The organism is Magnetospirillum aberrantis SpK (genome assembly GCF_011022235.1).
GTDB classification, from domain to species: Bacteria; Pseudomonadota; Alphaproteobacteria; order Rhodospirillales; family Magnetospirillaceae; genus Magnetospirillum; species Magnetospirillum aberrantis.
On the sequence record NZ_JAAIYP010000038.1, the window covers coordinates 57,672 to 112,739 of the forward strand.

Sequence of the window (55,068 nt, forward strand, 5' to 3'; positions counted from 1 at the left end):
CGGGCCGGTCGGGCCGGCCGACGCGGCACCGCAGTTGCTACCGTTGTCGCCTTTGGCAGCGCCGACAGCCACGACGATCACTATTTCACGGAGCCGGACGAAATGATCCGGGGGCCGGTCACCGATCCCCGCCTCACGCTCGAAAATGCCGACATCGCCCGCCGACATCTTCGTGCCTATCTGTTGCAGCGGTATCACGAAGCGCGCATCCCAGATATCGACCCGCAGGCCGACCCGAACCTGTTCTCCGTTCTTGGGCGCGTGTGCGATTTCCGTGCGGGAACCGGTGTGCTGAACCGCCAGGACTTCATTGATTGGCTTGCCGCCAGTCGCGATGATCTTAAAAGTGCCGCCGATCGGTGGCTTCCCTCGGAACTATCTCCAGATGATCGCGCGCGACTTATTGCCGAAATGGCCCAGGACGTTGTCAAGGCCGTGGATGATGCCATCGGTTTTGTCGGCGCCGAAGCAGGGCCGGACCAAGGCCCAATCGCCACAGCCAAGCTGACGGAAGGCGGCGATCGGCAAGACGGTGAGGGTGAAAGCGACACCGGGGATGAAGATGTCGATTTCGTCGATCCCGCTGCCGACAAACTACTAGATCGGCTCCTGTATTGGGGCGTTCTCCCTCGGTATGCCTTTCCAACAGACGTAGCGCCCTTTTACGTTTTCAATCGGGCCCTTTCGACGCCCTATCGGCCCAAGATGGAATTCGCGCCCTCGCAGGGGCTCAATGTGGCGCTTTCCCAATACGCCCCGAACAAGCAAATATGGATCAAGGGAAAGCAGTATACGTCAAAAGCCATTTACTCGCCGTACCGTAGCGAGCGGAGAGACGCATGGGGGAAAAGGCGCCTTTACTTTGAATGCAGTCGCTGCGGTCACGCGAAAACAGAAGATTACGCCGAAGGCCGCCGGAATGCCGTCGTCGAATGCGAGGCATGCAAAACACCCAGCAGCTTTGGTCCCGCAAAACCTTGGTTCAGGCCCCCCGGGTTCGCCCATCCCATCGACCGCGATCCCGTCTCGACTCCCGATGCGCCGAATGAGACCGCTTACGCGACACGAGCCAAGTTGGTTATGCCGACGCCTGCCCCCGATAGCGGATGGACGTCTGTCGGGAGTCGCGTGCGCGGCTTTCCAACCCGTAAGCATCTCCTGGTCTCGAACTCGGGACCTGATGGAGAGGGCTACCACTATTGCGTTGCTTGCGGACGGATTGAGTCGGTCATCGACCCGGAAGTCAATTTATATCAACCTCATGCCCGTCCATTTCCGAGCGATGAGCCGGAGCAGTGCCCTGGCCGCACGACAAGAGGTGTTGTGCTGGGCACGGATTTCCTAACGGATATTGCCCTATTTTCCCTTCCTTTTGACGCCCCATTCCGTCTTCGGCCCGGTAATGACGAAACGACGGCGGCCCTTCGCACCGTGTGCGAAGCGGTCGCTGCGGCAGCCTGTCGACTTCTCGAAATCGAACCAGGTGAAATCCTCGCCGAGTACCGGCCAGCTCTCACCGAAGCGGGCGCTACCGGTCTCGAAGCTGAAATCTTCATCTATGACACGCTGGCAGGCGGTGCCGGCTTTGCGCCCCAACTTGTCGGACGTGGGGAGGCATTATTCGAGGAGGCCCTTCGCATTCTGACCGATTGCCCCGCCTCTTGCGACGCATCCTGCTATCGCTGCTTGAGAAGCTTCCGGAACAAGCTTGAACATCGCTTGCTTGACCGCCACCTCGGGGAGCAATTGCTCCGGCACACCCTGTACGGTGGCTATCCTGCCTATCCGGCTGATCGCGTCGTGGCCTCGCTCGACATCCTGTTCGATGACCTTAACCGTCAGTTCTCGGCGACCTTTGAGTTTAGCCGGAATGTAGTGCGGCCCGTTGAAGGGCGTTCGGTCACAATCCCGATCCTGGCCACGCGGAAATTATCTGGACAAGAAACCTGGGTTACCTTGAGTTCGCCAATAGCACCTGCTGTCCCAGTGCAGGACGATTTGCGTCTTATGGGCAACGCACTGTCCATCATTCCCATTGATGACCTTCTCATTCGTCGTCACCTGCCGGAGGCCATACAGATGGTTATGCGGAATGTACAATAACTAAATGGAGCCCCTCTGTCGCAGCTACATAAAGTTTCTAAAATCGTAGATCGAGTCCACAATGTTCGGGTTCTGCTTGATGATCGCCGCAAAGCACGAGGAGTACACAAGCGTCACCGGCAGCTTCTTGTAGAGTGTGTTGTTGTTCCAATCCATTTTCGTCAGACCAAGAATTCCGGCGCAGGTTTCATGCCAGCCGCCCTGGCCAGAAAAGCGACGAACAAGAATAGGGGACGGTGTCGGCTTAAGGATGCCCTCCTTATAGACATCCTGATTGGGGCGCTGGACATTGACGCCGCTGACACTCCCCTGGGTCCACAACAGTGCCTCATCCTTCGCAATAGGCAGGTAGCTTCCTCGCCTGATCGGATAGCCGGCAGCCTTGGGTGGCTTGACGCTGTCGTAGCGCACCCCCATCCATTCAACGTCCTTGACGATCTGGACGAGTTCCACCTCCGTCCCGTCCTTGAAGCTGTCGAGAGCGCCGAGAATTTCCTCTTCCTTGAAAGGAGTGTTCTTGTGGATGGTTATCTTGTTTGGGACACGCCCGAAATGCCCACCCTGATAAATATTGAGACTGCGGGACAGGACTGATTGCATTTCGTAGTAGGAGAGGTAAGGGTTTCGCCCCTCTTCCTGAAACTCGCGCGCATCGTAGGCCACGAACCGAAAGCCGGTTCCGTCTGGATCGAAGACCTGGCTACAGCAGGTCGTGTACGAGATGCCGTTCGGCCCCGACTTCATCGCGTAGCTGAGGCCGATGAAGGCTTCATCGTTTCTCAGTCCTGTGAGCTTCCATGGAACACCACCGGCCTTGGCGTATAGTGCGACGCTCAGCCCCCACAGAACATTGGCGCGGCATCGCCGTTCGAAACTGGATCGGCGGACGATCTGAATGGGGATATCCAGCGGGGCGCAAAAAGCCTTGAGGTAATCGTGAAAATCGAAATCCTCTCCTTCGAAGCAGTTCGCCCAATCCGCCGGAAGATAGACCAGAGCAACATCGAACTCGGAGCGCACAGTTCTCAGCCGCGCCAAAGACTGAAACAGCTCTTCCGCGAGCTTATGTCGCGCCCCTGCTGACGCATGGCTATCAAGCGCCGAAGGAAGGGCTATCGTGGTGCGGTCTGTGGGAGAAGCCACAGGGATTCGAAACAGGCCCGAGAATCCGGGGTAGTCGGGGTAATAGTTGGTTGCTTCCACCGGTCTGGCGTTTCGGTCCAATTCTGTAATCAACTTCCGTAGGGGGGCGAAGTCATTATTTCGAGCCACCAATGCCAGCCGAAGGCTGTTCGGCATCCCGAAGCGCAGCCCGTAAGGGCCATGCTTGATCAGGCCGAGCAACGGGTGCTTTTCGCGTTGATTGCCGTGAAACAATAATTCTGGTTCGGGAAGCGTCGAGTGCCCGGCCAATTCGGGATTGGGGGCTGTCATGTACTCAGCCTCTTGGTGTAGGCCGTGCGGCTGCCGAGCGTGAACAGGGGATTGTTCGGACCGGTTGGACCGGGGAATGCTTGCAACGCGCATGCGATCCCACGTTGATCCGAGCCGATCACGACGCGCACCCACGCGTCCATCAGTGCATCGAACTTGTTGTTGAACCGCCCCTGGCGCCGACCATCCATGAAATCTGCCGCGAGCTTTCTCGCGCCCCGTGGCCATATCCAAATATCCGGCTCGATTACGGCCCATGTCTGCCCGGACTTCTGGGCAATCGATACCCGTAGCGCCTCGGCCCATGAAATTTTGCGGGGTGCTGGAAATTCCTCGGAAACGGGAGCGAAGAGACCAGGGATGTCACCGGAGAGCTTGCTGACTTGTTGGAAAACCGGGTTCAAAGCGGTCTTGTCCTCTGCGTGGGGATCGACGATCAAGATGCTTCCAAACCGTTCGCTCCGGGAGAGAAGCGGTCGATCACGCGCGATGGCCGTCACCAAACCCTCTTCCATGAAGCGTTTGAAATGAAGGTGTTCTGGGTCATTCAGGTCCGACGGAATGTTGCTTTCGACCAATTCCACGAGGTTTCCGGCAAAGGCGGCTTTCAATTCTGTCTGGGCTCCCCAACACCAGATTTCCTTGCCTTTGGTAAATATCAAACTGCTCCCCGCAGCACGCTGCAACTCTCTCAGGTCACTCCAGGTGAGGGGTTGCTTCACCCGCGCCACAAGAGCCTTGTTGGGCAATCCGGTGATCGGCAGGGCGTTCAGCCGAATGAGGGGGAGGTCATTTCCGGTGTGCGGTATCGGTATGCTGACCGTCGCGGGAATCGTTCGTCGGACTTTGATGTCCAGGTCGCGCGGCTTGTCGGGAATGTTGCGCCACAGACTGATCATCAGGGAATCATAGGTGTCGATTTCCACCAGTTCCGCTCTGACTCCAACTGCGCGGGCCTCGGTGATCAGATTCTGCACCACCGGAAGAGCGGGCGCGCCCTTCATCGTCATCCAGAACAGCCCGTTTGGAAATGGTGTGGGCTGTTGAAGTGCGTCGCGAAACAGGCGCATTACGCTTTCGTCGCGGCCGCTATAGCCGGCAATAATGAAGCCAAACCGCCCGGCGGCACTTTGCATGGCGAGGGCAAGTTGCTGGTCCTGCTGCGAGAGGTCGCGGGACAGGTTCTTGACGCTGTCGTATCGAAAATCCCCATGCAGTTTGCAATAGAGGGGAAATTCTTCATTGCTCAACGCCTGAAGGGCCGCAGTCGATCCATCCAGATGGTAGGCCATCAATGTGCGCCCGCTAACCTCGGCGAACGCCCTTTCAACGACGCTGTCGAAATTCGTCGTGAAGATCGCACGGGTCATGCCGCTTGCCATCAGTGCGCCGAGAATTCGGTTGCCAACAGTCAGGGTGACACGATCTTCTGACAGCTTCTTACGCAAGTAATTCCGCTGGCGCTCTTTGTCCGCGCCGAAAATCTTCTCGAAATACAAACTGTACTCACTGTCGTCCCAGAGGGCCGGAAATCCGCGTGAGTCCATGAAAGCCTGTATGCGTGATCGCACGGCTTCATTCTGCATGTCCTGGCGGGACACATCCTGATTCTCCGCCTTACAATAATATTGGCTTTTCAAATCCCAGATGATGTCGGTGGCCGTAGGAAGGCCCGACATACGCGATGCCCCAGCACCGAGAAACCAAGCGAAAGCTGGTGGACGAGAGGCAAATTGAAGGGCGAAGTCTGCGGCATCCATGGGAACATATGATTGCCTCCAGACGTAGAAAAGCCAACACAAAATATACCCAACAGAAGTGCCCGCCAGAAGGCTTCCCCCTGCGTAACCCTACTGTTTTGTCCTCCTAAAATTGTCCAGCCACAAACCCCGCGATCCCCCCCACCGCCTCATCCTCTTGACCGATGAAGCCATGATGCGACCGCCCCTCGCAGGGCGGGGACTGGGGTTCGGCACCACCGGTCAGTTCCACGTATGCCTTGCGGGTGGCGCCGATCTTGTCGGTCAGGCGCGGGCCGTCCAGGGCGGGGGAGCGGCTGCATCCGTCGGCGGTGTGGCTGAGGACCAGGGTGGGGACGGTGATGCGGTCCAGGTCCATGTTCAACAGCGAATGCGGTCCCTGTTTGCTGGTGCGCGTGACCGAGGCGGTCAGCACCAGGCCATCGATCCCGGCACCCTGGCGGAGGGCGGCATTGGCGGCGGACAAGGTGCCCCGGCTGGTGCCGACCAGCCAGACCGGCAGGGGATGGCGCTCGCGCAGCCAGGCCGCCACCTTGGCGACGTCCTCGGCATGGGTGGCGGAGACGCGGAAGTGTTCGGGCATGCCGTCCGCCGAATCCGAGGGTGCGTCCAGGGTGGCGACGACGAAGCCGCGTTCGGCCAGCAGGGCGCGCGAGCGGGCCAGGAAGTTGCCGGCCTTCTCGGGCGCCGGTACCGGCTCACGCACCTCGATAGCGCCACCGCCGCCGGGGAACAGGATCAGGATGGCCTTGGGCGGGGTGGCAGGCAGGGTCAGATAGAAGCTTTCCGTCACCTCGCCCCGTACCGGGATGGTGATGGCCTGTTCCGGCGGCAGGGCGGACGCGCGCGGCGGCGCGGCGGTGGTCGGGACGGCCTGCGCCAATCCTTCCCGCGCCAGGAAGGCATCTACCTGGGCCGTCCACAATGGTGCGCCCTTGGTCGAGAACAGCTTGTGGCCGTCTTCGCCGAAGGGCGGCAGCATGATCAATTCGGCCCGGCCGCCGGCCCCGATGAAGGCCGCGTGCAGCCGGCGGGCCAGGGCGGGGCCGATGTAATGGTCGTTCTCGGCATAGACCCACAGCATGGGCACCCGGGCGGTCTGGCCGAAGCGGGCATAGGTGTCGGCCAGAATTTCGGGGCCGCACACCTCGTCGGGGCGGGGCGAACCGCGCCCGCCGGCGAAGCTGATCACCGCCTTCAGGCCCGGCGGCGGATCGGCGGCCAGCGCCACCGAGGCGAAGCCGCCCGCCGAATGCCCCACCGCGATGACGGTCCCGGCATCCACATAGGGCTTGTCGGCCATCAGGCGGACGGTCTCGCGCAGATCCTCGGCGGCGGCGCGCCCGGCCGGCTCATAGGCGGGGGTGGAACAGCGTCCGTAATCCTCGGCGTATTCGCCCTCGGACTCGCCATAGCCCCGCCGCATCACCGCCACCGTCACCCAGCCCCGGCGGGCCAACTCGCGGGCCTTGTCCAACTGGTCGCGCGGGCTTCGGGCGTGGCGGTCGTATTCGTTGCGCGGTGCCCCGTGGCTGAGGATGGCCAGCGGATGGCGTGCGCCATCGTCGGGCCGCACCACCAGGGCGGACAGCGACAGGGTGCGCGTACCGAACAGGCCGGCGAAGCGGGCGGGAAGGCGGATGTCCTCCTCGATCAGCCCGCCTGCTTCAGCCGGCAGGGAGACCAGCAGCAGGAGGACGGCGAGAATTCCCCTCATCGCAGGGTGACCTCGGCATACCATGTCCCCGCCGCCCTGGACTTCCAGTGCAGGTCATAGGCGGCGTTGAACAGCCCTCGGTCGGTGAGTGCGTTGGCGCGGCAGAAGCGCACCTCGGGATCGACCTCGCGGGCGTCGCTGATGGCCTGCGGGCCGGAGACCCGTTGCGGCTTCAGCCCCATCTGGCGGATGGCGCCCTCGACCGCCTTCAGCGCCTCGGCTGAGTCGCAAGCCGGCAGACCGGGACCGGCGGAGTTGGGCGGCGGCAGGGCCGCTTTCTCGGCGACGATGCAGCGGAGTCCGGCCGACCATGCCTGCACCGGCCCCTTGAGCGTGATCTCGCGCCCCACCGAGGCGCTGAAATAGGATTCCACCATCAAATCGTCATCGACACCCGCGACACAGAAGGTTTCGCGGGCGGCGCGGATGTAATACTGGCCGCGCGCGTATTCCACCGTGCCGGTGACGGTGCCCGGCGTGACGGAGATGATCTTGGGCGCGGTTTGCGCCAGGGCGGGACTGGCGGCGAACAATAGGGCGGCGATCAGGACGGAACGCATGGGGGCACCTCACACTTCTAGGGTGGCGATGACGGGGACGAAGGACTCGTAGGCGGCGGCAGCGGCGGGCTCGGGGCGGATGCGGTCCTCGGCCTCGGTGGCGGCGGGGATGTCGGCCTGCCAGAAGGGCGCGTAGTCCACCTTGTCGTCGTCCACCAGCACCCAGCCCTCGGGGGCGGCGAAGGCCAGCCAGTCGGGATCGGCGCCCGCGCCCTTGGTTTCCACCGCCATGCGCAGTGACAGGAAGCGCCCCGAATGGTCCAGGCACACCGCCGTCCACAGGTGCTTGCGGGCGTTGAGGCGGTGCGAGGCCGACAGCATCGCCTCCATCCACACCGTGTCGATCTCGCCCGCGCCGTCGTCCCACAGATGGCTGCCGTAGGGCAGCGGGTCGAAAGCGGCGACCAACGGCCCCCACACCGCGTTCCAGATGTCGTGCAGCAGGCACCAGTAATCGGTCTTGATCTTCAGCAGGGAAAGCCGGGCCAGGTGGAACTGCCGCACCTCGGGCAAGGCCAGATCGGCGGGAATGTGCTCGGCCCGGCCGATGCGCGACAACGCGGCGGCATGGGCGGGAACGGCGTGGTAGGTCAGGGATTCGGGCAGGATCAGCTCGGTCATGGTCAGTCCTTTTCGGCGGCGTGCTCCCACAGATCGGCGCGGAAGCTGTCGAAATCGCCGTGGCCCCGGTGGATGGGGTCACGGGCCAGCCCGGCTTCCCAGCGGCGCAGCAATCCGGCCCACGAGGCGGCCAGCCACCCGGCCCGCTCCTTGCGCGGCGGGGTGCGGCCCTCGGGGGTTAGATAGACGCACCAGCCCCGCGCGGTGCGGGAACGGGCGACATGGCGACGGAGATGATCGGCATAGGCCCGCAACTGGCCGGGCCAGTCGGGGGCGTCGAGCTTGGCTTCAAGAATTAGGAAACAGGGGCCGCCCTCGGGCGCCCGCCATTCCAGCCACAGATCGGCGCGGCGACTGCCGCCCGCCCGGTCCTTGAGGCCCAGTTCGGTGACCACCACCAGACTGCCGTCGGCGATGCCGGGCGCCTTCCCCTTGCCGCAAGCCCCCAGCAGTGCGGTAACGAAGGCGGCGGCGCGAGCCTCGGCCAGCGGGGCCGGGGTGAAGTGCGGCGACAGGAAGAAGGCGAGGCGGCGGGTCAGCAGCGGCTCGGTCAGGCTCTCGCCCCAGGTCAGGCCGCGCCCTTGAGCCAGCCCGTGGCCGGGCCACAGCGGGCCGAAGACACCGGGATCGCCGTAGCCGGCGGACAGCGCGGGGGAAACCGGAAAGGGCGGCAGCAGAGCGAGGTCGGCCTTCAGCGACGCCGGCGGGGCCAGGGTTGGCGAACGCAGCAGGCTTGCCGCGTCGGCCCCAGGCAGGGGGAAGTCCCAACCGGGCCGCCAGCCGGCGACCAGGGCCAGGTCGCGCGCATTTGCCGCCTGTCCGTCCTCCCCCGCCATGCCCGTTCTCCGACCCTGTTTCGGCTCAAGCGGGCAATCCGGAGTCTCACTGTGAACCCAGTTCAGAAACGAATGCGCGCTGGCCGAGCATTATACGAACCCAGTTCGATGGTCCAGCGCGATTCTCTCAACCACACTCAGAGCATGATCGATCCCGTCATCAGCGCCATCCTCAGCCGCCGCATGAAGCAGTTCCGCAAGCTGCGCAACATGAGCCAGGAAGCCTTGGCCGACGCGGTGGGCCGCAGCGTGGACACCATCTCCAACCTGGAGCGCGGCGCCACGCTGACCCGGCTGGAAACCATCATCGAGATCGCCCGGGCGCTCGCGGTGGAGCCGTTCGAGCTGATCCGCGACGATGCCAAGGGCCTGCTGGTGGAGGAACTGCCCGACGAGTTGCGCGAGGTGGTCCACATCACCCGCGAGCAGCCCAGCCCCGTCCGTCAGGCGGTGCTGGAACACGCCCGCGCGACGGTTGGCATGGCGGCGAAGGTCGGGGTGAGGAAGGGGGAGTGAGGCGGCAGTACAGCGCCAGGTGCTGCACCTTACCGCCTAATGTTCCGCCGAGTTCTCCGGCTCGCCGTCGATTGGCAGGGCCATCACGAACTTTGGGCAACGAATTCCCCACACTGTCCGCAAGTTCGTATCACGGATCAACTCGTCCGAATTGACCTTGAATAGACCGGAAAGATGGTAAATTTCCAGGCATGTGAATCGCGTATTCTCCTGCCGGACGCTGAATTTTTCGTAAGCCTTCTCCAGGCCGCTCCTGAACTTCGGCGTAGACTGCTCCTCAAGCGTGCGCGGTATGTCCCATGCGTCGGCGACAATGCGGGTTGTCATCAGAATGGCGACGCCCAGAAACACCACAGCTACGGCGAACATGCCAATGTAGCCAGGGGTGTAGGGGGTGAAGATTCTGTCGCGGAAGCGCCGTGGCACCTGAAGCTGCCGGAAGTGTTCTTCCCATCTTTCGATGACAGGAATGTGCTTCCTAGGAAAAGCGCGATCATCGGTGCAGTTTTCAAGCTCAGATATCCGGTTCTGCGCCAAGCCGCAGAAGAATTCACCAAATTCTGTCTGGTTCATTCTCAACCGCTCTCGGATGGCACGCAGGCGCTCCGCATAGGTTTGTTCCATGTTGGCCTCGCAAGATCACTCCTCGCCAAGGGTCGTCATTTGCGTCGGGCGTCGTCAAGGCCAGAAAGCGCCCAACCCATTGATATCGGTGGATTATCGGAAAACGATATCCCCCTGGGGAGGCTCTCATGTGAAAATCAGCATTTTGCACTATGTCGGCCAAGTGCCGGGAATGCGGGGTGGAGGCCGGCAATCAATGCCTCGGGGGTCTTGGAGCCAAAACAGTTGGTCCCCTTTTCCCTACAGCGGGTTCCCATCCCTGGCGTGGATGCTCAGGATGTCGGAACAGGCCCCGATGTCGACGTACTGCACGCCGTTGATCGGGCCTGCCTCCAACTGGTCCCAGAAGAAACGGTATTCCCGCTGGTAGGCGAACAGAAAGTCCTTGGAGATCGCGGTCCTGAGCCGGTGACCCGGCGGGCGTTCATAAGGGTCGAAATATTCGACGTTCGTGTCCATCCAATACCAACCAGGAAACACCTTCTTTCCAGCCTCGCCGATGCGCCGGGCGAACTCGTCGATGTCATGCACCATCACGCATGTATCGCCGAAGGCTTGCAGGAACCGGACATCCCATTCACGGGTGAAGCAGGCCATGTGGTAGCCGGGGCCGGCGACCGAAGTCCTCAGGTTCCCGATGATGGGCGTCTCCCGGCCATCCGGGAGGATGACGCGGACATGCTGACCGGCCGAGTAGGCGTGCTTGGCCGTCTCCTCGTCCTGCCGCGCCTCGTCGTTCTCGATGTCCTGATAGGACTTGGCCGGTGTGAATCTCACCCTGCCGCTCGCCAGCTCAAGCATGTGCTCGCGCTGGCCGAAGCGGTAGAGGACGTTCGGGTGCTGAACCTGCGGCGGCGAGCCCGGCGGCAGTTCGACCTCGGGGACGATGGGCGGCTCCAGCCCCCGCATGGCGATTTCCAGCCGGGTGATGTAGTCCCGCCTCAGCCAGTACCACGAGCTTTCGGGCCACCAGATCGGCATGATGTCGCGGCGGGGGCCGACGAACGTCCGCATGTTGCGCACCATGTGGCGATGGCGGGTGACGAGTTCGGCGTCGCTCACCCGTTCAAGCCAGCGTCGAGGTACGTATTCCAAGTTCCAGAAATCAGGGTCGTAGCGGACCTCATTGTGGTTCATGGAGTTAACGACCTCTGCGGGCGGCAGCGGCGGCAGCGGATAGCGCTCGATCTTTGGAGGGGCCGGGTACAACGTCATTTCAGAAAACCCTCCAGGCAATTGTCCAGGGCGCTCGAAAGGGCCTCCGGTCCCTTCTCCGCCGGCAGGCACGAGGATATACTGCCGGTCGCATTTCTTTGGGGGAATTGGGCGTGCTCCGCAAATCCTTGGCTGTTACCGCATTGGCCTACACTCTGGCGCCCGCGGCTGCCTCGGCCGCTCCGGTCTATCTGGAATGCATGATGACGCTCGGTTCGGGCCAAAAGGAGACCCAGTGGAACGTCACCCTGGACGAGGCCGCTGGCTCCGTCGCCTACACCATCCCCGAACTGGGCACTGCCAAGAAGGCCCTGGGCATTTTCACTGCCGACAAGGTGCGGTTCGACACGATGGAAATCAGCCGCATCGACCTGACCTTTACCCGGACGATCAACCTCCTTGGAGAGGTCAAGCGCGACCAGGGCCAATGCAAAATGGCGCCGACGCCGACACGGAAATTCTGACATGGACGGGAAGCAAGCAACCGGAGCCACTACCAAACCGACGCTGCGCCTGCGGGTCACCATGCCGGAGGTGCGCGGTCTGTCCCGCGACATCGAGATGCCGGCCAGCCATTCCCTGGCCGGATTGGCCAAGGCCATCATCGGCTCGGTGGGGTGGTTCTTCGACCATGCCTATGGGTTCTATGATGCGCTGGGCTATCACATTCACGACAGCACCGTGCGTTATGAGTTGTTCGCCGACATGGGTGATAACGGCTTTATGGATGACGGCCCGCCCGCCAAAAGCGTTAAGCGCACCAAGGTCGGGCAGGTATTCACCGCGCCCGGCGACAAGTGGCAGTTTCTGTTCGATTACGGCGACGATCACCGTTTCATCGTCGAGGTGCTGAACTTCGGGGAGGTCGAGACCGGCGCCAAATATCCCCGTGTGATCGCCCGCAAGGGCAAGGCCCCGCCGCAATATCCGCCCGAGGATGACGAGGATTACGACGACGAAGAGGACTGAGCAGCCGGACCACCCTGCTCGACATAGGCACAGAGGCGGGTCAAGGCTGCCGCGATGATCCCTTCCGAAGCCCGCCCGAAGCCCTTGACCACCAAGCTGGCGTTGAGCGTCACCACTCGGTCGGTGCGAATCCAACTGGCGAGGGGCAGGCTCCCCTGAACGAGGTCGGTGGCGGCCAGCGCGATGCCATGGTCGGTTTGCGGGCGGGAGGTCACCGCCAGGGCGATGAAATCGCCATAGGCATCCGGGCGGGTCAGCACCAGCACCGGCCGTTTCTTGGCCGCCGATAGATCGGAGAAGGGAAACGGGATCAGAAGAAGGTCGCCGCGCTCAAACACGATCCCAAGCCTGATCCTCGGGATTATCCCAAACCGCCTTCAGAGCGGATTCTTGGGCGTTGATCAGGTCGCGGCCCTGATCGCGCTCCTGGCGTTCCGCCAGATAGCCGACGAAATCCAGGACTTCTCGCGCCAAATGCTCGGGAAGCTTCTTGCTCTGCTCATAAATAAGGTCGGCGATGGCCATGTGGCCTCCTTCGACAGTCCGGGCCTTGAATCGCACTGTATCACGAGTTGGCGGCATTGCCCGAGTCTCCGTTGGGGTCCGCCACCAGCTTCGCCACCGCCGCCGCTTTGTGCTCGGGCGCCAGGTGGGCGTACCGCAACGTCATCTGATAGTCCGAGTGTCCCAGCAGTTCGCGCACCGTGTTCAGGTCCACGCCTTTCATCACCAGCAGCGAGGCGAAGGTGTGGCGCATGTCGTGCCAGCGGAACTTGGTGATCTTGGCCGCCTTCAGCACCTCCTCCCACGAACTGCGCACGTTATCGAACGGGCCGCCGTCGCGGCTGGGAAACACCAGGAGGCTGTCGCTGGTCCGCTGCTTCTGCCAGTTCTCCAGCAGGGCAAGGGCCGCGCTGTTCAACGGGATGTGCCGGGTCTTCTGGCTCTTGGCCTTGAAGCCGTGCACGGTGAGGATGGCCCGGTCCAAATGCAGGTCATCCCAGGTCAGGTTGGCGAGTTCGCCGTACCGCATACCGGTATGAAGCGACAGCAGCACCATGGGCTTGAGATGGTCGGCATAGGCGACCGTCCGCAGGTCCAGCATCAGCGGGTATTCCCGCTCGGCCCGCCAGGCGTTGGCGCGGTCGCGGGCGGCCCGCACCCGTTCTTCGCGGGCGTCCAGGGCCTCGTAAAGCCGCGTCCGCTCGTCCTCGGTCAGGAAGCGAACGGTGGCACGGTCGTCCACCCGCGTCCGCTTGACCTTCTCGATGGGATGGACTTCGATGAAGCCCCATTGCTGGGCCTTGCCGAGCGAGGATTTCAGGTCGTCGAGGTCGCGATTGACCGTGGAGGGCTTGGTCCCGGCCTTCAACCGGTCGGAGCGCCACCGTTCGACCAGCAGGGGTGTGATCTCGCTCAGCTTCAGCTTGCGGAAATCGGCGAAGCTCTGGTTCAGGCGGCGGAGTGTGCCCTTGTGGGTGCGGACGTTGGCCTTGGCCCAGCCTGAGTATTCCTCGTCGATGAAACTGCCGAAGGAGTGCTCCTTCGCCTGCCTGGCGGCGCCGTTCGGATCCTTGCCCTTGAAGGCATCGCCGAGGATGCCCTTGGCCTGCTCGCGCGCATCCTGGGGGGTGATCACGTCGGCCCGCCCAAGGCTGATGCGTTTGCCGCGCGCGTACTCGACATAATAGGTCATGGCGCCGCTCGGCTGTACCCGCAACAGCAGGCCCTTGAGCCGGGTGTCCCGCACCTCGTAAGGCTTATCGGAGGGTTTCAGGCTCTTGATCAATGGCGCGCCGAGAACACCCTGCATGGCGCTTTACCCCTACGTAAGTGCAACGGCCCAGAGTGTGCCGTAAGTGAGCTGTAAGTGCAACCAGGCCAAATTCAGGCCGAAATGCTGCGGCGCAACACGAACTGGCGCGATCCAATGTCGCACGTTAACATGCTGCAATTTCACGTATTTTCTGGGTCGGGGTGGTTCGCGTCAATTCGCGCCGAGACACCGGAAAATGGCGCTCATAACGGCTTGGTTGGGGGTTCGAGTCCCTCCGGGCCCACCAAATCCTGCAAAATCAATGACATAGCCTTGATGAACCCCTGGTGGGACATCAGGGTGGACCATTGGCTTTGCACGCTCCAGCCTATCTGCACGTCTCGCGGCACCGGACCATGGGTGGGCCGGGCTCTACTTCAAATTTCCCCAAGCCCGATCCAACCGCTCCTACGGCCGCTCGCCAAGTTTCGCGCGGGCGGCGTTCCATTCCTTGAGCATGCTTTTGGCACCGCGGGTGTTGTGGTTGCGCACATGTTCGCGATAGCGTTTGTCGTAATAACCGTTGACTCCGATCATGCGCGCGGCGCGGTCCCAGGCGATGCGCTGGCACTCGAGCTTGACCCGGCACGGTTCGCCACAGTAATCGGCATCCGTCGTGGGAAGACCACAGATCTTGCAATTCATTGCACGTCTCCAAGAGGACGGGCGGCCCAAACGCCTTTGGCGGTCAACTGAGAACACCCTCCCGCCCATATCACCAACGGGTGGGCCGGGTCCAGACGATCAGGGCGACATAGGCCCAAGCCCCATAGACCCCGCCGGCCAAGGGGGCGGTGATCTCGGGATTGGCGGCGATGGTGGCGGCGCGGAACGTCAGGTAGCCAGCGATGAACAGGCTGAGGCCGCCCCCCACCCAACGGTGGAAAGGGCCGATATGGGACCGCAACAATTCCCAGGCCAGACCAAACGCCACCATGGCGATGCTCGCCGTATTGCCGGCGATGCGCAGATGAACCGGGGGCAGGTCGAAGCAGAAGGCGTTGAAGCCCAGGCTGGCAAGCATCAGCGCCCACCAATGGACGCCAAGCCCGTCCTTTTCCTGAAACCGCCGCAATCCCATCCGCACCGCCAGGAAGCCCCCAAGGATGCACGGCGCACCGGCCGCGCCGGTCAGCGGAAACGGCAAATCCTGGCGGAAGCCGATCACAAGTACCCCCACGGCAACCAGCATGTGGCCGGCGATCCAATGACCGACGCCGGTGGCCCGGTGGCCACCGACCCAATGCAGGCCGAGCCCGCCCGACAGCAACAGGACGGACAGCGGCACCATCATGGTGATGATCTGCTGATCGACGGACATGGGACGTTTCGTGCGAAAGGGGCGGGAAGTGGGGCACCATGCCACAGCGCCCTTTCAAAGAAAATCGGGTTATCGGTCCATATGGCTTTGGCCGTTGAAACGAAGACGCCCCCGGCTGCATCGTACGGGGTGTTGCCACGGCCGGGCTCTGCTATGGTGGCGCCCTTCGCCACCCGACACCAAGGACCGTCATGGCCGACAGCCCTTCCCTTTCCTATAGCGACGAATCGTTGCGGCGCATCCTGGCCGAAACCCGCACCATCGCCATGGTTGGCGCCAGCACCAACCCGGACCGTCCCAGCCACACCGTCATGGCATACATGCAAGACAAGGGCTATCGGGTCATTCCGGTCAATCCCGCCGCCGCCGGCCAAACCCTGTTGGGCGAGGTGGTTCGCGCCTCGCTGGCTGAAATCGACGTCGCCGTGGACATGGTAGACATTTTCCGCCGTTCGGATCAGGTGGGACCGGTGGTGGACGAGGCCATCGCCATCGGCGCCAAGGTGGTGTGGATGCAACTGGACGTGCGCGACGACCGGGCGGCGGCGCGGGCCGAGGCCGCCGGCCTTGCCGTGGTCATGGACCGCTGCCCCAAGATCGAATACGCCCGCCTGGGTTGCCACCGTGTTGCACCCTAGGGGGTTGCTGGCGGTGCTGGCGGTGCTGTCCGTCGTGTCCGGGACAGCGTTCGCGGATGGGCCATCGTGCCTTGAGCGGTCATGGGACGAACCGGGCGACGCGCGCGTGCTGGACGAGCCGCTGTCGCTGGGCGACCGCGCGGCGTTGCTGTCGTGGGGAGCCGAAGTCGGCAAGCATTCGTGGAACCATTACCAATGCGCCCGCCTGAGTGAGTTGCCCGGCTCGGCCCTGTGCCTGTTCTCCCATGGCGGCATGATGAACCAAGTGTTCGAACGGATGGTCGGCGACGTCGAGATTCCCCGCTCACGCCACCGCCAGGGCAACCGTCTTCTCGGCGTCGATCTGCGCGTGGAACAGATCGAACAGGTGGCTTACGACGAGTTGCCGCCCTGTCTGGTCGCCGAACGGCATTTCCGGGCAACCCCCCTGGTCGAGCTCAAACAGGCGGGGGTCGACAACGTCGTCGCCTCGGCCTGGGGAAACCTAGCGACGATCGAGCATGAATTGCTGCACGCCCAATATTTCTCGGACCCGCGTTACAAAACGGTGGTCCACAGCTTTTGGCGGGAACGCCTGAGCGAGGAACAGCGCGGGCAGGTGCGCCGGGAACTTGGCGCCCAATACGACCCCGCCAACGAAGACCTCATGGTCAACGAGTTCCAGGCCTATGTGCTGCAATCGACGCCGCGCGGATGGCTTTTGGCCGAGCGCGAACGCTGGCGGGCGCTGCTCCTGTCGGACCTGGAACAGGCCGGAACCGCCCCGCTGGCGCTGTCCAGCCGACTGACTGCGTCAGAACCGCGCTGATACCCTGTGGCGGTCAGTTCCCGCCGCTCTCGCGCGCGATGCGGCTGGGCAACGGCGCCAATTGTTCCTTGTATTTGGAATCGGGCCGCTGGGCATAGGATTTGGAGGTCGGCGTCATCAGCGCCTCGAAGCTGATGGCGCAGATGCGCATGCCGGGCCGCAAAGCCAACGGCAGACGGCCGCAATTGAAGAATTCAAGGGTGATGCGGCCATTCCAGCCGGGATCGATGGTGTGGGCGGTGGCATGCACCATCAAACCCAGCCGCGCCAGACTGGAACGCCCGTCAAGCCGGCCGACGATGTCCGTCGGCAATGTGATCTTCTGAACGGTGATCCCCAGGGCGAAGTCACCGGGATGCAGGTAGAAAGGACTGTCGTCGTCGATTTCGATATGGCTCATCAGCGCTTCAAGATCGGCGCCGCCGCCTTGGGGAGACAAGTCCACGAACGAAGCCTTGCCGGGAGTGAACACCCGGAACTGGCGCCCCAGTTCAAGATCGACGGACATGGCGCCGATGTGGCTCTCGGTGGGGACGGGATCGATGTTGATCTTTCCCTCCGCCATATAGCGGCGGATGTCGACATCAGAGAGCTTCATCGCGTCATTCTCCACGGGCGACACGGAACGCGCGCCCCAGTACCGGATAAACTGCGCAACCTATACTCGGAACCGACTGGACGGACAAGGAAAGCCGTCACGCGGAACTGCGGCGGAGCCGTTCCGCCCCACCCGACCACCTCTCGACTGTTCGCACGCTAAGCAACCAAGCCCTGAAACGGATGCCCAGGAATCGGGCAACCCGTCGCCGGATCAGCCGTGCCATGGACTAGCGCCCCTCTCCCACAGCTTTTCGACAGGCTTTTCCACAGATCTTGGGGATTACCCCGGAACACCACGCTCAGTTCAGAATCTCGACCCTGCGCACATTGCCGTTGCCGGTCAGGACATAACGGGCGGCTTCCGTCCGCGTATGGACGCCCAGCTTGCGGAAAATCGCCTTGACGTGCGACTTCACCGTCACCTCCTCGACCTGCAAGGCGCGGGCGATATGCTTGTTGGACGCGCCCGTGGCGACCAGCCCCAAAATCTCGGTCTGCCGGGGTGACAGCATGGGAACGGAAACGGCAAGTCCCGGCAGCGGTCGGCTGCCGCCGTCGATGGTGATGGACGGCACGAACCGTTCCCCCCGCATCATCAGTTGAATGGCGCAGACGATGGCCGACGCCGACATGGTTCGCGGCATGTAGCCGTCGTAACCGAGGTTGAGGCACCTCATGGCCTCGTCGGCATTGCCGGGTGCCGAATAAAGCGCCACCCGCGGATGGTAGTGCAAGCGTTGACGCAACGCCTGCAAGCCGTGAGCCGCAGCCCCCATCTCGTAGTCAAGCAGCACCAGCGCCTCACCCCCGATGTCGCCGGCGGCTTCCACCACGTCGTCGATCTTGTCCAAGGCCAACGTGTTGACCTTGAAACTGGCTTGGATACTCGAAACGAGATTGTCCTTCGCCAGACGGTTTTCCCCGGCCACCACGATGGTCATAGCGCCCCCTTCTGTCGCATGCCCAAACAGTATGACCGAAGCCTAACATTCGAAGCCCCCCCATCATATTATCCGCATGGACCACATGCTTTGGGCGGAAACTGTCTTGCGCCATGAAATATTGTGTTCCACACCAGACATTCCTACTGCGGGTGGATTTCTGTGCCTTGCCGCGTCTCGAGACCCACCCTCCCCCAAAAGGGGGAGGGTGGGGAAAGAAGCACGTTTTAACGATCTTTTTGGGGGAAGAAGCGTTCGGCCTGACCGGCCTCGACCGCGGGACTGAACAGGAACCCTTGAACTTCGTCACAGCCGAAGGCCTGCAAGGTATCCAGATGCGTCCCGGTCTCGACGCCTTCGGCGATGGCACGCATGCCCATGCGGTTGGCGATGGCGATCACCGCCTGGACGATGGCGGCATCGTCCGAGGAACGTTCCACGTCACGCACGAACGACTGATCGATCTTGATCTTGTCGATGGGGAAACGCTTGAGGTAGTTCAGGCTGGAATAGCCGGTGCCGAAATCGTCGATGGACAATTGCACCCCCAGTTCCTTGAGATCGTGCAAGATGGCGATGACCCGGTCGATGTCGTGCATCAGCACGCTTTCCGTCACTTCCAATTCCAGCCAGCGGGAATCAAGGCCGGTGTCGCGCAAGATCGCGCGCACCATGGACACCAGATCGCTTTGCCGGAACTGAACCGCCGACAGGTTGACCGCCATCACCACCGGCGGCAATCCCTTGTCCTGCCAGACCTTGTTCTGGCGGCACGCCTCGCGCAGGACCCATTCGCCAATGGGGACGATCAGGCCGGTTTCCTCGGCGATGGGAATGAAGCGGCCGGGGGGAATCATCGAGCCGTCCGGCTGGCGCCAACGCAACAGCGCCTCGAACCCGATCAGCCGATGGGTCGCCGTTTCGAATTGCGGCTGATAGTGCAGCGTCAGCTCGTGGCGCGGCAACGCCTTGCGCAGACCGTTCTCGGTTTCCATGCGGTCGGCGACGCGGGCGTTCATCTCGCTGGCGAAGAACTGGAAAGCGTTGCGCCCCCCCGCCTTGGCCTGATGCAGCGCGGTGTCGGCGTTGCGCAGCAAGGTCCCCAGGTCGTCGCCATCCGCCGGATAAAGGGCGATGCCGATAGAGGCCGACGTCACCAATTCGTGACCGTCGATCAGGAACGGCCTCGACACGGTGTCCAACAGATGCCCGGCCCGTTGGGCCACCACCTCGGACCCGTGCACCCCCTTGAGCAACACCAGGAACTCGTCGCCGCCGCGGCGGGTGACGGTGTCGCTGTCGCGCAACGCGGCACGCAGCCGGTCGGCCAGCAAACGCAACAGGCGGTCGCCGACGTCATGCCCCAGCGTGTCGTTGATGTTCTTGAAATGGTCAAGATCGATGGCCAGCAACGCCATGGGATTGTGCCCCTCGGGGCGTTCCGGCACCTGTCGTTCCAGCAATTGCGGATTGGGCAGGTCGGTCAGGCTGTCGTGGGTGACCAGATAGCTGATGCGGTCTTGTGAGAACTTGCGCGCCAGCCAGGCCAGCGCCGCCAGCTCCACCGTCATGGCCAACAGGCTGACCGCGTAGAACACCGCCTTGCGCCACCATGCCGCCAGGAAATCCTCGGGCGCCAGACCGATCAGCACCACGAAAGGCAGATTCTTGAGCTTGCGGTAGGTGTAGTCGCGCTGAACCCCGTCCACCCGCGACACCACGCTGTAGATGCCGGTCTCGTGACCGGCCGCAAGCCCCTCGATGATGTGGCTGAGCGGATAGGTCTTGCCCAATTGTTCGGGCGACACCGGATGACGGGCCACCAGCCGCATCTCGGTGTCGTAAAGCGCCACCGAGGCATGAAGGCCAAGGTTCAGGCTTTCGAACAGCGACTGGATGTGGTCGGCGCGGATCGCCGCCTGGACCACACCGACAAAGCGCCCGTCGGAACTGGGCAGGCGCCGGCTCAGGGTCATCACCCACTTGCCGAGAAACCGCGACAAAAGCGGCTCGGAGATCACCAGCCCGGCACCAGGGTCGTTCTTCTGACGCTGGAAATACGTCCGGTCGCCAACATGCACGTTGGGCAAGGCCGAATTGTCGGCGGCGCTCCAGCGGACCGCGCCTTCCGCGTCGATCACCCTGAGGCTCAGCGCCTGCGCCTCGGGAATGCTTTCCATGCGACGCAGCAGGTCGCGGTTGGCCGCGGCCCGGTCGGGACCGTCGGCCGACACCATGGCCGAGGCATAGTCGGCGGCGGTGTCACGCAACACGACGTCGATCTTTTCCACCGATGCCGACAGATGACGCTCCAGCAGCCGGCTGACGTTGCCGGCGTCGCGATTCATGGCTTCGTATTCGGTGTCGCGCGATACCTTGAGGTCATACCCCAGAAGCAGGGCAAAACCGCCCCACAGGCATGACAGGACAATGGCGACCAACAATCGCTGGGAAAAGGCCGGCGCGGTGGCGGCCGATGTATTTGGGGTGGTGTTGGACGTCACGGCCTACACAAGACATCACTAAAAGTGGGGACAACTTATACCATGGTATGATGCGCACCGATAGCGGAACAGTCATGCCGCCGCCTCGCGGCACCCCCGAGCAAACACCAACCCTGACACTGGTGGCAAGGCTTGAACCCCCTGGGCAACGGGCTACACTTCCAGTGGGAGAGCCGGATGGGGAAGGAGAACCCGCTATGAGGGGAGTTTTGCGTCTGGCCCTGGCGGTTTGCGCGCTGGCAACCTTCATCCATGCCGCCGGCACGGCCTGGGCGCAGGACAAGCCCTTGCGGGTTGCCCTGATGCCGTTCACCAACACCATGCGCCTGATGGAGATGTACCAGCCGCTGCGCGAAAGCCTTCAGGCCACGCTGGGTCGCCCTGTATACCTGCTCACCGCCGCCGACTACGAAAGCTATTTCCGCCTTATGCGCGAACAGGGTTACGACATCGCCGTCACCGGCCCGCATTTCGGCGCCTGGGCTGTTGCCCACGGCGCGCGGCCGTTGCTGCGCTACGGCCCCACCCTCAAGCCGATCCTGGTGGTGCGCGCCGATTCTCCGATCGCGTCCCCCCTTGACCTGCACGGCAAGGTGCTGACGCTGTCCAACCGGCTGTCGGTATCGTCCATCACCGGTCAGGCGTGGCTGGCCGGGCTGGGCCTGACCGAGGGACGCGACTACCGCCTGACCGTCAGCCCCACCCACACCACCGCCATCATGTCCGTGGTGATGGGCGAGGCGGATGCCGCCATCACCACCCATACCCCGGTGCAACAGGCCCCCGAGGACACGCGCAAAGCCATCCGCGTCATCGAGAGCCCCAAGGGCTTCCCCCACCTTTTCACCATCGCCAGCCCCACCATGCCGGCCGAGCAGGCCGAGCGTGTCAAGGCCGCCCTGCTGACCTTCGCCGACACCGCCGCCGGCAAGGACTTCCTGGAAAGCAGCGGCTATCGCAGCTACCGCGACATCTCGGCCGAGGACCTGGAGAGTTTGCGTGGCCCGGTGTCGCTGTTGTCGGCCATCGTCCCCGAGGCGGCACAGTGAAACGTCTTGTCCACCGTTCATTGCGGTTCCGACTGATCGCCGCCTGCGTGCTGATCGAGATGCTGATGCTGTCCCTGATCGTCGGCAACAGCATGCGCCTGGTCCAGCACCACCTGTTGGCCCAGGCGCAGGGACGGGTCGCCAACATGGAGGAAACCTTCTCGGTCGCCCTGGCCGCCCCGCTGGCCGCCCGCGACCACGCCGTGCTGCGCAGCCTGATCCAACGTCTGAGCGGCCTGGACGGCGTGGTCTACCTGACGCTCGAGGACGCCGAGGGCGTGACCGTGGGCCAGGAAGGCACGGTGCCGCCCCGCATCCCGGACCCTGACGCAACATTCAGCGACGCCACCACGGTTCACCACGGCCGCCTGGACATCGACCTGTACGGCCAGCCGCTGGGTCGGTTGCATTATGGGTTGTCCACCGACTTCCTGAGCGCCGCCAAACGCGAGGTCCTGCTCCAGGGCATCGCCATCGCCACGCTCGAGATTTTCTTTTCCACCTTCGCCCTGATCACTGTCGGGCTGTTGCTGACCGCCCGGCTCGAGACGTTGACCGACGCCAGCCTGCGGGTCGCCGCCGGCGATCTGCGAACCTTGGTCGAAGTTCGCGGCAACGACGAGGTCGCCGCCCTGGGCCATGCGTTCAACACCATGGCGGAAGCGATCGGCGACAAGGTGGAGCAGTTGGAAGTGACGGGCGCCACCTTGCGCGCCTCGAACGCCGAGTTGCAGCGGCTGGCTGAAGTCGCCGCCCACCACCTGCAAGAGCCGGTGCGGGGCCTGGTCACCTATGCCCAATTGCTGGAACGCCACGCCGCCGGAACGTTGGATGACGAATCCCGCGACTATCTGGACGTCATCGTCGCCGGCGCCAAGCGCACCCGTGGCCTGTTGCTCGACCTGCAAAGCTATGTGGCCATCGACATGTCGCCGGTGCCGGCCGATTCCGTGGTCGATCTGGGCCATTGCGCCAGAGACGCCTGCGCCGCCCTGGCCGACAAGGTCGAGGCATCGCAGGCGACAGTCACCATCGAGGATCTGCCGCGTGCCCATGGCGACGCGGACCAGATCACCACCGTGTTGCGTCTTTTGCTGGAAAACGCCATGGACCATCGCGGCGATCAGCCGCCGGTCATCCGCGTCCACGCCACCCCGGATTCCGGCCGGGTGGTGGTCGGGGTCAGCGACAACGGCCCCGGCGTGCCGCGCGAATTCCGCGAACGGGTATTCGAGTTGTTCGAAACCTTGGGAACCCGTGGCGAAGGCACCGGTTTCGGTCTGGCGGCGGTCCGCAAGATCGTGCGCCGCCATCACGGCAACGTGTGGATCACCCCTGGCTCGAACAACAGCGGCCTGACCGTGAACTTCACGTTGCCGAAAGCAACTTGAGCGGCCGGCGGACCGTGTTGAACCAATATTCCTCGACTCGACGCACCGCCTGGAAGAATTCGTCCATGTCCATGGGCTTGGTGATGTAGCCCGACGCCCCCAGCGCATAGCTGGCGGTGACGTCGCGATCCACCGCCGAGGTGCTGAGAACCACCACCGGAATGGTCGCCAGATCGGGGTCCGACTTCAGTTCCTTCAGGGTTTCCTTGCCGTTCATCTGCGGCATGTTGAGGTCAAGGAAGATCAGGTCGGGACGGGACGGCGTGTCGTCGCCGCGCAGCTTGTCCAACGCCTCGCGGCCGTTCCCCGCCGTCGTCACAGCGCACGGATACGGCGCCTCGGCCACCGCCAGCTTGACCAGCTGCACGTCACCCACCGCGTCGTCCACCACCATGATGTGATACTGGGGGGTCATCCGCCCTGCCTCCGTCCCCTGAGGGAGTCTGTCACCATAGCACACATGGTAACGCACAAACGTAAACACGCTTCCCTGTCAAAATGAACAGGGAACGAACGTTTCACCGCCTTCAGGCAATCAGCCGATCTGCCCTTCGGCCAGGATGCGCTCCAACTCGGCGACGCCGGAGGGCATGTCGACCGACGCCCCCGCCGCCCGCAGGCTGGAGCCCAGGGCATGCAGGGTGCGGAACACATGGTGTGCCCGGCATTGCTCGCCCATCTGACCGACGCGCAGGATGTCGAGACCAAAGGCCCCCGACACCTCGACCCGATAGACCTGGGACATGTGGTGACGCACGGCGTCGGGCGAAATCCCCTCGGGCAGCTTGATGCCGACCACGGAATTCAGACGCGCCTGTTCGGGCACGAACAGGTCCAGCCCCATGGCGGCGACACCGCCCTGAAGCGCCCGCGAGCTGATTTCATGGCGGTGGAAACGCGCGGGAAGGGTTTCGTTGCAGATCAGCCGCAACGCTTCGTGAATGGCCATGATGCCCGACACCGGGGCGGTGTAATGATAGGATTTCAGGTTCCAGAAACGGTCGGCCAGCCGGGCGTCCAGGCACCAATGGGCCATGGGGGCGTTGCGGCTTTCGATGCGCTTCCAGGCCAGTTCCGAGAACGCCAGCAACGACACGCCGGGAATGGACGACAACCCCTTCTGGCCGCCGGTGATGACCGCGTCCACCCCCCAGGTGTCCATTTCCATGTCCATGGTCGACAAGGTGCAGACCGCATCGACCACCACCAGACAATCGTATTTGCGCGCGATGGCGGCGATTTCCGGCAGTTGGCTGTTCCACACGGTGTTGGAGGTCTCGCCCTGGACCAGGGTCAGCACCTTGGGGCATTCACGGCGAATGGCCTGTTCCACCTGATCCGGGTCGGCGCTTTCGGTGATGCCCAACTCCAGCAACGCCACGTCGGCCCCACAGCGGGTGGCCATTTCCGCCAGCCGCCGGCTGAAATAGCCGTTGCACACCGACAACACCTTGGTGCCCGGCTCGACCAGGTTGCAGACGGCCATCTCCATGGCGGCCGAGGCCGGACCGGCAACGCCGAGGACCCGCGCCGACTGGGTCTGGAAGACATAGCGGGCCATTTCCTTCACCTGTTCGATGACCCTGTTCATGGTCTCGCCCAAGTGATTGATGACGATGGAATTGGCCTCGGCCACGCGGGCCGGGATGGGCACCGGGCCGGCGCCCATCATCAGCAGCGGCTCATCCGGCAGGATTCGGTCCAGCGGCACGACAGCGGGCGGGCGGTAGCGCATATCATCACTTCCTTGATAAGGGGGAAGCGACATTCACAAACCCGCCCCCGCCCTGTCAAGGGGTAGCCGCATCAACCATAAGGTCAGCCGGCCAGGACCTTCTTTCGTTCCTCCACCACTTTCTGGGCGTCGCGGCCAGTCAGTTCCTGAAGATGGTCGAACGCCCACAGGAAAGTGCCGACCCCCATGGTCAGCGACCGCAACTCGACGATCAGGTCGCCCATCTCCGCCTGCGGCAGATAGGCCGACACCGCGTCCCACCCGGTCCAGCCGGGCTTGGCGTCATAGCCGAGAATCTGTCCGCGCCGCCCCGAAATGATGCGCTGGGCCTTCGAGGTGTAATCCGAGGGCACCGACACCTCGACCTTGAGGATCGGTTCCAGCAGGATCGGCTCGCATTGCGGCAAGCCCTCGCTCATGGCGATGCGGGCCGCGGTCTTGAAGGCCATGTCGGAACTGTCGACCGCGTGGAAGCTGCCGTCGGTCAGCGACACCGCCACGTCCACCACCGGAAAGCCCAACGATCCCTGGCGCAGGAATTCCAACACCCCTTCCTCGACGGCGGGGATGTACTGACGGGGGATGGCGCCGCCGACGATCTTGTCCTCGAAGGCGAACCCCGCCCCACGCGGTTGCGGCCGGATGTCGATGTGCACGTCGCCGAACTGGCCGTGACCACCCGATTGCTTCTTGTGGCGACCGTGCACCGAAATCGCCTTGCGGATGGTTTCCTTGTAGGGAACGGTCGGCTTGCCGGTGACGACCCCCAGGTTGAAGCGGCTTTTCAGCCGTTCCAACGCCACCTGGAGATGGATTTCGCCTTGGCCCCACAGCACCAGTTCGCTGAACTCGGCGCTTTGTTCCAGACGGTACGAGCCGTCTTCTTCCACCAGCTTGGTCAACGCGCCGGTCAACTTGACGTCGTCGCCCTTTTTCTCGGCGGACAGGGCCAGACCGAACAAGGGTTCAAGCACCATGACCGGATCGGCGGCCGAGACCGTCGTGCCGATGGTGACGCCGGTGGCCACCGCATCCAGCTTGCCGAACGCCACCACCTCGCCAGCCACCGCCTTGGCGATCTTGGCCGGACCGGTGGGCGCGGGCGCGTAAAGGCCCGAGATGCGCCCCACCTCCAGCGTCTGGTTGTCGGCGAACTCACCGGCGAAGACGCGGGCATAGGACAGCTTGCCGGTGTGGCTGGCGTGCACGGTCTTGAACACCCGCGCCGCCGGAGCGCCCGCGGAATCGATGCCGGCACGCGCCGCCGCCACCTCGGGCGCCGGCACTTCGTGGCGCAACGCCTTCCACAGCCGGGTGATGCCGGCCCCGGTCTCGGCCGAACCGAAGAACACCGGCACGATCAAGTCCTCGGTCAGATCCTTGACCAGATCGCCATACACCTCGTCCTTGGGCGGCTGGACGTCCTCCAGCAGCTCTTCCATCAGGTGGTCGTCGTAATCGGCCAGATGTTCCAGCATTTCCTGGCGGGCCAGGCGTTCCTCGTCGCGCAGTTGCTCGGGAATCTGGATCAGGTCGGACGGCTGGCCGGGGCGGTATTTGTAGGCCCGCTCGCTGACCAGATCGACATAGCCGACCACCTTGTCCTCTTCGCGGATCGGCACCTCGCGCAACACCAAGGGGCGTTCGCTCACCGCCTGAAGCGCCTCCAGCGCCTCTTTCAGGCGGGCGCCGTTGCCGTCCACCTTGTTGATGAACAGCACATGCGGAATCGAACGCTCGTCCAGGAAACGCAGCAGCGGTGCCACCATGACGGCGCGGGCCGGGTCGGGCTCCACCACCACCACCGCGGCGTCGGCCACCGTCAACACATTGAAGGTGTCTTGCAGAAACTCCACCGAGCCGGGACAGTCGATCAGGGTCCAGCGTTCGTCCAGATAGGAGACCGCCGCCATGTTGGGTTCGACGCTCATCTGACGGTTACGCGCCTCGGGGCTGGGATCGCCCACCGTGGAACCGTCCTTGATCCGTCCCTGGCGGGCGATGGCGCCGGCACGGAACAACAGAGCCTCGAGAAGCGAGGTCTTGCCGCCGCCGAACGGTCCCACCAAAGCGGCGGCACGGGCTTGCGAACATCTGCCGGTCATGAATTCCCTCCCTCAAAGCAACCCATTTCCTTGAGAGTCATGCTTTCAGGTGGCGGCGACGCTGGCAAGGGGGAAAGCTTGCGGGGCAGGCCTGACTTTCGGACGATTGTCTAAGCGGAAAGGCGCATTCCCAGGTCCACCACCCAGGCAGCGGCGGCCGGTCCGGCCAGACGGCGCGCATAGACCTGGAAGGTTTCCCGCATGATCTCGCTGACCACGCGCTGAATCCGCCCGTCGCCCATGCCATGCTGGCCGTCCATCATCACCCACACCTCACGCCGTTCGCACGGCACCCGATGGGCGCGGCGGCCCAGTTGGTAAAGCGTCAGGGTTTCCAGCGTCAGCAATACGGCCAAGGCGTCCAGGGCCAAGCCCCGGTCGAAATGCAGGGCCGCCACCACCAGGGCAATTCCCAACAGCCCCAGACCGGCGGCGCGACGCACCGAAACGTCGGCGAAATAACGAATGCGGTCCATGGCGGCACCTCGCATCTGTCGCACGGGCCCGCTATGACCCGCAGGGAAGCCCTTGCAATTCACGGGCCACGCCGCCCGCCCCGCGAAACCGGCCAAAAGCCGTCACGCTTCCTTCACATGGGGAGCAAAGACGACGATTCCATGGGCGATTCGCGACACAAACCGGCCACCGGGTGGGCAATCCTTCCCCGGATTGCTTGACGGATCAGGCGCCCCCCTTTAAACCCGGACGCAATTTCATCGACGAATCTGCCTTTCCAGCGGAGAGCCCAATGGCCGCGTATCAGTACATCTATGTCATGAAGGACCTGAAGAAGGCCTATCCGGGTGGCAAGGAGATCCTCAAGGGCCTCACCCTGTCGTTCCTGCCCGGCGCCAAGATCGGCGTGCTGGGCGTCAACGGCGCCGGCAAGTCGACCCTGTTGAAGATCATGGCGGGCATCGACAAGGAGTTCACCGGCGAAGCCTGGGCGGCCGAGGGCGTCAAGGTCGGCTATCTGGCGCAGGAGCCCCACCTGGACCCGGCCAAGGACGTGGTCGGCAACGTCATGGACGGCGTGGCCGAGACCAAGGCCCTGTTGGACCGCTTCAACGAGGTGTCGGCCAAGTTCGGCGAGGACATGACCGACGACGAGATGAACGACCTGATCGCCGAACAGGCCGAACTTCAGGAAAAGATCGACGCCGCCGACGCCTGGGACCTGGACCGCAAGGTCGAGATCGCCATGGACGCCCTGCGCTGCCCGCCCGCTGATTCCGACGTCACCACCCTGTCGGGCGGCGAACGCCGCCGCATCGCGCTGTGCCGCCTGCTGCTGTCGCACCCCGACATGCTGCTGCTGGACGAACCGACCAACCACCTGGACGCCGAATCGGTGGCGTGGCTGGAACGCTTCCTGGAAAGCTATTCCGGTACCGTGGTGATGATCACCCACGACCGTTACTTCCTGGACAACGTCACCGGCTGGATCTTGGAACTGGAGCGCGGCCACGGCATCCCCTACGAGGGCAACTACACCAGCTGGCTGGAGCAGAAGGGCCAGCGTCTGGCCCAGGAAGAGCGCGAGGAGAGCGCCCGCCAGCGCGCCATCCGCGACGAGTTGGAATGGGTGCGCGCCAGCCCCAAGGCCCGTCAGACCAAGTCCAAGGCCCGTATCAACGCCTTCGAGGATCTGGTCGCCAAGAGCCAGGAAAAGGCCACCGGCCCCGCCGTCATCTCCATTCCGCCAGGCCCGCGCCTGGGCGGCAAGGTGATCGAGGCGGCCAACGTCTCCAAGGCGTTCGGCGACAACCTGCTCTATGAAAACCTGAACTTCATGCTGCCACCGGGCGGCATCGTCGGCATCATCGGCCCCAACGGTGCCGGCAAGACCACGCTGTTCCGCATGATCACCGGCCAGGAACAGCCCAACACCGGCACCTTCACCGTCGGCGAGACCGTGGTGCTGGGCTATGTGGACCAAAGCCGCGATTCGTTGGACCCGGACAAGACCGTGTTCCAGGAAATCAGCGACGGCCAGGAAGAAATCGACCTGGGCAAGCGCAAGATCAACTCGCGCGCCTATGCCGGCCTGTTCAACTTCAAGGGCGCCGACCAGCAAAAGAAGGTGGGCGTGCTGTCGGGCGGTGAACGCAACCGCGTCCATCTGGCCAAGATGCTGAGCCGTCCGGCCAACGTCATCTTGCTGGACGAACCGACCAACGACCTTGACGTCGAAACCCTGTCGGCGCTGGAAGACGCCTTGGCTGAATTCCCCGGCTGCGCCGTGGTCATCAGCCACGACCGCTTCTTCCTGGACCGTATCGCCACCCACATCCTGGCCTTCGAGGGCGACAGCCAGGTGGTGTGGTTCGAGGGCAACTACCAGGATTACGAGGCCGACCGCCATCGCCGCCTGGGCGCCGAGGCCGACCAGCCGCACCGCATCAAGTACAAGCCGCTGGCACGGTAATCCCATGAAACGACGGCGCGCCCCCAAAAGGCGCGCCGTTGAACATTGCGGCCTTATTGAGCATTCCTTAACCGCGTCGGCGGCACACTGCGCGGAAGCGTCGTGCCAAGGAAACGGCCATGTGGAACATCAGCCTGGCGGACTACGTCTGGGGCAGCAAGAAGGACAGCCAAAGCGGCTTTTACGGCGAAGCGACCAACAGCGCCTATTCGCTGCCGACCGATTCCAGCGGCAAGACCCGCCTGCCCACCCAGGCCGACCTCACGGCGGCGACGAAACCCGAGGACAAGCTGACGCTTTTGCGCCAGATGGCCGACGTGGTCAACGTCCAGGCCGACGCGGCGTTGGCCACCGGCCGCGCCGACAGCCTTTCCGGCATGACCCAATCGGCCAAGGACGTGTTGAACCAGCTTTCCGGGGTGGTGGACGGTCTCAGGGACAGCGACGGCAAGGTGGCGGAAAGTTACCAAAGCGGCATCGCCAATGCCTTGGGCTCGTTGCGCCAGGTCATGGACAGCATCGGCACCCTGAGCAGCCGGGCCTCGTCCGACGTCGCCGCCCAGGTCACCTCCGACCTGACCGCCATGGACGACCAGGCCAGCGACCTGGCGAAAAGCGCCGGCGGCACATGGCGCCGCACCGGCAGCACCTTCCGCGCCGACCCCACCAAGCTGGTGGATATCCTGGTCTGAAGCGGCCGATCCGTGCGCTGGAACTATCCGTTCCGCCGCGTCCCGCGCAACGCCGCCGTCACCATCAGGACCAGACCGAGCACGGCGACAAGCAGCCCCGCCCCGGCGGGAACGACCGCCCAGGCCCGAACCGAAGGCTCATCGAGGCTGAGGACGGCGACGGCGGCCCAGCCCAGCCCGCCCAACAGCAACACCAGCCCGATCAGGCCGGCTGGCGTGGTCGGACACAGATCCCGCAACAGGGCACGGGTCGTGGCGGCCTCTTGGATGGCGTGGGTGACCACCAGCACCAACGCCCCGCCCAACAGGCCGGCGACAGCGGGCAGACCGGCCGAAGCGACCCGGTCGAAGGCTTGGGCGTCAAGCGCCATCACCACCCGCACCGCCGACACCGCAATTCCAGCGAAGATGGCGCACCAGGCGGCCAGCCGTATTGCCTTCAGCATCTCCCCCTCCCCGTTTGCGATCAGGACGCCGGACGGATCGCCGTCACGGTGCAGGTGAAGACCAGCGCCAAACCCGCCAGGGGATGGTTGGCGTCAAGGGTGACCCGGTCGCCGTCGATCTCGCGCACCACGAAAACCATCGACTGGCCCTGGTCGTCAGCGCCCTCCAACTGGGTGCCCACCTCGACGTCGAAACCGAAGCGGCCGGCGTGCTCGACCCGTACCAGACTGCGGTCGTAGGGGCCAAAGGCGTCCTCGGCCGAAAGCGTGGCGGTGACCGTTTCGTTCAGCGCCTTGCCGGCCAAGACCGATTGAAGCTTGGGGAACAGCCCTTCCAGGTCACCATGCAGGTAGACCATGGGCTCCTCGCCGGGATCGATCAATTCGCCATCCTCGCTGCTGACACTGTATTTCAGCGTCACCATGCTGCCGTTCTCGATCCGCATCTTCGCCTCGCTGGTTGGCTGTTCCGGTTCCGGCGCAGGCTAGACCGAGCGGCCTTCGGGGGCAAGGCGCATGGCCACGGAAAAAGATCAGACAGCCATCCGCACACAGGCCCGCCGGATCAGACGGGAAACATGACGCAACGCCCTGTCCAGGCGATACAGGTCGGCAAGGGCCTCCAGCATGGCCGGCACGGCCTGCGCCGTATCGTCGGCGGCCAAGGCGTCTTCGGCAAGGGAAAGGCGACCGTTGACGGCTTGCAGACGCCAGGCCAACAGCAACAGGCTGGTCCGCATCCGCCGCACCCCACCCTTTTCCGCCGCGACGACCGGCAAGCTGATCAGGGTGGAACACAAAACCTCACTCATGTCGGCCATCTGCCGCCGCATGTCGGCGGCGGCCACCCCAAGGCGGGCGTTCCGGGACAAATGACGGCGATGGTTGGGAAAGGCGATCACTGCGCCCATGACACGGTCTCCTTGCACATCGGCTCAGGCTCCGCCGCTTCCAGGCGGATGATTTCGGCGCTGTAGGCGTCCACCTCTTGCCGCAACTGGCGTTCAGCTTCGGCGACGCGGCGCCGATATTGTTCCAAGGCCCACATCAGACGGCGGTCGGCGTCACCCTGGGGAATGGATTGCATGGCGGTCATGGCATCCTCCTCTTCCCTCCCATGCCTTTAGTATTAACACCTTGAGCGAGTCCCCATAGCCTCAGATGGGGACCACCTGAAGTCGGAGGAAAGGTGGAGACGATAATCCGAGCGGATCACAGGCCGGGAACGGCGCCCAACAGCATCCTGACCAGTTCGGCCTGGCGGTTGGCGCCGGTCTTCTGGAACAGGCGCTTGAGATAGGTGCGCGCCGTGGACAAGGTAACGCCCTGTGCCTCGGCCGCTTCGCGAATGTCGAAGCCCGAGGCCAAAGCGTGGGCCAGCCGCGCCTCGGACGGATTCAGACCGAAAAGCTTTTCCAACACTGCGGCCGCAGGCACCCGGCACTGGTCCATCTCGCGCAGGAACAACAGGACCGCGGCGCCGTCGCCCACGTCGGCCGCCGCCTCGACCAGCGCCGAATAACGGCAATCGTCGTCGTCGGTCAGGGCGACGACCCGGCTTTCGCCATCCGTGGCGGTGGCGCCGACCGTCTGGTGCAAGATGGCTGTCTCGGCGACGGTGGTGGCCCGAACGGTTCCCCCGCCATCGGTCCGCATCACCGTTCCCGCCTTCAGCAGGTCGCTGCCGGCACGGTTGGTGAAAAGCACCTTGAACCCCCGGTCAAGGGCGAAGGCGGCGAACGGCATGCGATCCAACGCGGCCAGGGCCAGTCCGTGACCGTTGCGGCTGGCGACCACGGCCAGCGCGTCGGCGATTCCCTGACGCACCGTCTCGGCGGAACACGGCTTGGTGAAGAAACGGAAGACACCGCCGCGGTTGATGGCGTCCAAGGCCGCTTCCATGTCCCCGGTGCCGGTCAGCACCAGACAGACCGACGGACATCCCGCTTGTTTGAGTTGGGCGATCAGTTCCAGCCCGCCCAGACCGGGCATGCGCAGATCGCTGACGATGACCTGGAACGTGTTCTCCAGGGCGCGGGCGCGGGCGCGCAGGGGATCGGTCTCGAAGGACATGTCCCAGCTTCGCGCCTGAGCGGCGAGCACGCGACGCAAGCCGTCGAGCACCGCCGGCTCGTCGTCGACGAACAAGATGCGTGGGCGTTGAACATGTTCGGACATGGCCCCCCACTGCGCCGTTTTTCCAGACCTTACTGGCATAACCGAAGAGCGTTCCCCGGCACAAGCCGGTGTACAGTCCTCATTTAGGGATTATCTTCTCTTCGATCGAGAGAGACACTCATCAAAAAGTCAGAGTGCCAGCCATGTCGTCTCCGCGCCCAACCACCTTCGTGCCTGCGGTCCTTGGCTTGGCGCTCGTCTTGTCCGCGGCGTGGGGTGGGCTTTTCGCCTTCGTCCGCCACGACCGGACCCTGGTCGAAGACAACGCCTATCATCAGGCCGAGAATTATTGCATCGCCTTCGAGGAATACGTCCACAACATCGTGCTGACCGTGGACAAGGGCCTGCGCCACATGGAGCAGGTCTACGTCCGCGCCCGTGCCACCGGCACGCCGTTCGAAGACGTGGCCGCCGAAGCCTATGCCCCCATCAAGGTGTTCCAGTTCGCCCTGATCGGCCCCGACGGCATCTTGCTTTACAGCAACCTCAATCCCGCCCGGAACCGGGTGGACCTGAGCGACAGGGAACATTTCCGCGTCCATCTGGACACCTCCGACGACAAATTGTTCATCAGTCGCCCGATTCTGGGACGGGTGTCGGGCAAGTGGTCGATCCAGTTCACCCGCAAGATCACCCTGGCCGACGGTTCCTTCGGCGGGGTGGTGGTGCTGTCGGTGGAACGCAACGAATTCGAAAGTTTCTTTCAGCGCATCGACCTGGGCCGGCGCGGCCTGATCACCTTGTTCGGCCTGGACGGCTGGATGCGCGCCCGTGGTTCCCAGATCCCGGAATCCACGCATGACATCACCCGCGATCCGTTGCCGGCCGACCGCCCCTATTTCGCGAAGGACGGCCCCCATCGCGACCGTATCCGTATTCCCAGCTTCTATGACGGCGTCCAACGCCTGGGGGCTTGGCTCTGGGTGCGCGACGTGCCCTTGGTGGTGTCGGTACAACTGGCCGAGGACGAGGTCTTCGCCGCCCACAGCGAGCGCGCCAACCGCGCCATGGCCGCCGGCCTGATCCTGACCGGCATTTGCGTCCTGGCCCTGGTTGTGTTCGCCGTGCTGCGCCGACAGCGCGACGCCGCGTTGGACGAGGCGGCGGCCAGCGAGGAACGCTGGCGGCTGGCGGTGGACGCCGTCGGCGACGGCGTCTGGGACTGGAACCCGGCCAGCGGCAGCGTGTTCTTTTCCCAACGCATGGGGGACATCGTCGACCGTCCGGTCGCCGACCTGCCCCGCACCGTGCCGCAATGGCTGGAATCCATCCATCCCGACGACCGTGATGCCGTTGCCGCCGATTTCGCCGCCTTTCTGGAAGGCGCCCCGCGTTTCGTTCACGAATACCGGCCGCTGTGCGGCACGCAGGAACAGAAATGGGTTCTCGACCGGGCGGTGGTCATGTCCCGCGACGCCCAGGGTCGGCCGTTGCGGGTCATCGGCCTGCGTAGCGACGTCACCGAACGCCGCCGCCTGCAAGACGAACTGGACCGCCGCAACGCCGAGATGCGGCGCCTTCAGGCGGCGTTGGCGGCACGCGAGATCAGCCTGGCCCGCCACCGCCTGAACGAGGCCCAGCGCGTCGCCCGCCTGGGTATCGTCGAGCGCGACATTGCCGGCGGCCAGTGGCTGGCGTGCGAACACGCCCAGGCGCTGTTGGGGTTGACGCCCAAAACCGCCTACGACACGCAAGCCCTGTTGGAACACGCGCAAGGCGACCTTACAGCCATCACCGCCCTTTTGGACGACAGCGCCCTTGGGGCGATCAACCACGAGCTGGCCATCGAGGATGATGGTGAAGTTCGTTATCTGCGGGTGGTCGGGTGCGTCCCCAGGCAACGCGACGAAAGCGCCTTCATCACCCTTCAGGACATCTCGGCACGGCGGGCCTCGGAACAAGAACAGGCCCGGCTGAAGGAACGCATGGAAGAGGCCAACAGGCTGGAATCCCTTGGCACCCTGGCCGGTGGCATCGCCCACGAGATCAACACGCCAGCCCAATACGTGGGCGACAATTTGGCGTTCCTGGCGAATTGTGCTCCCGACCTGCTGGCGGTGGCCCAGGCTGCGGCCCGTGAATGTTCGCCCCCATCCTGCCCACAAGTGACCCAGGCCCTGGAACGCACCAACCTGGACTTCCTGAACGAAGAGGTTCCCGCCGCCATCGCCCAAGCGCAGGACGGCGTGCGCCGCATCGCCAAGATCGTCCAGGCGGTCAAGGAATTCTGTTATCCAAGCTCGCGCGAGCCGCAGCCCTGCAACCTGAACCACATGATCGAGGCCGCGGCCACCGTCACCCGCACCGCGTGGAAATACTGCGCGGAACTGGAGCTGGATCTGGCGCCCGAATTGCCGCAGCTCGTCGCCATCGAAGGCGAGATCAATCAGGTGCTGGTCAACCTGATCGTCAACGCGGCCCAGGCCATCGGCGAAAAGAACGCAGCGTCTCCTGGCCGCATCGTCGTCGGCACCCGCCACCTGGACCAACGGGTGCAGTTCTTCGTCGCCGACGACGGCGTCGGCATCCCACCGGAACGCCACAAACGCATTTTCGAGCTGTTCTACACCACCAAACCGCCGGGCCAGGGCACCGGCCAGGGGCTGGCCATCACCGCCGCCATCGTCCGCCGACATGGCGGCACCGTGAGCGTGGAATCCGCCCCCGGCCAGGGCGCACGGTTCACCATCACCTTGCCGGTCAACGGTCCACTCGGCAATCCCGACGCCATCCAGGCCGAAGGGCCGGCGTAATCACCCCTCGGGCGTGGCGCCTTCCTTGGGCAGGGACACAAAGAACGTCGCCCCCTCGCCAAGGTGCGATTCCACCCAGATGCGGCCGTGATGGTGGTCCACGATCTTGCGGCACACCGCCAGACCGATGCCGGTCCCCTCGGTATGCTCCGCCGGGTTGAGACGCTGGAACAGGCCGAACACCCGATCCAGGCAGTCCCCGGGAATGCCGACACCGTTGTCACGCACCGACAGCACCCAGTCCGAACCGCCGTCGCGGCATTCCACCACCACCCGCGGCCGTTTGCCGGTTTCCACGTATTTGACGGCGTTGGCCAGCAGGTTCTGGAACAGACGCACCAGTTCGGAACGGCTGCCCATGATCCGTGGCAAATGCTCGGGCACCGCCACCTCGGCATGGCTTTCCGCAACCACCGTACCAAGGTTGGCCATGGCCTCGGCCAGGGACGCGCCCAGGTCAACCTCGTCAAGCGGCGCATCCTGGCGGCCGACGCGGGAATAGTTGAGCAGATCGACAATCAGGCGGTCCATGCGCCGGGCGCCATCCACGGCAAAAGCGATGAACTCCTTGAGATCGTCCTCGATCGCCTCGCCCAGCCGGCGTTCGATCAGGGTCAGGAAACTCGACACCGTGCGCAACGGCTGGCGCAGATCGTGCGACACCACATAGGCGAACTGGGCCAGCTCGGCGTTGGATTGTTCGATGATCCGGGTCTTGCGCGCCAGTTCCCGCTCGGCCTCGATGCGTTCGGTCAGATCGCGCGCCACCAGGAATACCATGGTGGCACCGTCGGCGCGGCCGGGAACCGTCGCGGCGCTCAGCGAGACATGGCGCTGTTGTCCGTCGGCCTGACGCAGGCTGAGCAGCACGTCGTTGGCCCGGCCGTCCGCCAAGGTCCGGGCGATCAGCCGCCCGGCCTCGACCGGTTTGGTGAACCAGGCGTCGAAGCGACTGCCCAGCAACCCGGCCCGCTGCGTGCCGGCCAGACCTTCGAAGGCCGGGTTGACGTCGCGCAGAATGCCGGCACGGTCGACCGTCGCCATGGGATCGACCGCCATCTCGAACAAGGTGCGATTGTAGACCGTGACGTCGCGCAAATGACGGTCACGTTTGACCGCCGCGGTGATGTCGGCGACCTGGATCAGACAACCGGTGCTGTCGCCGTCGGCGACGGGGCGGACCACCACCGATTGTTCGACCGGCTCGACACTGGCGCCATAACGATTGAACAGCGGCAGCACACGGGGATGCAGATTGTGCGACATCACCGTCGGCAAGCGATGGTTCAACGCCCGTTCCACCGCCTGCAACAGGTGGGACCGCCCCAGTTCGGGAAAAATATCGAGCAGATCGCGGCCTCGCGCGGCACTGGCGGCGATGCTGGAATGGACCGCCATCCAGTCGTTCCAGACTTCGACGCGGCGATTGGCGTCCAACACCACGACACCGCTGTCCAGGCCATCGATGATGTTGGCCGGAAGGATCATTCCCCCTGCTCCGACCGCCGGATCAGGCCGCGCACCGCCTCCAGGAAGCGGGCCGAGCCCTCGACCCCCAGGATGAACAGCAGATAGCCGGAGACGTTGAGGCGGCTGACGGAAAAGTCGATATGCAGGAACAGGACGATACGGTCGATGGACGTCCGCGCCGACAAGGTGTCCAACAGGTCGGGCGGCGCGCTTTGCACCAGATGCGGCAGGGACGCCGAGGTCGGCATGCCCAGCATGTCGGAAATGGCCGCCAGACACGAATTGAGGATGATGTTGCCGATCTCGAGCAGGGTTTCGCGCTCAAGCTCGCTGACGTCGTCCAACGGGAAACGGTCGTCGATGGCGGCGCGCACGATTTCCAGACTGCGCCGTTCCGGGAAGATCAAGGCCGCGACCCCGGTCAGCGGCCCTTCGAAATCCTGGCGGATGCCGATCATCGGCTCGCCCGCCACCGTCGCCAGTTGGTTGGCGGCTTCGGTGTAGTTGACGATGTCCACACGCGGCACCGCCAATTGTACCTTTTCACGGGTCAGTTCCCCGAACGCGGCGGCCGCGTGGCCGACACCGATGTTGAACAGCTCGGTGACGACGTCGCGTTCCATCTCGTTCAGGACGATGCTCATGCCTGCTCCCGTCCCAGGAAGTCGGCGATAGCCGCCGCCTTGATCGGTTTTCCGATGAAGTCGATGCCGGCGGCCCGCACTTCCTCGGCCAGGGCGCCCTGGACATTGGCGGTAACCATGGCCAACCGGGCCTCGGGCTGGCGCGCACGGATGGCGCGCCCCACGGTCAAGCCATCGTCGCCCGGCATGTTGTAGTCGAGGAAAACGAAATCCAGCATCATTTCCTCGACGACCGCCATGGCTTCGGCGCCGTTGGCCGCCTCGCACACATAGGCGTCCGGCATTTTCTCGGCAATGATCGCCCGCAAGGAAAGCCGGGAAAACCGGCTGTCGTCCACAATCAGGATATTTCTTGGCATTCGGCCCGCTCTTCGCCCACCGGCGCCCCTGGCGCCGCTTTCCCCATCATAGCCAAAGTCCGGCCGGGCGAGAAGTGGCCGTGCCCTTAATCGCGCGGGCGCTGTCGCAACAGCCTGGCCAACGCCCCAAGGGTCAGTTCCCGACAATCGTCGGCCCGCACGCAACCGCCGCCTTGCGCACAGGACAACGCCTCATGAACCCGTTCGACGGAACGATCATCGACCCGGTCGTCGGCGTCCATCATGATGGAGGCGCAAACCCAGTAATAGCATCGTTGGCCGCCGGCCAGAACGGGGGCGGAAACGGGCGCGAATCGCCGCGGTCGGTTCATGGAAACGATCACTCCTTGATGGGGTCGGTTGCGGTCATTCCTCGATCACCAATTCACTCAGCGTGTCGGTGATGGTCTTGAAAGTGGCTGTCAGGTCGGTCGCCTCGGTGACACGGAAATACTTTTCTTCGTCCGTGGCGCATCCTTTAAGGATTGCTCTAGTTCTTTCGCTGATGTCATCATCAGGGCCAAAAGGTATCGTGTATATCACAATTCCATCTTTTTTTGCCGCATCGCAATAACTCTCAAGATGGTCAACACTTGAGGGATCATTCCAAAGGAGGTTGTCGGCATTTATGTTGTTATCTCCGACCAAGTCGCCCCAAGGGTCAACATTATTTGCCATCCGATACGGATTCCTAAATTCATTCTTAGTGTAATCACAATGATAACTCCAGTCATGGTGAGAGTGATAGCCAGACAGGCAATAATTCTGAACAGCGTTGTCACCATCCGTCAGAAGCACCAACACCTTATTTAAATTACTCGCCTTATCTTTTGGAAGCGCGCCATTTTCCGTCCACTGCCCCCTCCAGGCAGGATCCAGCATGCGCCATCCCCACATCACCCCCGAAGCAACCATAGTGCTTCCCAAGGCAGTCATCTTCTCGATATCAGTATCCAGCGCAGTCTTGTCGCCTGACAGAAAAGTCACCTCCTGCAACGAACAGCCTTGTTGATCAGATGCATCTTGAGGTGACGACTCCCGCGCTTTACAGGTGTCAGCATTTGACTCTGTCGGAACACAATTTCCTTCCTTGGTTCTTGTGAGCGTTGTTTCGATTTTCTTTCTTCCAGAACACGTCCTCTTTCTAGTAGAGCCACATTCATACGTGTAGTCTTCGTAGGTTACCTCTGTATATTCTTCCTCATACTCTTCTACATAAGAAATTCCAACATCATGGTATCGTTCGAATTTTTTTACACTCGGAGGCGTATTCTCTACCTTGTATTCACCATCGGACGAGGTGCGCTCAAACAAACACCCCTTCCATCCAGATGAGTCAACTCCACTGGCCAACCACTTCTTGGTTTCCGTCGTGGAACCGACCCTCACAAGTTCCGTGAAAGGGACCAACCCAACATAGGTGTTGCCGCCGGACGTTCCCGCCCCCAGCATGGTTTCCACCAATTTCTTTGCCGCCGACTTGGCTTCCGTCATCTTGTTCCCGCTGCCCATCGAACCGGTATTGTCCAACGCCAGTACCATCTCGATGTTGGCCCGCGTGCGCTTGCGCGCACTGGTGCTCATGGACATTTCCATGGCCCCCGCTTCGGTGAAGCCCGAAATCATCAAAGGAACGCTCACCTTGGCGGAACCGGTGACGTGGGTGATCCCGTCGCTATCCTTGCTGGAGGTGAACGTCGCCGCCCCCAGTGTCGATCCCATGGAATTCTCGCCCATGTTGGCGGCGAAATAGGATTGTCCCTCGGCCTTCCATTCCTTTTCGTCGGCGGCCAGATTGTACCCCACCGCCAACACCGCATTGTCCAGCGCCGACTGTACCCGCGAGCGCAGGATCGAGACCCGCAGCAGGTCCATCGCGGCCAGCATCATCAGGACCGTCCCCGTCACGGTCAGGGCAAAGGCGATTCCGACCACGCCGCGGCGATCGCGCATCAACGCATTCAGGGTTCGTGTCATCTGTCCCCTCCCGTCGTCACTTGGTCAGTCCCGTGCAATTCTCAATCGAACCCAAGGTCCCGATGTTTCCCCAGCGGGCACGGGAAAAGGCCCGCCGCCGCACCGTTACTTCGCCCAAGGGAAGCTTCAGCAACGCCTGCAATCCCTCGAGCGGCCGAAAGCGATAGGCCACCTCGGCGACAATCAACGTGTCGGTCCCGACCCCCGCCACCGTCTTTACGTCCAGATCCGCCGGCAAAACCGGGAGCTCGTTCTGGACGCCGATGGTCGAAGCGATGTCGTCCAGTTTGTAGGAACTTCTCCGCTGCCACGAGATGACGTCGCCGTCTCCGGGATCGGTGACCGCGCTCAGGATGACCATCCCCCCGGCCTTGAGGTCGAGCGGCTGGGCCATGGTTTCGGCCGCCAGAATGTGAGTGCCGAGATAGCCGGAATCGTTGGTCCAGACACAGTCGTACAAGGTCGCGCGCTTCGCGATCAAACTGGCCGAGGAAAAAGCCACCCTTTCGACGATCGCCACGGCGCGAGCGTAAAAATAGATTTCGGAGAAACCGACCAGAACCAGCACGGCAATGGGAAAAAGCAGCGCAGCCTCGAGCGCGAGCGAACCACGTCGTTTCCGCAAGACCCCAAAAATCCGGCCGGCCGGCCCCATGCCCCTATTCATTTTCCACCACCGTCTGCCGGCGGAAAACCAAGGTGTCGATACCGGCCAGCGCCAGCACCTTGGTGAAGCTAGGCCGGGTCAAGGTCACCGTGTAGATGACGATGTCGCCGGCACCGCCGCCATCGGCGGACGCCATGTCGGAATCCCACTGCTTGTTGCCGTTGATATCCTCGTAACCCTCACCGGCATCGTAGGTGCCGTTGTCGTTCCCGTCCGTGAACGGCTCGGGTTGGCCGATGTTGTCGAAGGACGGATAGGCCTTGAACTCCACCGTCAGGACACCTTCTGGGCCTTTCCAGCGCTCCATGAGGTCGGTGATCTTTTCCTTGATGAGTTTGTCGCGGGTGGCGCCACCGGCACCGGTGATGCCGTAGCGGGTGCCGTTGCGCACCGCCAGTTCCAGATTGGCGTCGGTCAGCAGCATCAGCCCGGCCTCGATGGTGCCGAACAGCAGCAATATGATTACCGGCGCGATCAGGGCGAATTCCAGCGCGACCGACGCCCCCCGGTTCCGCCATATCCAACCGCCGATGCCGCCGCCTCGTCTCATGGCGTCACAGCCTTCGCCGAGGGCGTACGCTCGCGCATGAACCGATAGAAATCGAGGTTGGAACGCACCGCCGTCCGTTCGAGATCGGCGGAAAGCACGCTCTCCGCCGCCTCGTCGTTGCCCAGAAGACCATAGGCCAGCGCCAGGTTCTGCCGCACCTGCGGCGGCGCGCTGGGTTGGGTGGCGACGTCCAGCAACACGTTGACCGCCTGACGCGGCTGCCCCGACAAGGCTAGGGACAGCCCCAGATTGCTGCGGGCGGCGGCATTCTCGGGATGGGCGGCCAGAGCCTGACGATAAAGCGCCTGCGCCTCGTCGTGCCGGCCTTGCAGATCGAACACGGAGCCCAACCCCAACAACGACCGCGCATCCTGGTCCGCCACCGCACGGGCGGCAGTGTAACGTTTCTCCGCCTCCGCGAATTCACGCTTGGCCAAGGCGATGCGTCCCAACCCCAACAGCGGGTCGACCGCCTGGGGATCGATCCGCGCAGCCTCTGCATAGGCAGCGCGGGCCCGTTCGCTTTCCCCGATCATGAAGAAGGCGTCGGCAAGGCCAAGACGCGCTTGATAATCGTTGGGATTGCTCTTCACCATTTGCTGAAACAAATTGATGGCGATCTTCGGATCGCCCCCGTCCAGGGTGGCGCGGGCCAGCCGCAGGTTGCTTTCCGCAGCCGGGGACGACACCGACGTGCCAGGATTAGGTGAAGCGGCACAAGCGCTCAACAGCACGGCACAGGCCACGACCACGATCCGTCGCATCACTTGAACGCCTCCATCATCCTGAGGAAGGCCGGAGCCCCCGAAATCAGCATCACCGCCGGCAGGATCAGCAGCATCATCGGCATGGTCATCTTGGCCGCCAGCTTGGCTCCCTTTTCCTCCAGGCTGAGGACGCGGGTGCTCCGCTCGGTCCGTGCCAGGGTCTTGAGAGATTGGGTGATGGGGGTGCCGTACTGATGCGCCTGCACCAAGGTCGCCACCATGGCCCGCAACGATTCCACTCCCGTCCGTTCGGCCAGACTGCGCAAACCCGCGACCGGGTCACCGTTCATCTGGATTTCGTGGGAGGTGATTTCCAACTCATTGGCCAGTGCCGGACACAAATCCACCAGTTCGACCGACAGCCGTTTGATGGTGGCCCCCAGGCTGTAGCCGGCATTGGTACAAATCACCATCAGGTCGAGGGCGTCCGGCAAGGAACGGTAGATGGCGCGGCGACGCGCCGCGACGACACGCCGCAAGACGATTTCAGGGAGCATCATCCCGACCTGGAAGCCCCCCAGCACCATCGCCAGTTTGATGGCCATGGCCATGTCTTGCACCATCACACGGACAGCCACCACCCCCAGCACAGCCCCCACGGCCCCCAGCAATATCTTGAGGGCAATGAACACCGACAGGGCATGCACCTGACGGAAGCCGGCGGTCTGAAGCTGCCCTTGCAATTGCGTGCGCTGCTTGGCGTTGAACAACGGCAGTTTCTGCCCCAAACGAATCAGCAAGGCACCGACCTGGGAGCGCAGGTCCTCGGCCGGTTGCTCTTCCTCGCCGCCCTTGAGCGCACCGCCGACCGAACGCACCACATCGCGGGCACGGTCCGCGGCACGGGCCTTTGGGCGGTTCAGCCTCAGCGACACCAGCGACACCACCACCAGCATGCCCGCCAGAACCATCGCCAGGATAATCTCGCCGGACATGGCCTAGTCCTCCAACTTCGACATGCGGTTGATGACCAGCAAACCGGTGAACACCAACCCCAAGGCCAGCCACAAGATCCGCTGCCCCCGTTGGGTGTGGAACAGGACCTCCATGTAGTCGCCGCCCAGGAAGTTCAAGGCCCCCATCACCACGAACGGTACCAATGCGATGATCTTGGCCGCCGCACGCCCCTGGGCGGTCAGGGCACGGGTCTTCAGCCGCACCTCGCGGCGCGAGCGGATGATCGCCGACAGGTTCTCCAGCGTGTCGGCCAATGGCCCGCCCGTTTCACGTTGTAGTTGCAGGCAGACCACGAAAAACCGGAAATCGGGGACGCCGATGCGTTTGCTGGCTTGCTCCATCACCTCTTGGGCGTCCATGCCCAGGCGTAGCGAATCACCCATCATGCGGAACTCTCGCCCCACCGGATCGGGCAACTCGCGCCCGGCGGCAATGATCGCCTGGACCACCGGAACGCCGGCACGGACAGCACGGATCATCAAATCCAATGCGTCGGGAAACCCTTGCAGAAACCGGGTGCGATACCGCGTCACCACCACACGGAAGGCGATTCCCGCCCCGATGGCGCCCCCCACCATGCCACCCGCCGCAGCCAGCCACACCGACTGGCCCAACCACAGCAACCCGGCCACCACCAAGGTAGCCACGAGCAACGCCCCCGCCACGATCCAACGCAAGGCGGCAACACCGCCCATGTGTTCGGCCTGCTCCTTGGCCGCGCTCAGGGCGCGTGCGGCCCAGGTATCCTCACCCAACCGTTTCCGGCGTTGCATGACAGCGGCGGCATCCTCGGCCACGCCGGCGGCGATGGCCGGCGCCACCTCGGAAACGCTGTCGAGCAAACGTTGGCGCATGCGGGCGCGCGGGCTGTCGGCCACAGCCGAGCGAATGGCCTGATAGCCCAGCGCCACCACCACCACGCCGACAAAGCCGGCGGCGGCGATGATGTCCTCGGGGGCAAGACCGCCGGCGCTCATCCCTGGATCGCCTCCATCAGCGCCTTTTCCAGGCCGTAATAGGACGCGCGGGTCGAGAACACCGGACGCAGCCCGGTGCTTTCATAGGTTCCCTTGACCTCGTCGCCATAGGTGCTGTCGTCGTAGCGGAAAGTGAAAAGATCCTGGGTGATGATCACGTCCCCTTCCATGCCGGCGATTTCGGTGACATGGGTGATACGGCGGACACCGTCGCGCATGCGCTCAAGCTGCACGATCATCTGGACCGCGCTGGCGATCTGGCGACGGATCGACAACAGCGGCAACGACCCGGCGGCGAGCAGGACCATGCTTTCCAGACGGGTCAGCGCGTCGCGCGGCGTGTTGGCATGCAGGGTGGTCATCGACCCGTCATGACCGGTGTTCATGGCCTGGAGCACGTCGAAGGCCTCGGCGCCGCGGGTCTCGCCCAGGATGATGCGGTCGGGACGCATCCGCAGCGCGTTCTTGACCAACTGACGCTGATCGACCATGCCGCCGCCCTCGATGCCTTCGGGCCGGGTTTCCAGGCTGACCACGTGCGGCTGCTGCAATTGCAGTTCCGCCGCGTCCTCGATGGTGATGATGCGCTCGCGCTCGTCGATCACCCGGCTCATGGCGTTCATCAGCGTGGTCTTGCCCGAGCCGGTGCCGCCGGAAATGATGATGTTGGTACGACACGCACAAGCGACCTCGAGCACACGGGCCATGGCGGTCGACAAGTTGCCCTGCATCACCATGCGGTGCAGGGTGACGTTGCGCTTGGCGAACTTGCGGATGGACAAACAGGTCCCGCGGATGGCCAAAGGCGGCAACACCACGTTGACACGCGACCCATCGGCCAGACGGGCATCGACCATGGGGCTGGATTCATCGACGCGACGGCCGATCGAAGCGGCGATGCGTTGGGCGACGTTGGTGACGTGGGCGTTGTCGCGGAATTTGAGCGGTGTCAGCTCCAGCCGGCCATGCCGCTCCACGAACACCTGGTCCGGGCCGTTCACCAGAATGTCGGTCACGGTGTCGTCGGCCAGAAGCGGCTCGATGGGGCCGATGCCGAACATGTCGTTCAGCAATTCCTCGACCGCCCGCAACTGCTCGGCCATGGTCACCAAAAGCCGGTCGCGGGAAACGATCTCGCCCACCAGCCGGGTCAGGTCGCCCCGCACCTGATCGCGCGAACGGGTCACCGCCGCCGAAACGTTGATGCCGGCGAACACCGCCGCCCGCAACGTGCGGAAGGTGTCGGTCCGCAGGAAATCCTCGGACGCCATTTCCGGCGCGGAAGCCGGCGCACAAACAGGAGCCGGAGCCGGTGTCGGGACCGGTGTCGGGGCCGACACCGGTTGACTCGTCATCATCGCCTGAACCGCCGAACGGGGCGGTGCCGCCGGACGCGGCGGCGCGGCGGCGGCGGCGGCGAGCACGCTGGCCGGCAACCTGGCGGCGGGACCGGCAGGAGCCGGCGGGGTCGCCGGCGTATCCACCGCCGACCCCGACACCGGTTCGGCGGCCAACGGAAAATCTGGGTCCATGGGGCCGCGTTTGCGCCCGAACATCAGGCTCTCCACTCCAACAGATGGCGCAACAGCGGATGGTCGCGGAAACTGAAGGTCTTTTTCGGTTTGTCATCGAGCCGACGTCCGGCCAGATCGTCACCCACCCGCTTCAACGCGGTGGCAAGCGCGGATCGCTCTGCCACCACCGGCGGCCCAAGATTTTCGGCCCGGCTGGCCGCGTCGTGGTCATAGGGCAGGACATGGCTGGCACGACGCCCCACCGCTTCCTCGAAATCGTGCAGGGCCAACTCGCCCTTGCCGGGCTGACGGGGCTGGTTGACGATCAGCATGACCGGCGCGTGGGCATCGCGGGTTTCCGCCGTGCGCATCAGCCGCGCCGTCTCCCGCGCGGCATAGACCGATGGCTCGGTCACAAGCGCCACCACTTGCGCCTCCTCGAGCATGGCGATGTTGGTGGCCCCCGCCCGCCCGGCCATGTCGACGATCACATAATGGAAATGACGCTTAAGCTCGCCCACCAGCTCGCGCAACGCCTCGGTATCCAGGATCTCGGCACTGTCGAGCGCGTTCTGGGCCGACAGCACGAACAACTTGCCGCCAACCCCCACCATGGTCCGTTCCAGGTATTGCGGATCAAGCCGCCGCACGTTCTTTAGAACGTCGGTCAGGCCGTTGTTGCATTGGGTGCCAAGCAGGATGGTCATCGGCCCGCCGAACGGGTCGAGGTCGATCAACGCCACCCGGCGTTCGATGCTGTGAGACAGATACCACGCCACGTTGGCCGCCACCGTCGAGGCGCCGACGCCGCCGCGCGCACCGACACAGGCCACCAGCTTGCCGGTACGCACCTGATGCACCGGCTGCATCGCCGCACCGGGACCGCCGAGCAGGCGGGTCAACAGATCGACCGTCAACGGCTTGGAAATATATTCGTCGACACCCATACGCAGCAATTCGCGAAACAGACCGACGTCGTTGCGTTCGCCAATCACCACCACGGAAATGCTGGGCGCGCACACTTCGGCCAGCGCCGCCAGTTCGGACAGCGCCATGGCCGAGGTCGAGATATCCACCACCAATTGACGCGGCGGCCGCTCCAGCCGCGACATGAACTCGGTAGCGTCGGCGATGCTGCCCTGACGAATGTGGGTGTGGGGCATCATGCGCGACAGCGCGAAACGCTCGACCGCGTCGGTGCTGTCGGCGTCGGCCAGAAACGCGACGAAATCGGCGTGGTTGGGCACGCTGCGGGTGGGGTGGGCCAGATTGTCGATCAAAGACATGGACATCCCTCCTCTCCGCTATGGCGAGCTGGAACTGGTGCCGCCGCTCGACGAGGTTCCACGCAGCGGCGTCACCTTGTTTTCATGATAACGGTCAACGGCTGACGCCGCAGTGACGGGATCGGCGCCACGATAACGACGGCCGTGTTCCAGATCAGCCGGGTCGGCCAGCATCTGGCCGAGATTGCCAAGCGTGGCACAGCCGAACGCCATGGTCGGACGTTGCCCCTTCCAATCATATTCCGACGGCGCCACCATGCTCGCGCAATCGGGCGCGATGACGCTGACACGCAAGAAGTCCAAGGTGGCTGTGTCGGCCTCACCCACACCAACCAAGGCAACGGACGGATCGATCCCCAGATCGGTCACCAGCGCGCGCGCCTGCCCGGCAGTGGGCGGCGGGCTGTTCTTGGCCAACAGCACACGCACGCGCCGACCATGTTCACCGGTCCTGGACAAGGCGTCGGCGATGGCAGTGCGCTCTGCCTCGGTAGGGGCAGCCGGATCGGCAAGCGTCAGGGTGGCGACGGTGGTGACCTGACGGGGCAAGGCCGAAATGTCAGGCAGGTCGCGATAATCGGGACGCGGAAAACAACCCCCGACCATGGTGACCATCAGGATCGCCGGCAGGATCGCGAAAAGGCGGCGCATGTGCTGGCCCTCCTTAGTAGACGAAGCCGGCGGGACCGACTAGGCGCGGCGCATCTGCGGCCAGCGGGTCGATTCCCAGGCTTTGGCTGGTGACATATTCCACGTCCGAGGCCGGCTTGAGATTGGCCAGCGGTGTCTGAAGCTGACCCGCCCCCACCGGCTTGACCATGTAGGCGGTGACGATCACCACCAGTTCGCTCTTGTTGTTGCGGTAGTTCTGGGACGAGAACAACTTGCCCAACACCGGCAGGTCGCCCAGGCCGGGCAGGCGGGCCGCGATATCACGCATGCTGTCCTGAAGCAGGCCACCGATGACGAAGCTTTGGCCGCTGGCCAGTTCCACCGTTGTCTCGACTCGCCGCACCGACAATCCGGGAATGGTGAAGCCCGACAAGGTCACGGAATTGGTGGACGACAACTCGCTGACTTCGGGGCGAACCAACAGGCTGATGCGATCAGGCGACAGCACCGTGGGCGTGAAATCCAGTGCCACGCCGAATTGCTTGAAGGTCACGCTGACAGAATCGCTGGTTCCCTGGACGATGGGAATCGGAAACTCGCCACCCGCCAGGAAACTGGCTGTCTGACCCGACACGGCGGTCAGGTTGGGTTCCGCCATGACCGAGACCAACCCTTCCTGGTCCAACGCATCGATCATCGCATTGATGCCGAAATCGTTGGTCTTGAAGCCACCACCAACGCCCCAGCCGCTGCTCGGGATATTCCACGAGCTATTCGCCTCATCAATGAAATCGCGGCCGTTCATGATGCTGGCGACAAAGTTCCCCGGCTTCAGGATGGCCTGCCAGTTGATGCCGAACGTCTGGGTGATCTCACGTGAGACTTCGGCCACCCGCACCCGAAGATGCACCTGGGTCGGAGTGCTCAGCGAAAGCGAGTTGATCAGCTTTTCGTCCTTGGCCAGGAAGGGGGCCAGGGTGCTGGCGACATCACTGGCTTGGGCCGCGGTGTCGACCGCGCCGCTCACCTGCAACGACCCCGGCGCCGAAGTCAGGGTGAAACGGTAGGCGGGAAAACGCTGACGCAGCAGATCCTGCATTTCCGCCAGATTATGGCGCACCACCACGGTCCGGCGCATGATCTCGCGGTCACGGCCATCGACGGCGTAAAGCGTGGTGGTTCCCGCCTTCTTGCCCAACAGGAAAATGGCATTGGGCGACGGCACCTGAACATCCGCCACGTCGGGATTGGCGACGAACACGCTGAGCGCCGGGCGCGGCAGGTGGATCAACTCGCCCGTTCCCGAAAACAGTTCGAGCCGTTCGTCCGTCTCGGCGGCGACGGCCGCCGAGACGGACAGCGGCGCAAGCGGTGCCCCCCACGCACTTGCTGCCAAAACCAAGGCCAGGAACAAACGACCCACCATCGGAACTCGAACGTTCATCGGACTCTTTCCCCCTGGGGCGGCGGCTTATTTGCCGTCGCCCGAGCCACGAAACACCTGGACCCGCATCGGCGCCGCCACGCCCCCGCGCGACGGACGCTCGGGCGGGGGTTCGGAGGCCATGCGGACCACCTGTGAAATGTCCTTGCCCCACACCGGCTCCGACGTTTCCTCGCCGTCGACGTCGGAATCGCGCGTCTGCGCCAAGCTGCGCAGGGCCAAGGACAAATGTCCCAGACGGCTGACCACCGCCACCGATTCGGCGTCGCGCGGCCCAACTTCAAGCGTCACGGTGCGGGCATTGCCGGCAGATGCGGCGGTCCCTCCCGAAGCCTCGATCTCGGGCGCACGGATGGTGCGCCCGACCGCGATGACCCGCACGTCGGACAACACCGTCTCGCTGGCTACCCGGGGAGGCCCGTTACGGCTGTCGCCGCCACCATCCAGACGATGGGTGAGGATCAGGTCGACACGGTCGCCGGGCAGCGTCAGGCCAGCATTGCCGGTGACGTCGTCGATGGCCACCGACACCGCCCGCATGCCGGGCTGCAAGGCCGCCGCCAGGAAACCCGGCGAGTCAGGATAGACCACGTCGGTTTCGCTGATAGCCGCCCCTTCGTCGATGGCACGGCGGACCACCGCCCCCGACAACCGGCCGGCGGCGGGAGTGTCACGCTTGATCTGGCCTTTCTTGACGTCGCTTTCGGGAATTTCACGCCAGAGCAGATCGTCGGCCTTGATCAAGGTTCCCACCGGCATTTTCGCCACAGCGGTTCCGATAGCGGTCATGGCCGGAGCCACGGGCTTGGCGGTGGAGGCGACAAACAGCCCCCGCAGCAGCAGCGCCGCCACCAAAGCGAGACCGAGAACCGAAACGATGCGCAAGACAACGCGCACATTCATGGAAGGTCTGCCTCCGCTGAAAGTTCAGCCGCTACCCCGCCGCCAACGCAGCCAAGCCGCCGCCGCATGCCAAGGCCACGCCATAGGGCACACCGCGCGCGGCGGACAACAGAAAAAGACCACGCCTGGCAAACCCCGACGGCCATCGGCGAAGAACCGCATCCGCCGCCACCCCCAGGACCGCCAACAACAAGCCGGCGACCACGACCATCACCAGGATGGCAAGAGCATGCTCCGGGCCGGCCCAGGTGAACACCGCCGCCGCCAGCTTGACGTCGCCGCCGCCCATCCAGCCGGCAAGGCCGGCCCCCAGGGCGACAGCGAAGGCGGCAACACCGATGGCAAGGTGAAAGAAAATCGCCGCCCCCCCCCAACCGGACAGGACGGCGTGCCCGAACCATGCCACCAGAGCGGCGGCGACCAGACGATTGTCGATCAGCCGCCACCCCAAATCCCGGACGGCCGCCGCCACGAAAAGCAGAGCGGCGACCACAGCGAGCAGGGGCATTAACCGCCAGTGCCAGTGCCAGTGCCGGTTCCGGTTCCGGTGCCGGTGCCGGTGCCGGTGCCGGTGCTACCATTGGCGGCAGTGTCCAGGGCCGTGCCCAAATCCGTGAAGATTTTCGTGATGTTCGTGCTGATGTCGGCGGTGGTGAGCGCGCCGACAATGGCGAGCACGATCATGCCGGCCAGGATGGAATATTCCAGGGCGGCGACGCCCTTCTTCTCGCGCAACACAGTACGGATAGAACGCAGCATGGAAAGTCCCCTCATCTCCGACACAAGCCCGGCGGCGATTCCGCCAAGCCCACCGTTGCTACGGTGATTACCCGAGAGGGGATGGTCCACAATTCTGACAGAACTGTAATCATGTTTTTCATTAGTCTATTTTTGAAGAAACATCCGAGGCATATACCCTCTGTATTATTATTCATAAACTTAATGTGCATTTTATAAAAATACCGCCAAATTTCCTTGCAACAGCAAATTCATACGCCTCTGAAAAAACGCGCAACCAACTGATAGTATTAGAAAATTACCCTAACGGATAGGTTGGCTATTCCCGTTGCGGCTGTGGTGGGACAATGCGGCGATCACCCTTAGCGATCCCCATACCCTAGCCATCAGGATGTATACGAGCGACGGAAGACGCTTCTTAAAAGCCTGCCACCAAACACCTTTTCCGTCGCCGTCACCGTGTCCTTGGTCAAGTTCGCACCAAACTTCCGTCCCAGAACGACGGCCTAATGGTTGTTCCGCCCTATCCCATGGTATAAACCGGACTGGACGCACAGACATCCGGGGGGAAGACGACAGTGCCAATGGGGGACATGCAAATCGATCTGGAAACGTTGCGCGGTGCCGGCATTCGCCCGACCCGCCAGCGCGTCATCATCATGCGGACCATCCGCCGCGGCGGCCGCCGCCATCTGACACCCGAGGGGTTCCACCGCGAATTGAACCAGGCCGGGCTGAAGGTCGCGCTGGGCACCGTCTACAACACCTTGAACCAGTTCGCCGCCGCCGGCCTGTTGCGGCGGGTGGGCTTTGGCGACCGCACCTTCTATTGCACCGCCACCGACGAACACCACCATTTCTTCGACGAGGAAACCGGCCTGTTGCAGGACATCACCGGCTCCCAACCAACCGTCGCCAACCTGCCGCCGCTGGCGCCGGGCATGGAGATGGTCGGCGTGGACATCGTGGTCCGGGTGCGCAAGGCCGGCTGAGCACCTTGGCTTGAACGACAAAAGGGCGCGCGGTCGATGGCCGCGCGCCCTTTTGTCGTTGCGCCCACCTATTCGGCGGCGTGGTTCTTGTTTCCGGGCTTGTATTGCATGTCCTCGACCAGGATGTGCTCCACCAGCCATTGGCATAGAAATTCGTACACCGGCTGGCGCAAGGCCAGCGCTTCGCCGTTCTTGAACCGCTGCACGAACTTGTACGCGGTCGAGATGAAGATGGTGTGCGAGGCGAAATGATGTTCGACGATCTCGGGGGCTTCATCGACGAAGAATTTTTCCTCGTCGCGGAAATGGATGGCCGCGTATTCCAGCAACCCGAAGATCACTTCCCCCAATTCCTCGGCACCCATGGCGTCGTCGTCCAGCACGTTGATCATCGAGATCAACTTGCGATGCTGGTTGTCGAGCAAATCGATGCCTACCGAAAGATCGTCAGACCATTCGATCTTGGTCATTCCCCCCGAACCTCCGGCGACCTGAATTGAACTGAACCAAGATTAGCCCACCGTTGCCAGGGAAACAACCGCCAGGAGACCAGCCGAAAGTAGAGGCACGGTTGTCGAGAGCGCGGCGCGTTCCCATGTGGATCAACAGAGTCTTTCCTTGATGAACCAGGGGGGGGGACCGGCATGGAGGCATTCGTTGGCATGGCGGCGGCCTGCGCCATCCTTGGCACCGCCGCCTGCGTCCTGACCCTGTGGTGGCTGCGCGATCCCGCCCCGCCCCGTCCCCCCGACGGCCCGCTGAACGCCGAGCCCCATATCCTGACCATGCTGGGCGCGCACGGACGCCCCAATCCCATGCTGTACGAACGCCTGCCCGATTATCCGGCTGCATGGAAAAGACAGAGGGAACTGGCCCGTCAGGGCCGGGGCTGCATCGTCACCCATGCCGACAGCGGCCAGATCCGCCACGACGTTCCCGGCTGGTTGCCCCTTCATGGCCGGATCGGGCTTTAAGGTATCAGTTATAGCGGATACGGCGCGGACGCGGCACGGCGAAGATGGCGGCGTTTCGGCCAACGGAAATACCGGCCGCCGCCAGGATACGGTCGGCCAGTCCATGGGGAGCCAACGGCAGTTCGCCGCGCAGCGCCGTCTCCATCAGGCGCATTTCCTCGACCGCCTCGCGGGCGACGGCCGAGCGGGACAAGAACACCGCGACGCTTTCCAACTGCCCCGGCGACAGCGGCCAATTGCCGATGTCGGCGCCATAACGCCCCAGCATGTCGAAGAAATCGTCGAGCGACAAATCGTGAGACATGAGCGTCTCCATCCCGCGAGCCAGATCGTTTCGGCGGCGAAAACCGCCTTTGTTCAGGACGATGGAAACACATCAGCCGCGTACAATACAAATGTTATATGTACCGCAAATTGTGTTTTACTTTGGTTTATATCCCATTCCCTGCGTCCACCAACTCCAGCATCCGGCGCAAGGTGTGGTCGGCGATCCCCAGGGCCGTCAGTTGCGCGACGGTATTGGCCAGGTAATCCCGCGCGCTGCCGGCGGTTCCCACCCCCTGGCGCAACAGCCGCACGGCCTGGTCCCCGGTCCCCGACCAATACTGGAGGTGATGGCGATTGGCGACATAGGCATAGGCCTGGACCCGGCTGCCATCCTCCAGCCGGACCCGCAGGAAACGGGGGTGGTAGACCCCGGTGACCATTTCGCGGGCGTCAAGCCGCGCCTTGACCTCGGGCCAATCCCCGGACGCTACCCGCAAGGCACGCCCCAGGCACGAACCGCCACGGTCAAGACCGAGAACCAAGCCCGGTGCCTCGGGCGTGCCGCGATAGATGGTGGACAGGATGCACAGCGACCGCCGCCAGCCGACCAGACGGGCGACACGGCTTTCCATCGGCCGGAAATCCGGCCTCCAGATCAACGAGCCATAGGCGAAGACCCAAATTCCGCCGTCCCCATGTTGCATGCCATCGTCACAGGGTTTAGAGGGAATAGTCTCGCCGTCGCCCAGGAATGTCGTCATGTCCGTCCGCCGCGTTGCCGCCCTTGCCGCCATCGCCCTTGTACTGGCCGGGCTTGGCTATTGCGCCTATTGGTTCCACGCTGCGGCCGGGTTGCGCAAGGGGATCGAAGCCTGGGCGGAAAACCGCCGCGCCGAGAACTGGATCGTCGGCTGGGATTCCCTGAGCGTTGACGGTTTTCCCCTTTCGCTGACCCTGACCATGGAAAGCCCTGCCGTGACCACACCCGACGGCCGGTCCTGGCAGGTCGGACATCTGGTCGCCGTCGCCTCGCCGCTGACGCCGAACCGCTTTACCCTGGACATGAGCGGCCGCCACCATCTGGGCTGGTCCACGGGTGCCGCCACGGTGGACAGCGAGCGCATGCAGGTCGCCGTGACCCTGGACCGCCACGGCCGGACGCAAGAGCTGACCCTGGTGGCGTCGGAAGTTGATTGGGCCGACGAAGACGGCATCCGCCTTGAGGCCGGCACCCTGGCCGCCACCTGGGCGACGACGACACAAGATCCCGGCGGCGACATCAACTTTTCCGTCGCCGCCCAGGACATCCACTGGCCGACCATGCCCACCTTGCCGTTGGAACCGCGCATCCGCCTGATGGAAACCCAGGGACGCCTTGTCCACGGCTTGCCGGAAACCCTGTCGGCAGAGGCCGTCGCCGGCTGGAGCGCCGATGGCGGGATGGTCGAGTTGGAACACCTGACCCTGGATTGGGCGCCGCTGGCCCTGGAGGCCCAGGGCACGCTGAGCCTGGGGCCCGACGGCCAGCCGCGCGCCACCTTGTCCACCCGCATGCGTGGCATCGCCCCCCTGATGGACCGGCTGGCCGACAACGGCGTGTTGCCCGCCGACACCGCCCAATCGGCCAAGATCGTGCTGATGCTGATGAGCCGGCCCGATTCCCAGGGACGCCCGGCGGTGCCGGTGCCGGTCAGCCTTCAGGACGGCGAGGTTTACCTTGGCTCGGCCCGCGTCGCCCAGTTGCCGCCAGTCAAATGGCCGTGACGCATGGTCCACCATTCCTATCCTGCCCGCGTGCTGGCGGCCATGGCGCGGCCGACGCTTGAGGGCGCCCATTGATCGGAACCGACCAATGGGATTGGTATACTCCCTATTTCAGGAAACCAAGCAGCGCCTTGTTGACGCGGTCCACCCGTTCCAATTGCGGGAAATGGTCGACGTCGTCCCACACCACCAGCTTGTTGCGGGGATAGGTGGCGTCGAGCCATTGCTTGGCCCCCTCGTCCACCGAAGTCTTGGCGTAAAGGCCCAGCACCGGCACGTCGAAACGGACCGGTGCCCACACGTCGGCGTCGGCGAAATGTTCGAAGGTGCTGGCGACCATGTGGTGGTCCGCCCGACGCACGGCGACCAGCACCCTTTTCGCCTCGGCCGGCGGCATCTTCTGCATGAAGCCCTGGAAGAACTGTTCCAGCACCAGCTTGTAATCG

At 63.7% G+C, this 55,068-nt stretch carries 60 protein-coding genes (2 of these 60 running past the window's edge); 14 read left to right on the forward strand and 46 right to left on the reverse strand.

What is annotated here, in order from left to right; genetic code table 11:
* Positions 1-2,103: the 3' end of a DEAD/DEAH box helicase gene (locus G4223_RS11300; RefSeq protein ID WP_163679405.1), read on the forward strand. The gene continues 3,432 nt to the left of window position 1, outside the view; only the last 2,103 of its 5,535 coding nucleotides appear in the window; its start codon lies off the left edge, out of view; its stop codon occupies positions 2,101-2,103.
* Between the two features lie 24 nt (positions 2,104-2,127).
* Here the strand turns inward: G4223_RS11300 and G4223_RS11305 are convergent, their stop codons facing one another.
* The 6 genes from G4223_RS11305 to G4223_RS11330 form a co-directional block, all read right to left on the reverse strand.
* On the reverse strand, positions 2,128-3,537 hold the full coding sequence (locus G4223_RS11305) for an argonaute/piwi family protein (RefSeq protein ID WP_163679408.1): 1,410 nt from the start codon (positions 3,535-3,537) through the stop codon (positions 2,128-2,130).
* Positions 3,534-5,297: an SIR2 family protein gene (locus G4223_RS11310; protein ID WP_163679411.1), complete on the reverse strand. Its 1,764-nt coding sequence runs from the start codon at positions 5,295-5,297 to the stop codon at positions 3,534-3,536. The genes G4223_RS11305 and G4223_RS11310 overlap by 4 nt, the downstream gene beginning before the upstream one ends.
* 106 nt (positions 5,298-5,403) lie before the next feature.
* Positions 5,404-7,014, reverse strand: coding sequence for an alpha/beta hydrolase (locus tag G4223_RS11315; protein ID WP_163679413.1), 1,611 nt, complete (start codon positions 7,012-7,014; stop codon positions 5,404-5,406).
* Complete coding sequence (locus G4223_RS11320) at positions 7,011-7,574, reverse strand: hypothetical protein (RefSeq protein ID WP_163679417.1); 564 nt, start codon at positions 7,572-7,574, stop codon at positions 7,011-7,013. The genes G4223_RS11315 and G4223_RS11320 overlap by 4 nt, the downstream gene beginning before the upstream one ends.
* Positions 7,575-7,583: 9 nt before the next feature.
* Positions 7,584-8,195, reverse strand: coding sequence for a hypothetical protein (locus G4223_RS11325; protein ID WP_163679420.1), 612 nt, complete (start codon positions 8,193-8,195; stop codon positions 7,584-7,586).
* 2 nt (positions 8,196-8,197) lie between these two features.
* A complete protein-coding gene (locus tag G4223_RS11330; protein ID WP_163679423.1) occupies positions 8,198-9,031 on the reverse strand; it encodes a PD-(D/E)XK nuclease family protein in 834 nt (277 codons plus the stop codon).
* A 144-nt stretch (positions 9,032-9,175) separates the two neighbouring features.
* Between G4223_RS11330 and G4223_RS11335 the strand changes: the two genes are divergently transcribed.
* Complete coding sequence (locus G4223_RS11335; protein WP_163679426.1) at positions 9,176-9,547, forward strand: helix-turn-helix domain-containing protein; 372 nt, start codon at positions 9,176-9,178, stop codon at positions 9,545-9,547.
* A gap of 36 nt (positions 9,548-9,583) precedes the next feature.
* Here the strand turns inward: G4223_RS11335 and G4223_RS11340 are convergent, their stop codons facing one another.
* Complete coding sequence (locus G4223_RS11340; RefSeq protein ID WP_163679429.1) at positions 9,584-10,171, reverse strand: helix-turn-helix domain-containing protein; 588 nt, start codon at positions 10,169-10,171, stop codon at positions 9,584-9,586.
* Positions 10,172-10,411: 240 nt separating this feature from the next.
* A complete protein-coding gene (locus G4223_RS11345) occupies positions 10,412-11,386 on the reverse strand; it encodes a hypothetical protein (RefSeq protein ID WP_163679432.1) in 975 nt (324 codons plus the stop codon).
* 113 nt (positions 11,387-11,499) lie between these two features.
* Between G4223_RS11345 and G4223_RS11350 the strand changes: the two genes are divergently transcribed.
* Entirely contained in the window at positions 11,500-11,850 is a 351-nt protein-coding gene (locus G4223_RS11350) for a hypothetical protein (protein ID WP_163679434.1), read from the forward strand.
* Between the two features lies 1 nt (position 11,851).
* On the forward strand, positions 11,852-12,355 hold the full coding sequence (locus G4223_RS11355; RefSeq protein WP_241004079.1) for a plasmid pRiA4b ORF-3 family protein: 504 nt from the start codon (positions 11,852-11,854) through the stop codon (positions 12,353-12,355).
* Here G4223_RS11355 and G4223_RS11360 read toward each other — a convergent pair.
* The 5 genes from G4223_RS11360 to G4223_RS11380 form a co-directional block, all read right to left on the reverse strand.
* Entirely contained in the window at positions 12,334-12,693 is a 360-nt protein-coding gene (locus tag G4223_RS11360) for a type II toxin-antitoxin system PemK/MazF family toxin (RefSeq protein ID WP_163679437.1), read from the reverse strand. The genes G4223_RS11355 and G4223_RS11360 overlap by 22 nt on opposite strands.
* On the reverse strand, positions 12,686-12,880 hold the full coding sequence (locus G4223_RS11365; protein WP_068498745.1) for a DUF2281 domain-containing protein: 195 nt from the start codon (positions 12,878-12,880) through the stop codon (positions 12,686-12,688). The genes G4223_RS11360 and G4223_RS11365 overlap by 8 nt, the downstream gene beginning before the upstream one ends.
* Before the next feature lie 40 nt (positions 12,881-12,920).
* Complete coding sequence (locus tag G4223_RS11370; RefSeq protein ID WP_163679440.1) at positions 12,921-14,168, reverse strand: site-specific integrase; 1,248 nt, start codon at positions 14,166-14,168, stop codon at positions 12,921-12,923.
* Positions 14,169-14,579: 411 nt separating this feature from the next.
* Entirely contained in the window at positions 14,580-14,816 is a 237-nt protein-coding gene (locus G4223_RS11375) for a hypothetical protein (protein ID WP_163679443.1), read from the reverse strand.
* A 70-nt stretch (positions 14,817-14,886) separates the two neighbouring features.
* A complete protein-coding gene (locus tag G4223_RS11380; protein ID WP_163679446.1) occupies positions 14,887-15,492 on the reverse strand; it encodes a hypothetical protein in 606 nt (201 codons plus the stop codon).
* Positions 15,493-15,683: 191 nt separating this feature from the next.
* On the opposite strand from G4223_RS11380, the gene G4223_RS11385 reads away from it, so the two are divergent.
* Together G4223_RS11385 and G4223_RS11390 are read left to right on the forward strand one after the other, a co-directional pair.
* Positions 15,684-16,130, forward strand: a complete 447-nt coding sequence (locus G4223_RS11385; RefSeq protein WP_163679449.1) for a CoA-binding protein — start codon at positions 15,684-15,686, stop codon at positions 16,128-16,130.
* Positions 16,117-16,938, forward strand: a complete 822-nt coding sequence (locus tag G4223_RS11390) for a hypothetical protein (protein WP_163679452.1) — start codon at positions 16,117-16,119, stop codon at positions 16,936-16,938. Before G4223_RS11385 ends, G4223_RS11390 begins: the two co-directional genes overlap by 14 nt.
* Positions 16,939-16,951: 13 nt before the next feature.
* On the opposite strand, the gene dcd is transcribed toward G4223_RS11390, so the two are convergent.
* From dcd to G4223_RS11405, 3 genes are all read right to left on the reverse strand, one after another.
* On the reverse strand, positions 16,952-17,536 hold the full coding sequence (gene dcd / locus G4223_RS11395) for a dCTP deaminase (protein ID WP_163679455.1): 585 nt from the start codon (positions 17,534-17,536) through the stop codon (positions 16,952-16,954).
* 301 nt (positions 17,537-17,837) lie between these two features.
* Positions 17,838-18,479, reverse strand: coding sequence for a response regulator transcription factor (locus G4223_RS11400; protein WP_163679458.1), 642 nt, complete (start codon positions 18,477-18,479; stop codon positions 17,838-17,840).
* Positions 18,480-18,706: 227 nt separating this feature from the next.
* Positions 18,707-20,983 (reverse strand): EAL domain-containing protein, encoded by a 2,277-nt coding sequence (locus G4223_RS11405; RefSeq protein WP_205762485.1) that lies wholly within the window; start codon positions 20,981-20,983, stop codon positions 18,707-18,709.
* Positions 20,984-21,180: 197 nt separating this feature from the next.
* Between G4223_RS11405 and G4223_RS11410 the strand changes: the two genes are divergently transcribed.
* Both G4223_RS11410 and G4223_RS11415 read left to right on the forward strand, forming a co-directional pair.
* A complete protein-coding gene (locus G4223_RS11410) occupies positions 21,181-22,032 on the forward strand; it encodes a phosphate/phosphite/phosphonate ABC transporter substrate-binding protein (protein ID WP_163679463.1) in 852 nt (283 codons plus the stop codon).
* On the forward strand, positions 22,029-23,423 hold the full coding sequence (locus tag G4223_RS11415) for an ATP-binding protein (protein WP_163679464.1): 1,395 nt from the start codon (positions 22,029-22,031) through the stop codon (positions 23,421-23,423). Before G4223_RS11410 ends, G4223_RS11415 begins: the two co-directional genes overlap by 4 nt.
* On the opposite strand, the gene G4223_RS11420 is transcribed toward G4223_RS11415, so the two are convergent.
* The 4 genes from G4223_RS11420 to G4223_RS11435 all read right to left on the reverse strand — a co-directional run bounded on the left by G4223_RS11420 (position 23,401) and on the right by G4223_RS11435 (position 27,739).
* Positions 23,401-23,838, reverse strand: coding sequence for a response regulator (locus G4223_RS11420; RefSeq protein WP_163679467.1), 438 nt, complete (start codon positions 23,836-23,838; stop codon positions 23,401-23,403). The two genes, G4223_RS11415 and G4223_RS11420, sit on opposite strands and share 23 nt — an antisense overlap.
* A 120-nt stretch (positions 23,839-23,958) precedes the next feature.
* Positions 23,959-25,158: a pyridoxal-phosphate-dependent aminotransferase family protein gene (locus G4223_RS11425; protein ID WP_163679470.1), complete on the reverse strand. Its 1,200-nt coding sequence runs from the start codon at positions 25,156-25,158 to the stop codon at positions 23,959-23,961.
* Between the two features lie 83 nt (positions 25,159-25,241).
* A complete protein-coding gene (locus tag G4223_RS11430) occupies positions 25,242-27,263 on the reverse strand; it encodes an elongation factor G (protein WP_163679473.1) in 2,022 nt (673 codons plus the stop codon).
* A gap of 110 nt (positions 27,264-27,373) precedes the next feature.
* On the reverse strand, positions 27,374-27,739 hold the full coding sequence (locus G4223_RS11435; protein WP_163679475.1) for a hypothetical protein: 366 nt from the start codon (positions 27,737-27,739) through the stop codon (positions 27,374-27,376).
* A 272-nt stretch (positions 27,740-28,011) separates the two neighbouring features.
* Between G4223_RS11435 and ettA the strand changes: the two genes are divergently transcribed.
* Together ettA and G4223_RS11445 are read left to right on the forward strand one after the other, a co-directional pair.
* A complete protein-coding gene (ettA, locus tag G4223_RS11440) occupies positions 28,012-29,691 on the forward strand; it encodes an energy-dependent translational throttle protein EttA (RefSeq protein ID WP_163679478.1) in 1,680 nt (559 codons plus the stop codon).
* A gap of 119 nt (positions 29,692-29,810) precedes the next feature.
* Complete coding sequence (locus tag G4223_RS11445) at positions 29,811-30,383, forward strand: hypothetical protein (protein WP_163679481.1); 573 nt, start codon at positions 29,811-29,813, stop codon at positions 30,381-30,383.
* Between the two features lie 23 nt (positions 30,384-30,406).
* Here G4223_RS11445 and G4223_RS11450 read toward each other — a convergent pair whose 3' ends face one another.
* From G4223_RS11450 to G4223_RS11470, 5 genes are all read right to left on the reverse strand, one after another.
* Positions 30,407-30,829, reverse strand: a complete 423-nt coding sequence (locus tag G4223_RS11450) for a hypothetical protein (protein WP_163679484.1) — start codon at positions 30,827-30,829, stop codon at positions 30,407-30,409.
* Positions 30,830-30,849: 20 nt separating this feature from the next.
* Positions 30,850-31,275: an FKBP-type peptidyl-prolyl cis-trans isomerase gene (locus tag G4223_RS11455; RefSeq protein WP_163679487.1), complete on the reverse strand. Its 426-nt coding sequence runs from the start codon at positions 31,273-31,275 to the stop codon at positions 30,850-30,852.
* 87 nt (positions 31,276-31,362) lie between these two features.
* A complete protein-coding gene (locus G4223_RS11460; protein WP_163679489.1) occupies positions 31,363-31,740 on the reverse strand; it encodes a hypothetical protein in 378 nt (125 codons plus the stop codon).
* Positions 31,728-31,925: a hypothetical protein gene (locus G4223_RS11465; protein WP_163679492.1), complete on the reverse strand. Its 198-nt coding sequence runs from the start codon at positions 31,923-31,925 to the stop codon at positions 31,728-31,730. Before G4223_RS11465 ends, G4223_RS11460 begins: the two co-directional genes overlap by 13 nt.
* 116 nt (positions 31,926-32,041) lie before the next feature.
* Positions 32,042-33,007 (reverse strand): DNA-binding response regulator, encoded by a 966-nt coding sequence (locus G4223_RS11470; RefSeq protein WP_163679495.1) that lies wholly within the window; start codon positions 33,005-33,007, stop codon positions 32,042-32,044.
* A 143-nt stretch (positions 33,008-33,150) separates the two neighbouring features.
* On the opposite strand from G4223_RS11470, the gene G4223_RS11475 reads away from it, so the two are divergent.
* Complete coding sequence (locus G4223_RS11475) at positions 33,151-35,760, forward strand: ATP-binding protein (protein WP_163679510.1); 2,610 nt, start codon at positions 33,151-33,153, stop codon at positions 35,758-35,760.
* On the opposite strand, the gene G4223_RS11480 is transcribed toward G4223_RS11475, so the two are convergent.
* From G4223_RS11480 to G4223_RS11560, 17 genes are all read right to left on the reverse strand, one after another.
* Positions 35,761-37,248 (reverse strand): sensor histidine kinase, encoded by a 1,488-nt coding sequence (locus G4223_RS11480; RefSeq protein WP_163679513.1) that lies wholly within the window; start codon positions 37,246-37,248, stop codon positions 35,761-35,763.
* Positions 37,245-37,874: a chemotaxis protein CheC gene (locus G4223_RS11485; protein ID WP_163679516.1), complete on the reverse strand. Its 630-nt coding sequence runs from the start codon at positions 37,872-37,874 to the stop codon at positions 37,245-37,247. The genes G4223_RS11480 and G4223_RS11485 overlap by 4 nt, the downstream gene beginning before the upstream one ends.
* A complete protein-coding gene (locus G4223_RS11490) occupies positions 37,871-38,233 on the reverse strand; it encodes a response regulator transcription factor (RefSeq protein WP_163679519.1) in 363 nt (120 codons plus the stop codon). Before G4223_RS11490 ends, G4223_RS11485 begins: the two co-directional genes overlap by 4 nt.
* 86 nt (positions 38,234-38,319) lie before the next feature.
* The gene (locus G4223_RS11495; protein ID WP_163679521.1) at positions 38,320-38,565 is read right to left on the reverse strand and encodes a hypothetical protein; all 246 of its coding nucleotides are present in this window, start codon (positions 38,563-38,565) and stop codon (positions 38,320-38,322) included.
* Positions 38,566-38,599: 34 nt separating this feature from the next.
* On the reverse strand, positions 38,600-40,210 hold the full coding sequence (locus G4223_RS11500; RefSeq protein ID WP_163679524.1) for a TadE/TadG family type IV pilus assembly protein: 1,611 nt from the start codon (positions 40,208-40,210) through the stop codon (positions 38,600-38,602).
* Positions 40,211-40,226: 16 nt separating this feature from the next.
* On the reverse strand, positions 40,227-40,835 hold the full coding sequence (locus tag G4223_RS11505) for a hypothetical protein (RefSeq protein ID WP_163679527.1): 609 nt from the start codon (positions 40,833-40,835) through the stop codon (positions 40,227-40,229).
* Between the two features lie 34 nt (positions 40,836-40,869).
* On the reverse strand, positions 40,870-41,427 hold the full coding sequence (locus G4223_RS11510) for a TadE/TadG family type IV pilus assembly protein (RefSeq protein WP_163679530.1): 558 nt from the start codon (positions 41,425-41,427) through the stop codon (positions 40,870-40,872).
* The gene (locus tag G4223_RS11515) at positions 41,424-42,191 is read right to left on the reverse strand and encodes a tetratricopeptide repeat protein (RefSeq protein ID WP_163679533.1); all 768 of its coding nucleotides are present in this window, start codon (positions 42,189-42,191) and stop codon (positions 41,424-41,426) included. Before G4223_RS11515 ends, G4223_RS11510 begins: the two co-directional genes overlap by 4 nt.
* Positions 42,191-43,129, reverse strand: coding sequence for a type II secretion system F family protein (locus tag G4223_RS11520; protein WP_163679536.1), 939 nt, complete (start codon positions 43,127-43,129; stop codon positions 42,191-42,193). The genes G4223_RS11515 and G4223_RS11520 overlap by 1 nt, the downstream gene beginning before the upstream one ends.
* Positions 43,130-43,132: 3 nt before the next feature.
* Entirely contained in the window at positions 43,133-44,128 is a 996-nt protein-coding gene (locus G4223_RS11525; protein ID WP_163679539.1) for a type II secretion system F family protein, read from the reverse strand.
* Complete coding sequence (locus G4223_RS11530) at positions 44,125-45,684, reverse strand: TadA family conjugal transfer-associated ATPase (protein WP_163679542.1); 1,560 nt, start codon at positions 45,682-45,684, stop codon at positions 44,125-44,127. The genes G4223_RS11525 and G4223_RS11530 overlap by 4 nt, the downstream gene beginning before the upstream one ends.
* Complete coding sequence (locus tag G4223_RS11535) at positions 45,684-46,928, reverse strand: CpaE/TadZ family protein (protein WP_163679543.1); 1,245 nt, start codon at positions 46,926-46,928, stop codon at positions 45,684-45,686. The genes G4223_RS11530 and G4223_RS11535 overlap by 1 nt, the downstream gene beginning before the upstream one ends.
* 18 nt (positions 46,929-46,946) lie before the next feature.
* The gene (locus G4223_RS11540) at positions 46,947-47,579 is read right to left on the reverse strand and encodes a CpaD family pilus assembly lipoprotein (RefSeq protein WP_163679545.1); all 633 of its coding nucleotides are present in this window, start codon (positions 47,577-47,579) and stop codon (positions 46,947-46,949) included.
* 13 nt (positions 47,580-47,592) lie between these two features.
* A complete protein-coding gene (locus G4223_RS11545; RefSeq protein WP_205762486.1) occupies positions 47,593-48,984 on the reverse strand; it encodes a type II and III secretion system protein family protein in 1,392 nt (463 codons plus the stop codon).
* A gap of 27 nt (positions 48,985-49,011) precedes the next feature.
* Positions 49,012-49,887 carry a Flp pilus assembly protein CpaB gene (gene cpaB / locus G4223_RS11550; RefSeq protein WP_163679547.1) on the reverse strand — a complete coding sequence of 292 codons (876 nt, stop codon included), beginning with the start codon at positions 49,885-49,887 and terminating at the stop codon, positions 49,012-49,014.
* 31 nt (positions 49,888-49,918) lie between these two features.
* Positions 49,919-50,395, reverse strand: coding sequence for a prepilin peptidase (locus G4223_RS11555; protein WP_163679549.1), 477 nt, complete (start codon positions 50,393-50,395; stop codon positions 49,919-49,921).
* The gene (locus G4223_RS11560; RefSeq protein ID WP_163679551.1) at positions 50,395-50,646 is read right to left on the reverse strand and encodes a Flp family type IVb pilin; all 252 of its coding nucleotides are present in this window, start codon (positions 50,644-50,646) and stop codon (positions 50,395-50,397) included. Before G4223_RS11560 ends, G4223_RS11555 begins: the two co-directional genes overlap by 1 nt.
* 572 nt (positions 50,647-51,218) lie before the next feature.
* On the opposite strand from G4223_RS11560, the gene G4223_RS11565 reads away from it, so the two are divergent.
* Positions 51,219-51,617 carry a Fur family transcriptional regulator gene (locus G4223_RS11565; RefSeq protein ID WP_241004080.1) on the forward strand — a complete coding sequence of 133 codons (399 nt, stop codon included), beginning with the start codon at positions 51,219-51,221 and terminating at the stop codon, positions 51,615-51,617.
* A gap of 68 nt (positions 51,618-51,685) precedes the next feature.
* Here the strand turns inward: G4223_RS11565 and G4223_RS11570 are convergent, their stop codons facing one another.
* Positions 51,686-52,087, reverse strand: a complete 402-nt coding sequence (locus G4223_RS11570) for a bacteriohemerythrin (protein WP_163679555.1) — start codon at positions 52,085-52,087, stop codon at positions 51,686-51,688.
* A gap of 174 nt (positions 52,088-52,261) precedes the next feature.
* Between G4223_RS11570 and G4223_RS11575 the strand changes: the two genes are divergently transcribed.
* Positions 52,262-52,591, forward strand: coding sequence for a M15 family metallopeptidase domain-containing protein (locus G4223_RS11575; protein WP_163679558.1), 330 nt, complete (start codon positions 52,262-52,264; stop codon positions 52,589-52,591).
* A gap of 4 nt (positions 52,592-52,595) precedes the next feature.
* Here G4223_RS11575 and G4223_RS11580 read toward each other — a convergent pair whose 3' ends face one another.
* Together G4223_RS11580 and G4223_RS11585 are read right to left on the reverse strand one after the other, a co-directional pair.
* Complete coding sequence (locus G4223_RS11580) at positions 52,596-52,895, reverse strand: hypothetical protein (protein ID WP_163679561.1); 300 nt, start codon at positions 52,893-52,895, stop codon at positions 52,596-52,598.
* A gap of 127 nt (positions 52,896-53,022) precedes the next feature.
* Positions 53,023-53,619 carry a gamma-glutamylcyclotransferase gene (locus G4223_RS11585; RefSeq protein WP_241004081.1) on the reverse strand — a complete coding sequence of 199 codons (597 nt, stop codon included), beginning with the start codon at positions 53,617-53,619 and terminating at the stop codon, positions 53,023-53,025.
* On the opposite strand from G4223_RS11585, the gene G4223_RS11590 reads away from it, so the two are divergent.
* Complete coding sequence (locus G4223_RS11590; RefSeq protein ID WP_163679563.1) at positions 53,618-54,622, forward strand: DUF2125 domain-containing protein; 1,005 nt, start codon at positions 53,618-53,620, stop codon at positions 54,620-54,622. The two genes, G4223_RS11585 and G4223_RS11590, sit on opposite strands and share 2 nt — an antisense overlap.
* A gap of 106 nt (positions 54,623-54,728) precedes the next feature.
* On the opposite strand, the gene G4223_RS11595 is transcribed toward G4223_RS11590, so the two are convergent.
* Positions 54,729-55,068, reverse strand: the 3' portion of a protein-coding gene (locus tag G4223_RS11595; RefSeq protein WP_163679566.1) for an alpha/beta fold hydrolase. 527 nt of this gene lie beyond the right edge of the window; only the last 340 of its 867 coding nucleotides appear in the window; its start codon lies beyond the right edge, outside the window — the gene reads right to left on this strand; it ends in the stop codon at positions 54,729-54,731.

What these genes read in the sequence shown, in the direction of transcription:
- G4223_RS11445 (WP_163679481.1), top strand. Translation starts at nt 29,811, where the DNA reads ATGTGGAACATCAGCCTGGCGGACTACGTCTGGGGCAGCAAGAAGGAC.
- G4223_RS11455 (WP_163679487.1), bottom strand. Translation starts at nt 31,275, where the DNA reads ATGCGGATCGAGAACGGCAGCATGGTGACGCTGAAATACAGTGTCAGC.
- G4223_RS11305 (WP_163679408.1), bottom strand. Translation starts at nt 3,537, where the DNA reads ATGACAGCCCCCAATCCCGAATTGGCCGGGCACTCGACGCTTCCCGAA.
- G4223_RS11580 (WP_163679561.1), bottom strand. Translation starts at nt 52,895, where the DNA reads ATGTCTCACGATTTGTCGCTCGACGATTTCTTCGACATGCTGGGGCGT.
- G4223_RS11495 (WP_163679521.1), bottom strand. Translation starts at nt 38,565, where the DNA reads ATGAACCGACCGCGGCGATTCGCGCCCGTTTCCGCCCCCGTTCTGGCC.
- G4223_RS11535 (WP_163679543.1), bottom strand. Translation starts at nt 46,928, where the DNA reads ATGTCTTTGATCGACAATCTGGCCCACCCCACCCGCAGCGTGCCCAAC.
- G4223_RS11380 (WP_163679446.1), bottom strand. Translation starts at nt 15,492, where the DNA reads ATGTCCGTCGATCAGCAGATCATCACCATGATGGTGCCGCTGTCCGTC.
- G4223_RS11480 (WP_163679513.1), bottom strand. Translation starts at nt 37,248, where the DNA reads ATGATCCTTCCGGCCAACATCATCGATGGCCTGGACAGCGGTGTCGTG.
- ettA (WP_163679478.1), top strand. Translation starts at nt 28,012, where the DNA reads ATGGCCGCGTATCAGTACATCTATGTCATGAAGGACCTGAAGAAGGCC.
- G4223_RS11575 (WP_163679558.1), top strand. Translation starts at nt 52,262, where the DNA reads ATGGAGGCATTCGTTGGCATGGCGGCGGCCTGCGCCATCCTTGGCACC.
- G4223_RS11530 (WP_163679542.1), bottom strand. Translation starts at nt 45,684, where the DNA reads ATGTTCGGGCGCAAACGCGGCCCCATGGACCCAGATTTTCCGTTGGCC.
- G4223_RS11340 (WP_163679429.1), bottom strand. Translation starts at nt 10,171, where the DNA reads ATGGAACAAACCTATGCGGAGCGCCTGCGTGCCATCCGAGAGCGGTTG.
- G4223_RS11510 (WP_163679530.1), bottom strand. Translation starts at nt 41,427, where the DNA reads ATGAGACGAGGCGGCGGCATCGGCGGTTGGATATGGCGGAACCGGGGG.
- G4223_RS11460 (WP_163679489.1), bottom strand. Translation starts at nt 31,740, where the DNA reads ATGGGCGCAGTGATCGCCTTTCCCAACCATCGCCGTCATTTGTCCCGG.
- G4223_RS11585 (WP_241004081.1), bottom strand. Translation starts at nt 53,619, where the DNA reads ATGACGACATTCCTGGGCGACGGCGAGACTATTCCCTCTAAACCCTGT.
- G4223_RS11345 (WP_163679432.1), bottom strand. Translation starts at nt 11,386, where the DNA reads ATGACGTTGTACCCGGCCCCTCCAAAGATCGAGCGCTATCCGCTGCCG.
- G4223_RS11560 (WP_163679551.1), bottom strand. Translation starts at nt 50,646, where the DNA reads ATGCTGCGTTCTATCCGTACTGTGTTGCGCGAGAAGAAGGGCGTCGCC.
- G4223_RS11450 (WP_163679484.1), bottom strand. Translation starts at nt 30,829, where the DNA reads ATGCTGAAGGCAATACGGCTGGCCGCCTGGTGCGCCATCTTCGCTGGA.
- cpaB (WP_163679547.1), bottom strand. Translation starts at nt 49,887, where the DNA reads ATGAATGTGCGCGTTGTCTTGCGCATCGTTTCGGTTCTCGGTCTCGCT.
- G4223_RS11365 (WP_068498745.1), bottom strand. Translation starts at nt 12,880, where the DNA reads ATGGCCATCGCCGACCTTATTTATGAGCAGAGCAAGAAGCTTCCCGAG.
- G4223_RS11315 (WP_163679413.1), bottom strand. Translation starts at nt 7,014, where the DNA reads ATGAGGGGAATTCTCGCCGTCCTCCTGCTGCTGGTCTCCCTGCCGGCT.
- G4223_RS11310 (WP_163679411.1), bottom strand. Translation starts at nt 5,297, where the DNA reads ATGGATGCCGCAGACTTCGCCCTTCAATTTGCCTCTCGTCCACCAGCT.
- G4223_RS11565 (WP_241004080.1), top strand. Translation starts at nt 51,219, where the DNA reads ATGCAAATCGATCTGGAAACGTTGCGCGGTGCCGGCATTCGCCCGACC.
- G4223_RS11555 (WP_163679549.1), bottom strand. Translation starts at nt 50,395, where the DNA reads ATGCCCCTGCTCGCTGTGGTCGCCGCTCTGCTTTTCGTGGCGGCGGCC.
- G4223_RS11590 (WP_163679563.1), top strand. Translation starts at nt 53,618, where the DNA reads ATGTCCGTCCGCCGCGTTGCCGCCCTTGCCGCCATCGCCCTTGTACTG.
- G4223_RS11465 (WP_163679492.1), bottom strand. Translation starts at nt 31,925, where the DNA reads ATGACCGCCATGCAATCCATTCCCCAGGGTGACGCCGACCGCCGTCTG.
- G4223_RS11545 (WP_205762486.1), bottom strand. Translation starts at nt 48,984, where the DNA reads ATGAACGTTCGAGTTCCGATGGTGGGTCGTTTGTTCCTGGCCTTGGTT.
- G4223_RS11370 (WP_163679440.1), bottom strand. Translation starts at nt 14,168, where the DNA reads ATGCAGGGTGTTCTCGGCGCGCCATTGATCAAGAGCCTGAAACCCTCC.
- G4223_RS11490 (WP_163679519.1), bottom strand. Translation starts at nt 38,233, where the DNA reads ATGCCAAGAAATATCCTGATTGTGGACGACAGCCGGTTTTCCCGGCTT.
- G4223_RS11400 (WP_163679458.1), bottom strand. Translation starts at nt 18,479, where the DNA reads ATGACCATCGTGGTGGCCGGGGAAAACCGTCTGGCGAAGGACAATCTC.
- G4223_RS11320 (WP_163679417.1), bottom strand. Translation starts at nt 7,574, where the DNA reads ATGCGTTCCGTCCTGATCGCCGCCCTATTGTTCGCCGCCAGTCCCGCC.
- G4223_RS11375 (WP_163679443.1), bottom strand. Translation starts at nt 14,816, where the DNA reads ATGAATTGCAAGATCTGTGGTCTTCCCACGACGGATGCCGATTACTGT.
- G4223_RS11330 (WP_163679423.1), bottom strand. Translation starts at nt 9,031, where the DNA reads ATGGCGGGGGAGGACGGACAGGCGGCAAATGCGCGCGACCTGGCCCTG.
- G4223_RS11470 (WP_163679495.1), bottom strand. Translation starts at nt 33,007, where the DNA reads ATGTCCGAACATGTTCAACGCCCACGCATCTTGTTCGTCGACGACGAG.
- G4223_RS11435 (WP_163679475.1), bottom strand. Translation starts at nt 27,739, where the DNA reads ATGGACCGCATTCGTTATTTCGCCGACGTTTCGGTGCGTCGCGCCGCC.
- G4223_RS11525 (WP_163679539.1), bottom strand. Translation starts at nt 44,128, where the DNA reads ATGAGCGCCGGCGGTCTTGCCCCCGAGGACATCATCGCCGCCGCCGGC.
- G4223_RS11325 (WP_163679420.1), bottom strand. Translation starts at nt 8,195, where the DNA reads ATGACCGAGCTGATCCTGCCCGAATCCCTGACCTACCACGCCGTTCCC.
- G4223_RS11420 (WP_163679467.1), bottom strand. Translation starts at nt 23,838, where the DNA reads ATGACCCCCCAGTATCACATCATGGTGGTGGACGACGCGGTGGGTGAC.
- G4223_RS11500 (WP_163679524.1), bottom strand. Translation starts at nt 40,210, where the DNA reads ATGACACGAACCCTGAATGCGTTGATGCGCGATCGCCGCGGCGTGGTC.
- G4223_RS11540 (WP_163679545.1), bottom strand. Translation starts at nt 47,579, where the DNA reads ATGCGCCGCCTTTTCGCGATCCTGCCGGCGATCCTGATGGTCACCATG.
- G4223_RS11520 (WP_163679536.1), bottom strand. Translation starts at nt 43,129, where the DNA reads ATGTCCGGCGAGATTATCCTGGCGATGGTTCTGGCGGGCATGCTGGTG.
- G4223_RS11515 (WP_163679533.1), bottom strand. Translation starts at nt 42,191, where the DNA reads ATGCGACGGATCGTGGTCGTGGCCTGTGCCGTGCTGTTGAGCGCTTGT.
- G4223_RS11475 (WP_163679510.1), top strand. Translation starts at nt 33,151, where the DNA reads ATGTCGTCTCCGCGCCCAACCACCTTCGTGCCTGCGGTCCTTGGCTTG.
- G4223_RS11385 (WP_163679449.1), top strand. Translation starts at nt 15,684, where the DNA reads ATGGCCGACAGCCCTTCCCTTTCCTATAGCGACGAATCGTTGCGGCGC.
- G4223_RS11425 (WP_163679470.1), bottom strand. Translation starts at nt 25,158, where the DNA reads ATGCGCTACCGCCCGCCCGCTGTCGTGCCGCTGGACCGAATCCTGCCG.
- G4223_RS11570 (WP_163679555.1), bottom strand. Translation starts at nt 52,087, where the DNA reads ATGACCAAGATCGAATGGTCTGACGATCTTTCGGTAGGCATCGATTTG.
- G4223_RS11410 (WP_163679463.1), top strand. Translation starts at nt 21,181, where the DNA reads ATGAGGGGAGTTTTGCGTCTGGCCCTGGCGGTTTGCGCGCTGGCAACC.
- G4223_RS11335 (WP_163679426.1), top strand. Translation starts at nt 9,176, where the DNA reads ATGATCGATCCCGTCATCAGCGCCATCCTCAGCCGCCGCATGAAGCAG.
- G4223_RS11355 (WP_241004079.1), top strand. Translation starts at nt 11,852, where the DNA reads ATGGACGGGAAGCAAGCAACCGGAGCCACTACCAAACCGACGCTGCGC.
- G4223_RS11430 (WP_163679473.1), bottom strand. Translation starts at nt 27,263, where the DNA reads ATGACCGGCAGATGTTCGCAAGCCCGTGCCGCCGCTTTGGTGGGACCG.
- dcd (WP_163679455.1), bottom strand. Translation starts at nt 17,536, where the DNA reads ATGAAGCTCTCTGATGTCGACATCCGCCGCTATATGGCGGAGGGAAAG.
- G4223_RS11485 (WP_163679516.1), bottom strand. Translation starts at nt 37,874, where the DNA reads ATGAGCATCGTCCTGAACGAGATGGAACGCGACGTCGTCACCGAGCTG.